Genomic DNA, 57,671 nt, shown 5'->3' on the forward strand with positions numbered 1-57,671 from the left:
CCTGCACAATGCTGTAGGAATCAAGACGGCGGCCAATACCTATTTTAATAAGGAACCGAAGAATCTGACCCTCTGTGAGTCGGCAACGCTCATCGGACTGTGCAAGAATCCGTCGCTCTTCAATCCGGTTCGCTATCCGGAGAGAGCGAGGGAGCGCAGAAATGTGGTTCTTTCGCAGATGGTGAAGGCGGGGTATCTGAGCCGGGGCGAGTATAGCCAGTGTGCTGCTGAGCCGCTGACACTCAATTTCCACCGTACCGACCATAAGGACGGTTCGGCTACTTATCTGCGTGAGTTCCTTCGCCAGTATATGATGGCTAAGCGTCCGGAGCGTAGTGATTATCCATCCTGGAACCGTGCCCAGTTTGTGGTGGATTCTATCCAGTGGGAGAATGATCCGCTCTATGGATGGTGCAACAAGAACTATAAGAAGGATGGTTCGCCATATAATGTATACAGTGATGGACTGAAGGTGTTTACAACTATTGATAGCCGTATACAGCAGTATGCGGAAGAGGCTATGTATCAGCATGTAGCCCGCTATCTGCAGCCTCGCTTCAGTGCAGAGATAGCCCGCAAACCAAGCTCGCCATACAGCGATAAGCTGACACCGAAACAGATTAAGAGTATACTGAACCGCAGTATCACCCAGAGTGAGCGTTACCGTACGATGAAGGCTGCGGGATATTCTGAGGATGAAATCAAGGCGGCATTCCGCAAAAAGCAGGAGATGACCGTATTTACCTATCATGGTGATATTGATACACTGATGAGTCCGCTCGATTCTATCCGTTATTACAAGAGTTTTCTGCGTAGCGGTTTTATGAGCATGGACCCTAAGACGGGTGCTGTGAAAGCGTATGTGGGTGGATTGGATTATACTCATTTCATGTATGACATGGTGAGTCTGGGACGCCGGCAGGTGGGTTCTACCATCAAGCCATTCCTTTACAGTCTGGCGATGTCTAACGGCTTCCAGCCTTGTGATCTGGCGCCTAACCGTCAGCAGACCTATATGGTGGCTGGTCGTCCGTGGACACCTCGCAATGCCAACCATTCACGTGCCGGACAGATGGTACCGCTGAGTTGGGGATTGGCGCAGAGTAGCAACTGGGTGAGTGCTTATCTGATGAGTAAGCTCAATCCGCAGCAGTTCGTACAGATGTTGCGCGATTTCGGCATCAACAGTCCTGATATCCATGCATCCATGAGTCTCTGTCTGGGACCATGTGAGGTAAGTGTCAGTGAGATGGTGAGTGCCTATACCGTATTTGCCAACCACGGCATCCGTACTGCTCCAATGTTTGTGAGCCGTATCGAGGATAATGAAGGTAATACGATTGCTACCTTCCAGCCACGTATGAACGAGGTAATCAGTGCCGATAATGCCATGAAGATGCTCACCATGCTGATGGGCGTTGTGGATAATGGTACGGCAGGAAGACTGCGCTACCGTTATAACCTGGAAGGACAGATTGGCGCCAAGACCGGTACTACCAATAACAACAGCGACGGTTGGTTTATCGGCTTTACTCCACAGCTCGTAAGTGGCTGCTGGGTAGGTGGTGAGGAGCGTGATATTCACTTCGATTCCATGAGTATGGGTCAGGGTGCTACCATGGCTTTGCCTATCTGGGCGATATTCATGAAGAAGGTTTATGCCGACCCGTCGCTGGGTATCAGTCCTGCTATCAAGTTCGATTTGCCGGAAGACTACAATCCTTGTTCCCGAAAGGCAGCCGAACAGGATGACTTTGAGGAAGTAGGAGGTGGCAGCATCGACGAAGTTTTCGAATAAAAACCAAGGCATTCGCCATTTTTGCATGTATTTATTTTAAATAGTGCAAAAATGGCGAATGTTATTTGTTTATATGCATTTTTTTTTGTATTTTTGCAGAGTTTTAGAACATGCATAGCCCGAATGATGTTTCTTCGGGTTTTCAAAATAGAAATAAAATAAAAAATCATTATAATGAACGTTTCATACAAATGGCTTAAAGAATACGTCGATTTCGATTTGACACCACAGGAGACTGCGGACGCGTTGACCTCTTGCGGACTCGAAGTTGACGCTTTGGAAGAAGTTCAGTCTGTCAAGGGCGGACTGAAAGGTCTCTATGTTGGTAAAGTGTTGACATGCGAGGAGCATCCTAATAGTGATCACCTCCATGTTACAACCGTTGACTTGGGTAAGGGCGAACCTCAGCAGATTGTCTGTGGTGCTCCTAACGTTGCTGCAGGTCAGAAGGTTATCGTGGCTGATTTGGGCTGCGTGCTTTACGATGGCGACCAGAGTTTTACCATCAAGAAGAGCAAACTCCGCGGTGTAGAGAGTTTGGGTATGATCTGTGCTGAGGATGAGATTGGTGTAGGTACCTCTCACGACGGCATCATCGTACTCCCTGAAGATGCTCCGGTAGGTCAGCCTGCTGCTGAATATTACCATCTGGAGAGCGACTGGCTCATCGAGATTGATATCACAGCCAACCGTGCTGATGCGCTCGGTCATTGGGGTGTAGCCCGCGACCTGTATGCCTGGTTGAAGCAAAATGGCTACAAGACAAGCTTGCATCGCCCAACTTGCGATGAGTTTGTGGTAGACAACGAAGATCTTCCTATCGATGTTGAAATCCAAAATACTGAGGCTTGCAAGCGTTATGCCTGTGTAAGCATCACCGGTTGTGAGGTGAAGGAAAGTCCTAAGTGGTTGCAGGATAAGCTGAACATCATCGGCTTGCGCCCTATCAACAATATCGTGGATATCACCAACTACATCATGATGGCATACGGCCAGCCATTGCACTGCTTCGATGCAGACATGGTTACCGGTCATAAGATTGTAGTTCGTACCCAGCCAGAGGGCACCAAGTTTGTTACTCTCGATGGCGAGGAGCATACCTTGGGTGAGCACGACCTGAGCATCTGCAATGCTGAGGAGCCTATGTGTATCGCCGGTATCTTCGGCGGTAAGGGTTCTGGTACTTACGAGACAACCAAGGATGTAGTCTTGGAGAGTGCTTACTTCCATCCTACATGGATTCGCAAGAGCGCTCGCCGTCATGGTTTGAGTACAGATGCCAGCTACCGTTTCGAGCGTGGCGTAGATCCAAACGGACAGATTTATGCTTTGAAGCAGGCAGCCATCCTCTGCAAGCAGTTGGCTGGCGGTAAGATTTCCATGCAGATCAAGGATGTATATCCAGAGCCAATGCAGGATTTCCCTGTTCGCCTGAACTATGAGTATGCGCATCGCCTTATCGGTAAGGAGATTGGTGCAGAGACCATCAAGAACATTGCTACATCTCTCGAAATGAAGATTGTGAAGGAGGATGCTGAGGGTATCGACCTCCTGGTTCCTGCTTATCGCGTAGACGTTCAGCGTCCTTGCGACGTGGTAGAGGATATTCTCCGTATCTACGGATATAATAATGTGGAGATTCCAACCCAGTTGAAGAGCTCCCTGACTGTTCAGGGCGATGAGGATAAGGCTTATCACAGCCAGAACCTCGTGGCAGAGCAGTTGGTAGGCGAGGGCTTCATGGAGATTCTCAACAACTCTATGAGCAAGGCTAGCTACTATACCGACTTCGACCTCAACAAGTATCCTAACGAGACAACCGTGAAGGTGATGAACCCATTGAGTGCTGATCTCGGTGTGATGCGCCAGACGATGCTGTTCGGTGGTTTGGAGAGCGTGGTTCGCAACATCAACCATAAGAGCCAGAACCTGAAGTTCTTCGAGGTGGGTAACACCTATATATACAATAAGGAGAAGTGGAGCGAGGAGAGTCCTATCAAGGCTTACTCTCAGGAGGCTCACATGTCACTCTTCATCACCGGTAAGCGCGTAGAGGGCAGTTGGGCTCATGCTGATGAGCAGAGCAGCATCTACGAGCTGAAGGCTGTGGTAGAGAATATCCTTCGCCGTGTAGGTATGCCACAGAACAACGTGGTTATCAAGCACAGCGACAATAACATCTTCTCTAAGGGTGTAAGTTACGAGACCCGTGCCGGTAAGGTATTGGTAGAACTGGGTATCCTGAGCCTGAAGCTGAAGAAGGCATTCGATATAGAGCAGGATGTGTTCTATGCTGATATCCACTGGGATAACCTGATGAAGGCAGTGAAGAAGGTGAACCTTACTTACACCGACATCAGCAAGTATCCTTCAGTGAGCCGCGACCTTGCATTGCTCGTAGACAAGAATGTAGAGTTCGCTCAGATTGAGCAGATTGCCCACCAGACAGAGAAGAAACTTCTGAAGAGCGTTGTTCTCTTCGATGTTTATGAGGGTGAGCATTTGCCAGAGGGCAAGAAGAGTTATGCCGTTAACTTCATCCTGCAGGATGAGGAGAAGACTCTGAATGACAAGCAGATAGATGCTATCATGAAGAAGCTCATAGCCAACCTTACAAGCAAGCTCAATGCAGAATTGAGATAATGCAGAAGGGGCTCAGTGCAGAATTAAGATAATATTATAAACAAACGATAAACATTTAAAATTTTATTCCAATGGGAAGAGCATTTGAATATCGTAAAGCTACAAAGCTGAAAAGATGGGGCCACATGGCCAAGACATTTACTAAGTTGGGTAAGCAGATTGCTATTGCTGTGAAGGCAGGCGGTCCAGAACCAGAGAACAACCCATCATTGCGTGCTATCATCGCTAACTGTAAGCGTGAGAACATGCCTAAGGATAACATCGCTCGTGCCATCAAGAACGCTTGTGGCAAGGATACCAGCGATTACAAGGAAGTAACATACGAGGGATATGGCCCTCACGGAGTGGCTGTCTTCGTTGATACTCTGACAGACAACACTACACGTACTGTTGCTGACGTTCGTTCTATCTTCAACAAGTTCAGCGGAAACTTGGGTACAACAGGTTCTCTGTCTTTCCTCTTCGACCACAAGGCTGTGTTCACATTCAAGAAGAAGGAAGGTCTGGATATGGATGAGATGATTCTCGACCTGATCGACTACGGCGTAGAAGATGAGTTTGATGAGGATGAGGAGAACAACGAAATCACTATCTATGGTGCTCCTACAAGCTTCGGCGAAATTCAGAAGCACCTGGAGGCTGAGGGTTTCGAGGTAACTGGTGCTGAGTTCACTTACATCCCTAACGATTTGAAGGATGTAACTCCTGAGGAGCGCGAAACTATCGACAAGATGGTTGAGAAGTTGGAAGAGTTTGACGATGTTCAGACTGTATATACCAACATGAAGCCAGAAATTCCTGCAGACGCAGAATAAGCATTATGTTGCAGCAAGACAAACAGGATAAGTTGCAGAAGGTAACTTATCAGACTCATGGCACCTGCTCAAAATACATCTGCATCAGTATAGATGAAGATGGAAATGTGCAGGATGCCCAGTTCATCGGAGGCTGCGATGGCAATACCAAGGGCGTTTGTGCTTTGATTAAAGGCATGAAGGCAAAGGAGGTCATCGCCCGACTGAAGGGTATCACTTGTGGCAATAAGCCTACAAGCTGTCCAGACCAGTTGGCGACAGCTTTGCAGGAAATGGGATATTAATAGTATTAGAAAAGGCACGGATTACTAGCTAGTAATCCGTGCCTTTTTTACTACTAGTACTCCGTGTCTTTTCTAATACTTGAAGATATCATCCAGCAACACCTCCTTCGGGTTCTTAGCCGAATGATATATGAAACGGAAGGTGAAATGCTCTTCCTTATATTTCTTCAGACCAGGGTTGTTGTCCAGGGCTTCCTTCTGAATCTTATGGAGTTTACCCTTGTTGGCATCAATCGCCTTCTTGTTATCTGCCTTGTTTCTCAAAGAGATATAGTACGTATACATCTTCTTGGTTTTATCAAATGCAGCACTGTCAGTCCTGGCATCGTTGACGTATGGAGTAGGACAGTATTTTTCAGTATATTCCTTGGCTTCACGAGCCGCTTTGTCCTCCAGACTTTCTGTACAAGAAACGAGCAAAGAAGCAAAAATACCGATGTAAATCAACTTTTTCTTCATGATTTTTCTATTTTTTATCTAAAAATCTCTATTATTTTCAATATTTTGTGCAAAGATACGAAAAAAAATACTATCTTTGCACTCTAAAGAGAGAAAATTATATGGAGAATATAAATAAAATAAGAAATTTCTGCATTATTGCACATATAGACCATGGTAAAAGTACCTTGGCAGACCGACTTCTGGAGAAGACTCAGACCATCAAGATTACTGAAGGACAGATGCTTGATGATATGGATTTGGAAAGAGAACGTGGTATCACGATCAAGAGTCACGCTATCCAAATGGAATATAAGGCAAAGGATGGACAGACCTATATCCTGAATCTTATTGATACTCCGGGACACGTTGACTTCTCATACGAAGTTTCCCGTTCCATCGCTGCTTGCGAGGGAGCACTGCTGGTTGTTGACGCTACTCAAGGCGTTCAGGCACAGACCATTTCAAACCTCTATATGGCTATCGAGCACGACCTGGAGATTATTCCGGTAATCAATAAGATAGATATGCCTTCAGCTATGCCTGATGAGGTAGAAGACGAAATTGTAGATCTGATCGGTTGTAAGCATGAGGATATTCTCCGTGCTTCAGGTAAGACCGGTGAGGGTGTAGAAGATATACTGGAAGCTGTTGTTAATCGTGTTCCTGCTCCGGTAGGAAACGAGAAGGCACCGCTTCAGGCTTTGATTTTCGACTCTGTATTCAACTCTTTCCGCGGCATCATCGCCTATTTCAAGATAGAGAATGGCGTGATCCGTAAGGGAGATAAGGTGAAGTTCTTCAATACCGGCATGGAATATGATGCAGATGAAATCGGTGTATTGAAGATGGATATGATTCCACGCCAGGAATTGGGTACCGGTGAGGTAGGTTATATCATCTCGGGCATCAAGAATGCTACCGAGGTAAAGGTGGGTGATACCATTACTCATATCGCCCGTCCTTGCGACAAGGCGATTGCAGGTTTCCAGGAAGTGAAACCTATGGTCTTCGCCGGTGTTTATCCTATCGATCCTAGCGATTACGAGAATCTGCGTGCATCGCTTGAAAAACTGCAGCTCAATGATGCTTCATTGACTTTCTCGCCAGAGAGTTCTGTGGCTTTGGGCTTCGGTTTCCGATGCGGATTCCTCGGTTTGCTCCACATGGAAATCGTACAGGAGAGACTGGACCGTGAGTTTAATATGGATGTCATCACTACCGTACCTAACGTATCTTATATGGTATACGACAAGCAGGGCGGTGAGAAAGAGGTTCACAATCCTTCCGGATTGCCAGACCCAACTCTGATTGATCATATTGAGGAACCATATATCCGGGCAACCATCATTACGGCTACCAATTATATTGGACCAATCATGAAACTCTGTCTGGATAAACGAGGCGAACTCATCAACCAGGAATATGTGAGTGGAAACCGTGTAGAGCTCCACTTCATGTTGCCATTGGGAGAAATCGTCATCGACTTCTATGACAAGCTGAAGAGTATCTCCAAGGGATATGCTTCGTTCGACTATCATATCGATTCATTCCGTCATTCCGACCTGGTGAAGCTCGATATCCTGTTGAATGGAGAGCCTGTAGATGCTTTGAGTACTTTGACTCACCGCGATAACTCTGTGAGCTTCGGCCGCAGAATGTGCGAGAAGTTGAAGGACCTCATACCTCGTCAGCAGTTCGATATTGCTATCCAGGCAGCTATCGGTGCCAAGATTGTGGCACGTGAGACTGTTAAGCAGGTGCGCAAGGATGTTACCGCCAAATGTTATGGTGGTGACGTAAGCCGTAAGCGCAAGTTGCTGGAGAAGCAGAAGAAGGGTAAGAAACGCATGAAGCAGATTGGTAATGTGGAAGTTCCACAGAAAGCCTTCCTTGCTGTGCTCAAACTCGATTAATGATTTAATATAAGTATAATGGAAAAGGAGGTTAAGTATTATGGCAGACTTTAAAGTAATTACCCCTAAGCGTGATATTGCGCGCGAATTGGCGCGTAAATATAGTACGATGACTCATGATGAGCTCGATGTGGTGGAAGATATCCTTGAGCCTATCAAGTATGGCAAGGGCGAGCTGATCTTGCCTGAAGGTGAACAGTGCATGGGTATCTCGTACATCGAGAAGGGATTGGTACGCCAATTTTACTTTAAGAATGGCAAGGAGGTGACCGAGCATCTGGGTGTGGATCATACCATCTTTATGTGCATTGAGAGCCTCTTTAAGGAAGAGCCTACCCACCTGCAGGTGGAAGCTTTGGAGCCTACGCTGGTGTATATGCTACCGAAGAAGAAGCTGGAGGCGGCTGCTATGCGTAATGTCAATATCCAGATGCTTTATCGTAAAATACTGGAAGAGAGTTTGATTCAGTCTCAGATTCATGCCGATCTGATGCGATTTGAGTCGGCACCTAATAAATATAAGCGCCTGTGCGAAATGAACCCACAGGTGGTTCTGCGTGCTCCGCTCACCTATATCGCAAGCTATCTGCAGATGACTCCGGAAACGCTGTCCAGAATCCGATCAAATACATTATTATAATCATAAAGTAAAAAAGAGGATGTGACTTGTGACACACCCTCTTTTTTGTTGTTTCATATCATAGACCAGCAAGCCTTTACTCTGCCGTATAGAGGAATCGCTTGATGCTCTTCTTAGGAGTCTTTTCAAACTCATCTTCATGTATACGTATTTCTGATACTTTGCTGTAAGCAGGAATCATGGTGTTGAGCTCCTGACGGTTCTGCTCCATGACATCTGTCAGTTCTTTGGTACCGAGGTTCAAGGTCTGAGCTTCATCATAGTCTGGGTGAACCAGAGCAATGAGCTTGTCGCCCTTCTGTACAACCACGCTTTCCGCTACCAGAGCCAAAGAGTTGAGTTTATCCTCAATCTCCTCAGGGTAGATATTCTGACCGTTTGCGCCGAGCAGCATGTTCTTGCTACGACCCTTGATGAAGACGTTGCCGTCACCATCCATGGTACCGAGGTCGCCTGTATGATACCATCCGTTCTCGTCGATGGTCTGCTTGGTAGCTTCCTCATTCTTATAGTAACCCAACATTACGTTAGGACCCTTGGCAAGGATTTCGCCTGGTACATTCTCTGGATCAGGACTGTCGATGCGGACCATCATGTGGAGGGCAGCCTTACCGCAAGAGCCCGGTACGAAGTTTTTGTAATCCTCGTAGCAGATGATAGGGGCACATTCTGTTGCGCCATATCCTACGGTATATTTGAAACCTACGCTATGGAGGAAACTTTCCACTTCCTGGTTAAAGGCTGCACCACCGATAATCACCTCGTAGAAGTTGCCACCGAAGGCATTGGATACCTGGTCGCATATCTTCTCCTTCACCTTCTTGCTGATTACAGGCATGTGGAGCAGCATACGCATGCGGTTGTTCTGGATCTTAGGGAATACCTTCTTGCGGATAATCTTCTCGATAACCAGAGGTACAGCTATGATGACAGCTGGCTTGATGCGGCCGAATGCCTCGGCGATGATGGCTGGACTAGGGATGCGGGTGAGATAGAAGACGTGGCAGCCCTTGATGAATTCGAAGATAAATTCAAACGCCATGCCGTACATGTGGGCCATCGGCAGGATACTGATGACAGAATCTCCTGGCTTAATCTTCTTACCCAGTACGTTCTCTGCAAAATCTGCATTGCCCCAGAGTGCACGGTATGGAACCATTACTCCCTTGGAGAAACCGGTTGTGCCGCTGGTATAGTTGATCATAGCCAACTCATCCGGATTCTGTTCCATATAGTAGTTGACATGGTTTTTGCGGAAGTACTTAGGATACTTGATACCGAACATCTCGTTGAGGTGTTCGCGGGCATAAGTCAACTTGTCGGTACGTGAAACGACAAGTGAATAATCCGGTATATAGATGATGCCTTCAAGACCTGGCATCTTCGTTGCATCAATCTGTGTTGCTACAACATCACCCACGAAGAGCAGTTTGGCATCGCTGTGGTTTACGATGTTGTGAATCTGGTCTGGCATGAATTCATGCAGGATAGGTACGGCAATGGCACCATAGGTAAGGGTAGCAAGGAATGCTACAGCCCAGTTTGCGCTATTTCGACCGCAAAGTGCTATCTTGTCTCCCTTTACTACACCAGAGTTCTCAAACATGATGTGTAGCTTCTCAATTTTGCGTGCTACATCATGGTACTGCAAGGTTGCTCCCTTGTAGTCTGTCAAAGCATCCATATCCCAATGGTCTACGATGCTCTTTTGGATTAATGCGTTAAAGCTTGGAATCTCCATATTCTTGTTATTTAACGATTTGCTTTTTTATATTTTTCTCGTACTGAAGTCAGTTTGCTGATGATAGACCTTATCTGCTGATGATCTGTCAGCAGATAGGGCCTGTCTCTAGATTGCGTTCTGATAGAGGTAACGCTTGATAGACTTCTTGGCTGTCTTTTCAAATTCCTGATTATGAAGTTTGATGCGTGATACCTTTGCGAAGCTAGGTATCTGCAAGTTCAGTTCCTTGCGGTTCTGCTCCATGATGTTCTCCAGGTCTTCGTCTGTAAAGCCGAGGTTGTTAACTTCTTCCATATCCGGATGAACCAGAGCAACCAGCTTGTCATCGCTCTGTATTACGATGCTCTCGTTGACCATAGCCATGGAGTTGAGCTTGTCCTCAATCTCTTCCGGATAGATGTTCTGTCCGTTAGGTCCCAGCAGCATGTTCTTGCTTCTTCCTCTTACGAAGAAATGTCCGTCGGCGTCCATCGTTGCCAGGTCGCCTGTATGGAACCATCCGTCTTTATCTATTACGGCATCTGTTGCCTCCTGGTTCTTGTAATAGCCCTTCATCACGTTGATGCCGCGGCAAACCAGTTCACCGGCTACGTTCTCCGGGTCATCGCTCAGTACCTTCACCTCCATGTGCTTCACGGCAACACCACAGCTTCCTGCCACATAGTTGTCCTGATGGGCAAAGGTAATAAGTGGAGCAGTCTCAGTGGTACCATATCCCATGGCAATAGGGAAACCTACGCTGATGAAGAAGTTCTCTATCTCCTTGTTGAGCGGAGCACCACCCACAACAACCTCGCAAGGACGTTCGCCAAACTTTTTCAATACAAACTCGCGAACCTTCTCCTTGATGCGCTTATTGATGACAGGCATGTTCATCAGCAGTCGTGCACGGTTGGTTTGGATATGTGGGAATACTTCCTTTCTTACAATCTTGTCTACTACAAGCGGCACCGCATAGAGGATGTCTGGCTTGATTTCTGACAACGCCTCTGAGATGAGCGTTGGGCTCGGCAGACGGGTAAGGAAGAAGATATGGTTACCCAATACTATATTGAAGAGAAATTCTGTCATGAGTCCATACATGTGAGCCATCGGAAGGGTAGAAAGGATGTTGCAGTTCTTACCTATGTTAGGCTTCACTGAATCGATGAGGTAGTCGAGATTACCCCAAAGTGCTCTGTATGGGAGCATCACACCTTTTGAGAAACCGGTAGTTCCACTGGTATAGTTGATCATTGCCAGTTCTTCAGGATCGTCTACGTGATACTTCACGTGTTCTGGTCTGAAATACTTAGGATATCTGTGTCCGAACATTGCATTGAGGTTCTCGCGCGCATAAGTCAGTTTCTCAGAGCGCGAGATGACAAGCGAATTGTCCGGAAGATAGATGATTCCTTCCAGCGAAGGCATCTCTTCTGGTGTTATCTCTGTAGCTACCACGTCACCAACGAACAGAAGTTTGCTTTCGCTGTGGTTCACGATGTTGTGAATCTGCTCAGGCTTAAATTCGTTCTGTATAGGTACGACAATGGCTCCGTAAGTAATAATGGCCAGGAAGGCTACTGCCCACTGGCTACTATTTCTTCCGCAGACGGCAATCTTGTCGCCCTTCTTTACATCGCTGTTTTCGAACAGGATGTGTAGCTTCTCAATCTTTCTGGCAATATCGTGATATTGGAGGGTTGTGCCCTTGTAATCGGTGAGCGCATCCAGATTCCAATTCTTGATAATGCTGTTCTCAATATACGAGTTAAAACTTGGTATTGAATTCATTGCACAATTTACAAAATTTTGTGCAAAGATAATGAAAATAGTGCACACTGCAAAATAAAATGTGCACTATTTTCAAAAACTATATAAAATAATTAGTTTTTTTCCTTTTTAGTCTACATATTGTGGTGTTATAGACTGTATTTTACTCATATCTCATTGATTTGGCTGGATGGATATGAGAAATCAAGTAGCTTGGTGCTACGAGCATGAAGATGCTTATCAGCAGCGTAGCAATGTTCAGTGCTATGATGGCAAGCCAGTTGAATTCTACCGGAACGGTACTTACATAATAGGTCTGTGCATCGAGTTTGATGATGCCTGTAAAGTACTGGAGGGTAAGAATGCCGAGGGCGATGATGTTGCCCAGAAGCATACCCTTGCCGATGATGAAGACGGCAAACCACAGGAAGGTGTGGCGGATGGTCTTGTTGCGGGCACCCAATGCCTTCATTACGCCTATCATGGAGGTGCGTTCCAGAATGATGATGAGCAGACCGCTGATCATGGTGACGCCGGCTACTATCAGCATCAGACCGAGAATAATCCAGACGTTCAGATCCATCAGGCTCAGCCATTGGAAGATGTTTGGATTCAGGTCCTTGATGGTAGAACTGCTGTAGGTTTCTCCATAGTGATCTACCGTGCGGTTCACCTTATTAATAATATAATCTTCAGTCTCGTTGAGCTTGTTGAAGTCGTTTACTGTCAGTTCTGCACCGCTCGCCTGGTCTTCTTCCCATCCGTTCAGCTTCACGGCAGTATAGAGGTCGGTGTATACCATTACCTCATCATACTTCTTCAGGTTGGTCTGATAGATACCCTTGATGGTGAAGCGGCGCATACGCACTCCGTTGCCATCAAAGAAGTAGGCAAAGATGCGTTCTCCCGTCTTCAGCTTCAGCTTATCAGCCATCAGCTGTGAGATGAGAATCTGGTTATGACTCGCTTTGTCATCAAACTTAGGGATGCTGCCCTCGATCATGTTCTGATGGATAAAGGTAGAATCGAAATCAGGTCCTACACCTTTGAACATGACGCCCAGGAAATCGCTGTCCGTCTTCAGGATTCCCTCTTTCATGGCAAATTTCTGCACATGTTTTACGCCAGGTATCTTTTTCAGTACGTTGACCATCGAGTCGTTCATGACCACCGGATACTGGTTTTGCTGCTGCAGCGTCATGAAGTCGGCCACCTGTATATGGCTACCGAATCCTATTACCTTGTCGCGTATGGTATGCTTGAATCCGAGCACTACGCATACCGACATAATCATAATGGCGAGTCCGATAGCAACACCTGCAGTGGCTATATGAATAGCAGGGCGAGAAACTTTACGTTTATCGCCCTGATCGCTATATAATCTCTTTGCTATAAATAGAGGAAAATTCATCTTTTGTAATGTTGAATGTTGAGTGTTGAGTGTTGAATGTTGAATGTTGAATGTTGAATGTTGAATGTTGATAGTTAATTTAATCTTTGTGTCCGTTAGGCAACTCAACATTCAACACTCAACATTCAACATTGTTATAGTCCTTCGTCTTCCACTCTTCCCGGATAAGCCTCAAGTGCCTTACCCAGAACCACCAGAGCACGCTCCAGATCGTGTTTCTTCAAGACGTAAGCTACACGAACCTGATTGTGACCGGCTCCAGGAGTCGTATAGAAACCAGAGGCTGGAGCCATCATGATGGTTTCGCCCTCATAGTTGAATTCCTCCAGACACCAGCGGCAGAACTTTTCAGAATCATCGATAGGCAGTTTGGCTACGGTGTAGAAGGCTCCCATAGGAATAGGAGAGTATACGCCCGGAATGCGGTTCAAACCGTCTATCAGGCACTTACGGCGCTCTACATACTCATCGTATACATCGCGGTAGTACTCTTCAGGAGCATCCAGAGAAGCTTCGGCTACAATCTGACCAATCAGTGGAGGAGAGAGACGGGCCTGGCAGAACTTCATCACCGCCTTGCGGATTTCTGCATTCTTGGTGATGAGGGCACCTACACGGATACCGCACTCACTGTAACGCTTCGAAACAGAATCGATGAGAACCGTGTTCTGCTCGATGCCTTCCAGGTGCATCGCACTGATATAAGGACTGCCGGTATAGATATACTCACGGTAAACCTCATCAGAGAAGAGATAGAGGTCGTACTTCTTCACCAGGTCACGAATCTGATTCATCTCTCTGCGGGTATAGAGATAGCCCGTAGGGTTGTTAGGGTTGCAGATCAGAATGGCACGGGTGCGCTCATTAATCAGCTCCTCAAACTTCTCCACCTTAGGCAGGGAGAAACCTTCTTCTATCGTTGTGGCGATGGTACGGATCTTGGCACCCGCAGAGATGGCAAACGCCATATAGTTAGCGTAAGCAGGTTCTGGTACGATAATCTCGTCGCCTGGGTTGAGGCAGCTCATGAAAGAGAAGAGTACAGCCTCAGAACCTCCCGATGTAATGATGATATCATCGGCAGTTACGTTGATGTTGAATTTCTTATAGTAATCTACAAGCTTCTCGCGATAGCTGAGATAGCCCTGACTTGGAGAATACTCCAAGACCGTGCGGTCTATATGCTTCAGGGCATCTAGGCCACATTGAGGAGTTGGAAGGTCAGGCTGACCGATGTTGAGGTGATATACCTTTACTCCACGTTTTTTTGCTGCGGCAGCCAGAGGAGCCAATTTTCTGATAGGTGACTCTGGCATTTCAAGACCGCGTACAGATATTTCTGGCATCTTAAAATATTGTTTCTTTCTATTAATTATCCGTGTCGAAAATTGAATTCTATGACCTTCTGGTCTTTTCAATTTACGCTAATCGGCTGCAAAGATAAGAAAATTAGATGAGAATTGAGAATAACTTTCGGTTAAATTTTATTTTTTGATTAAAAACTCTTTAAATATGTCGCTCTTTGCTTTCTTTTTTATAACTTTGCACTTAATTTCAAGAAATGTTATAAGATTATACGAATTAATTAAAATAAGTAAGAAGAAAATTATGAGAAGTAGAACAAGTACATGGTTTGAGACCAAAGTGAAATATCAGAAGACAATGGAGGATGGTTCAGAAAAGGTTGTTTCTGAAGCATACGTAGTAGATGCTTTGAGCTTTACCGAGGCTGAGAGCGCTATCATCGATGAGATGTCGGTTTATGTAAGCGGCGAGTTGAAGGTGAGCGGTATCGGCAAGGCTGGCTACGGCGAAATCTTCTTCAGCGATGTGGATGATGATGATAAGTGGTATAAGGCTAAACTCCAGTTCATCACGATTGATGAGAAGAGTGAGAAGGAGAAGCGCAGCAATGTTACTTATCTTGTTCAGGCTAAGTCTCTCGCCCGTGCCCTCCGGTATATTGATGAGGTGATGGGCAAGACCATGATAGATTATGATGTGGTTGGTTTGAACGAAACCAAACTGATGGATGTATTCGAGCATCATGCTCCTAACGAGAAGAAAGAGGAGAAGAATGATGTGCCTGAATACGAGGAGAAATAAATTAATGTTGAGTGTTGAATGTTGAATGTTGAGTTGCCTAACGGGACACAAAGGTTAATTCAACACTCAACATTCAACACTCAACATTCAACATTCAACATTCAACATTTAGAATATGGACTATGATGTAAAAGGAAATCTCCATGAGGTGCTGGGCAGCTTGCCTGCCGGTGTCCGTCTCGTTGCCATCAGCAAGTTCCATCCCAACGAGTATATCGAGGAGGCTTATGCTGAAGGACAGCGTATCTTCGGTGAGAGCCACGAACAGGAACTCGCCAGGAAGGTGGCTTCGCTGCCTGAGGACATCGAATGGCATTTCATCGGTCATCTGCAGACCAATAAGGTGAAGTATATCGCACCTTATATCTCGATGATTGAATCGGTAGACAGTCTGAAACTTCTCAAGGAGATTGAGAAGCAGGCTGCCAAGCACGATCGTGTGGTGAAGGTTCTTCTGGAACTTCATCTGGCAGAGGAAGATACCAAATCGGGTCTTTCTCTTGATGCTTGCCGCGAACTCCTGGAGGCAGGCGAATGGCGGGAGATGAAGCATGTGCAGATTTGTGGCATCATGATGATGGCATCTAATACAGATGATGAGCAGCAGATTGCTCAGGAGTTTGATGAGGCTGCCCGGTTCTTTGATGAGGTAAAGGCCAGATATTTTGCCGATGATGATGCTTTCTGCGAGCGCAGCTGGGGTATGAGTCACGATTATCATATTGCCGTCAAGCACGGTAGCACGATGGTTCGTGTAGGTACTACCATCTTCGGTCCTAGAATATATTAAAAAAATAAGAGGGTGTGTCATGTTTAATGACACACCCTCATTGTTTATATAGTTAGTATATTATCTTCTGTCCCTTGCTGGTGATATAAATCTTGCCCTTTTGTGGAACGGCAACCTTTCTGCCTTCCAGATCAAAATAGGTTGTCGGTCTGTCTTTACCGATGATGACCGAAGAGATTCCGGTAGAAGAGAAGTTCTTGAGATAATCGAAGGTTACCAGACCGGTTGCGTCATCCTTTGTGATGTTGTAGAGCGGATGACTCGTATCAACACTGTTGTTCAGGGTGATACTGGTCAGACTGTTCACCTCATACTCTGTAGCAGAGCCCGCCTTGTAGGTTGGGAACGGGTCGTTCTGAAGACTCGTTATAATATCAGCATCGCTAACTTTCTTGTTATAGCTGTTGTATACCATTCCGTCTGCAGGAACAATCATGACCCTTGGCTTACCTGTCGTGTTGTTGGGATTATCAAACAGATTAACCGAAGTCTTGTCATCGTAGTCGATGCGCCATACCAGCAATCCGTAACCCAGAGCCTCCTTGTACCATCCCTCGTTTCTGATATTCTGCAGCAGCAGGTATTCGCCCTGGCTGTTGGCTATAATCTTGTATGCATCCGATGCCTTGTCGTATGGTTCCAGCTTGAGCTGCTGCGCCTCGGTATCCGAAAGGAGGATAGGCTGTTTCCATCCTACGATGCTCTTCTCCCATGGTGAATAAGGGATAGGCTGGTAGCCGTTAGCCTGATAACTGCCCATATCCATAACGTCTCAATATTCAGGACTCTGGTTATGGTCTGTGATGCCGTTGGTAGGATAGATGTCTGGCAAACCGAGGGTATGCGAAAATTCATGGCAGAAGAGACCGATACCATTGATGTAGTATTTGCCGTCTTGGGTATCTTCAGGCTTATTGTTCAGCTCGTTGTTGATGCCGAATCGGGATACTGTTTTCCCGTCACAGGTTCCCACTCCTACGGTACCCGATTTCGGCCAGAGGCAATCGCTTGAATTACCTGAGATGCTTTCAGAATAGCCGGCATAGATTACGTATACGAGGTCAACATATCCGTCGCTATCGCTGTCGTAATCGGCAAAGTTAACCTTGCCGTCTACCTGCTGGCAGGCTTCCTTAATCATCTGAGGAAAGTTGGTGTCACTGCCGTCTCCACTTCCGTTCTTGCCATAATAAGCTGAATTCTTGCTTACCGTAACAGGACCCACTACGTCAAACTGTGGTATAAACTGGTTATCGCTCATGTCTGCGAAATACTGCTGTACGCTGCCATAGTTCTGGCAGTAAGTCTCGTTGGTGATAAACACTTCTTTATCAGCCTCAGACATAGCTTCTCCCTTCTTTCCGTTGAGGTAATGGTTGAATGTAGCAACCGGATCCTTACTCTTGAACTTCACATCCTGAAACTGCACCAGGAGTACCAATGCCTTCGGACTTCCCTTATGAGGGAAATAGCTTGGTCTCATGGTTCCTATTTCTGAAGCTCTTGTAAGATTCTCTGAAGAGAAAGCACGGGTCTTTCGGGTGTTCAGCTCTTCAGCAGTTATCTTTTCGTATTTTCCGTCTTGGGTTTCCCGCAGGGGCGTACCGTCCAGCAGCATGTAGTAGTGGAAGGTTTCGTCGCCATGCAGGGTGGCACATGCTACGGTTCCATCAGGCAGCATAATCTTGGCGATGCCCGGTTTGGCCTTTACGGCATAGAGATTGGCGATGCCCAGGAAGGCGAGCGCCAGAGAGATGATTGTCTTCTTCATAAACAGTTAGGGTAGATGGGGGATTATTTATAAAAGTATTGTCCTTTCTTCTGAGTCTGGTGACCAAACTCGATGGCGTGATGCGGACAATGGTGATAGCAGGTAAAGCAGGTGAGGCAATCCTTGTGATGCAGCCATTCCGGATATTCTCCATGACCGCCCTTGATATCGCCTACAGGACAGACGTTGGCACAGATGCCACACTTCACGCACTTGTCTTTCTCCACATGAAACCGCTTGTCGGTGATGAGCACCTTCTCAAAGAATCCGCCCACAACCTTGGTGAAGAACCAAGGGATAGGACCTTTTACCAGACGCTTCACGCCCTCTTTCCTGTCGAATATCTCTTCGCAGATAACCGCCAGTTCCTGTGCCGATTTCGATTTCTTACGAACTTCGCGCTCCTTCGGATCAACATCCATGAAAGGAAGTCCCACATAAGATTCCGGCATGATGAGCGAGTAGGAAGCAGAAACCTCCGTGATGCCCAATGCCTGAAGCGATGCATTCAGCGCAATCGTATCGTTGAGGTTCTCGATGGTGAGTCCGATGCTGTCGCCTGCAGTACAGACGCAATAGGCGAAAGGATGCTTCCTGAACGTCTCCTTGTCTTCAGCAGTAGCATCAGGAGTTTCTCGCCGTATCTTCATCTTCCTGATAAACTCCCTTACAAGGCGTGGAACTCTCCAGCCATGTACGGGGAAAACGAATCCGAGCCGTTCATTCTCTTTCAGAATAAACGGCTCGGCTATATTGTGGCTTGAATCATCCGCCCGCATATAAGGGGCGATAGCAATCAAGTCTTCGTGTGTAGCCGCTGCCAGTCTGGCTGCTGCCCACTTGGTATTTCCTGTTCCGGAGAAATAGAAAATCATGCTTACTTTTAAATATGTATTGAGCTAGATTATTTCTTTTCTGTCATAACACCTTCTATATAGAGACGAGACATTTCTACATTGCCGTTAGAACGGATGGTGATGCTCTTCTTGAAATGACCAGGGAACATGCCCTTGCCGTTATAGGTAACACTAATCTGTCCCTTCTCGCCTGGAGCGATAGGCTTCTTGGTGTAAGAAGGTACGGTACAGCCGCAGCTGGCAATAGCCTGGTTGATAATCAAAGGTTTGTTGCCTACATTGGTGAAGGTAAAGGTAGCCTTCTGTACCGGATTTGACTCTTCGAACGAACCGAAGTTGTGTATCAGTTTGTCGAATTTAATCTCTGCCTGAGCAGATGCAGTAGCTACAAGAGCCACCAGCATTGTGAGTGTCAATATGATTCTTTTCATCTTCATATCCTTTCTTCTTTTTTATATTTTCTCTTTAATTTGTTTCTTATTTTTATATAATTCGATGCAAAAGTACATATAAAGTTTAGTATTACGTTACTTTTTTACATTATTTAAAACAATTATGCCTTATATTTCATGTTACAGCCTTCTTTTCAGTGGAAAAGTGGGGGCGCAATACTCCTCATTATAAAGAAGTTTGCAGTTTCCTGAACAAAAATCCCCCAACCTTAATCACTTAAGATTGGGGGAGAGCGTAGAAAAAATAATAAAGTATGAACAATATCAACTGAATAGAGGGCTAAATGTGGAATTTGATTTCATTCAGCCAAGCCTGAACACTGAAGCAGGGACAGGACTTGTGGACGTTCGGGAGATCACGATGACCTAGGATCTCGGCTTCGGGATAGTCTACGCACAGACTCGTCAGGAGATTCTGGAGCGACTGCTTCTGAGCCTTCGTACGGGTATCTGCCGGATTGCCGTCGGCGTCGAGACCGCCTTCGTAACAGATGCCGATACTGTGTGCATTGAAATGGCGGGCGTGGGCGCCGATTTCTGACTCGGGACGGCCGGGGTAGATGACGCCGTCTTTCGTGATGTAATAGTGATAACCGATGCAGCGGAAACCACGGGCTAAATGACAGGCTTCGAGCTTTTCGAAGGTGAAGTCCTGGGTGACGCGTGTGGCTGAACAGTGAATGACAATAAGTGATATTTTTCTTGTGTTTTTCATAGTGCTGAATCTTTAAAGGGTTGATACTACTGGCAGCTCTGCACACAAAAGGCAGAGGCTACTGCGGTGAGAACGGTAATGACGAAATTCAGAATTTTCTTGAGTGTTTCTCTTTTCATTTTCATTTGATTTTTAAGGTTAATAAATGGATTGGGGGGCTCGGATTTCCTATATCCGGGCGATACTAGAGAAGGAAGGCTGACAGGATGAGCAGATGGGCTTGATAGCGCGTGTTTCAATGATGCTTGCTATATTGATGAATAGCCGGGGGTGCTATAGCCGAATCCCGGACTGCATCCTGTCTAAAACCTTCTTTCTTCATCTACTGGCGAGGGGTTACTCCAGGCCGTCGCTACCATCGGAGCCGCTGCTCCCGGTGTTGCCTGATCCGCCAGTCTGTGTTGAGTCGCCACCCTGGTTTGTGCCGCCACCCTGGGTAGTATCGCCTGCGTTATCCTTGCCGCCGTCTGGTGGAGTAACATCTCCAGTTACGGCTGTGGCCTTCTTCAGGGATGCATCGAGGTTCAGACTGTTTGCCTTGAACTCACCGGTGCCACGGGCACGAAGCTTCAGTCCGGCAATGTTCTTGGTGATGCTGAACTCCTTCTCGGAGGCAGCACCTTCCTTGTTCTTGATGCCGATGCTGAAAATGGCGAGGTCGGGAATCTTCACGGCGATACCCTGCAGAACCAGTTCTCTTACGCAGCTCACCATGTCGGTGAGCATACCCTTGATGGCTCCCTTTGAGAACGGGGTGTTGTGACTTTCCATGTGCTCTGCGAGTTCATCAAGACCATAGGTCTGGGTGATTACAGGGTAGGCGAAAAACTTGCCGTTAGCGGCGCTCAACTTCTCGTTGACATACTTCTTCAATGTGTACAGAATCATAGTGTCTTCATTTTTAAGGTTAATAAATTGTGTTTGTGTAGTAGGGGGCGCTGCGCATTGCCTCTTGGTGGTATGAGATGTTATCTCTGAACCACAATGCAAAGATACGAAATCGGTGAGGGGTCAACTCACAGTTGCTCATACTTGCTCATGTTTTATCATACTTTTTCATAGATTCTTTTTTTCTGGAGTTTATAAGCCCATTATAATCAATCATCATTTGCTTGAATCTTGCAAAAACAAGTAAGTCTTCAAAAGCTATGGATGGCAGTCTCCTTATCGCACTTTTAAGGGGTGATGTGCAATATAATAACAGTTTTTTATCAAGCTGCTAAATAAACTTAAAAATCACAGTGTTTATGCGGAATAGTGATGTATTATAATTACCTTTGTAATTAAATATGCATCTGCATATGGCAAATAATAGACTGATAAAATGACAACAGACAATAAAGACAACAAACTCTCAATAGGAAGTAGCGATTATGCTGAGATACTGCGACACGCTGTCGCAGTAATTGAGCATGCACGGACAGAAATAGCCCGACATGTCAATGGCTACGTATCTACCGCCTATTGGGAGATTGGTCAAATGCTTCATGAGCGCAAGATTGAAAGTGGGTATGGTGACAGCGTTGTAAGAAGATTGTCAGCAGACCTGAAAGAACGATACCCGAAGATGGGTGTTTCACCACGTCAACTTTGGAACATGAAGAAATTTTATGAACGTTACGCGGGACATGATGAAAAAGTGCTACGCTCCGTAGCACTTTTGCCGTGGTCGCACAATCTGCTACTGCTGAGCAAGGGATTTAATGATGAAGCCACGCTATAGGGAAAGCCTATCGGAGTGGCGGATTATCAGTTGATAGTACCGAAAGAAAAATTACAGAAAGTCCTTGCTGATGAGATTAAGGCATTTAGTGAGGAGAAAGAAAACAAAGAAACATTATAATATGGACATTCAAAGAATAAATCTGCATACATCCGCTTTCAACGAGATAACGCATTACATTGAGAGGTGATAAATTATGGCAAAGAAATTTGAAATACGAAACAGTACGGCGGAATTCCTGACTTTCGTGGCAGAAGGTAAGGAGCAAGGCGTACAAGTGTTATATAAAGACGAAACGGTATGGGCTACTCAAAAGGCTATGGCACAGCTTTTTGACTGTTCAACAGATAATATCGGATTGCATCTTAAAAACATCTTCAAGAGTGGAGAACTTGTTGAAGATTCAGTTACCGAGAAAAACTCGGCAACTGCCGCAGATGGTAAGAATTACATGACAAAATTCTACAACCTCGATGCAATCATTTCCGTGGGCTATCGTGTCAACTCCATTCGTGCCACTCAGTTCCGCCAATGGTGCACCTATGTCATCAGGCAGTTCTCTTTGCGTGGCTACATCATTGACAAGAAGCGTATGGAGAACGGCTCGTTCATTGGGGAGGACTATTTTGAGCATTTGTTAGCTGAAATACGTGAGATTAGATTGAGTGAACGAAGATTTTACCAAAAGCTCACGGATATATATGCTACAGCTGTTGATTACAACAAAGATGCACCTACCACACGTTTGTTTTATAAAAAAGTTCAGAATAAGATGCATTATGCAGTGCATGGGCATACCGCAGCAGAACTTATAGTGGAAAGAGCCAATGCAGAGAAAGAGCATATGGGACTGACCACTTGGGAGAATGCACCTGATGGTAAAATCGTCAAGCCTGATGTCAGTATTGCCAAAAACTATCTCAAACAAGTGGAACTTGAAGATATGGGGAAACTTGTCAATTCAGTACTTGATTTAGCTGAACGTATGGCAAATCGACATATACCAATGACTATGGAAGATTGGGCAAAGCGTATTGATATTATTCTTGAAGCTGGAGGTGATGCCGTATTACATGATTCTGGAAAGGTTTCTGCTGAATTTGCCAAGAGCTTTGCTGAGTCAGAGTTTGAAAAGTACCGTGTGATACAAGACAAACTATTCAGCTCAGATTTTGATAGATTCGATTCTTCTTTACCGTTTGACGATGATAAGAATTGAAAGCCAAAGAGGGATGAGGTGGTCTCAAATCACCCCATCTTTCGCTTACTTGTCTATGTATGATGTAATTAAGGTTTCGCAAGTTTTGCCCTTTCAAGGCGTGTGGGGCTAACTTATGAAAGTTCAGTTGATAATATAGCGAAATACTCAATTATTTGTATGTTTTGTAAACTTTTTAAGAACATTTTCCCTTTTTCTAAAATTATTTTCTTACTTTTGCAAGCGTATTCATTATAATAATGTATAGCAAAGAAAGTAAACATAAGATAAGAAACGTATGGATTCATTATTTCTACTTCAGTTTGCATGTTTCATATTCATGCTCATCAATGCCATCTTCGTGGCACTCTCTCATCTGTATGTAAGATGGGTGAACAAGCGGTATGAGCGTTCCCGCTGGATGGTCGTTTTCGCCATGATAGGACTGGCGATACAGTATGTGATACAGATGGCTTTCGGATTCCGTGCTGCCGACGACATTCTCGGGGCGGTCGTCAACATCCTCATCTATACCCCCCTGCTTCTCGCTCATCGCCATGGCCATCTATAACATAGAGACCACACGTGCCAACCGCAGGAAGATGAACCTTGTATGTGGCGGCATTAACGCAGCCACCCTCCTGGTCTTCCTGGTGGGCATCAGTCTCCATCACAGCCTTTATATCAAGGAAGGACTTTATATGATGCTTGCCCTGTTCTGCATGAGTGTAGCCTACAGCATATCCATGATCGTGCGCGAGATGATCAGGCGCAAGAAGATGTTGGAGACAATGGCAGCTACCGATATGTTGCCCTACGTGAGATATTCACGTGCCAGTGTCTTCATTCTGTTCCTTTCATCTCTCACCATGCCGGTAGTTATCTTTTCCACCACCTTACTGTTTATCATAGGTCCGTTTGTATTGCTTGCCCTGCTGTTCTTCAATCTTACGTTTATCTCTCTCGGTAGCAACTATATCCCTACCGAAGAACTCCTGGACAAGGAAGAGGAATACAATGACTTGGCTAGGACTGGATACAGGTATGGGGGGGGCATCTTCTGCCAAGCAGCATGACTCCGCTGACAGTAGTACAGAATCTTTACATCCGCTTTCCGATGAGCACAGAGATTTCATCCAGAAGAGTCTTGATGACTGGTGCGCCAATTCGGGCTATAAGGACTGTAATGTAAACATGCTTACCCTCTCCCGAACCCTTTCCATCCCCAAGGATGAGTTATCAGTATACTTCGACCAGTATCTGAAAACCACATTCAGAATATGGCTCGGTGATATACGTTTCAATGCGGCAAAGAAGATGATATTGGAATGCCCAGACTATAGTAATGACATCGTTTCTGCCGAATGTGGCTTCTCAGCCCGAACCTATCTATACCGCATTTTCAAGACAAAGGAAGGTTGTACTCCTACCGAATGGCGGGAGAAAATGGCTCCTAATGTAGCCGCAGATGATAAAAAGCAGGACTAACCATTTTTCGATAAATACCAGGAAAACGCATCACTAAAGGGAATAAATCGTTAAAAAGGGTGTCTACTTCCTACGAAGTAGACACCTAAAACATAGGAAGTAGACACATAGACAGGGGAAGTAGACACCTTTTTCCGAAGAAAAACACTATCTTTGCGCCATGGAAAATATAATAGAGACTTTCATGAAAGAGAAACAGGCTATTTTTATAGTGGCATTGTGTCTTCTGTTGCTCGCCATAGTCATGGGCTATGCCATGGTTCAAGACTACAGGATATATCTTGATGAAAACTACAAGGCTCGCTACAGCTTCTGTGATTTCATCAAGAGGGAGAGATACTATATCTATCTGTTTCTCGTACTGACTTTCGTCATCATCCTGGGAATGACAGTATATATAATGGCTATGAGAGGATATATGTAAGAAAGTAGAATAATAATAAAAAAAATTACTGATATGAATAATAAAAAATCTACAATTTCTAAACAATGGTCTTACATAACTGACCTTGTTTCAACTAATGCAGTAAAGAGTCGCAGACTCTCTCTGCTTATGTTGATGTTGCTCACGTTGTTGTTTGTGCCTACACGTGTGGTGGCGCAGATAGATTACGACACGTCTGTAAAGTTTAAAGCCTTAGCAGGTAACCCTGAAGGCATCGTTGGTATGACTTACACTAATCTCTTTGATGGCCAAAAGACACGAGGTAATTTCTCCATGTGGTGCTGTGGCTTTATTAATGGCAGTAGCAGTGCCTATGTCATCTTCGAAGCCAGCAAGGCAGGAGTGCCTGTGGGCTACACCATCACAACGGGTGATGACAATGCAAGTATGAAAGGTCGCAATCCGTTGTCATGGAAGCTCTATGGTAACAACGAAGGCAAAGATGGTAATTGGAAGCTCATTCAGGAGATAAGCAACGACGAGAAGCTCGAGGATAAGAACTATGCTTCGTACGACTTCAAATGCGAAGGTTCTACTTATTATAAATATTTTAAATGGGAAATCACGGCTATTCATAGCGGAAAAACATTGCAGGTAGGCGAGTTTGAACTCAAGCTCAAAACAACCTGTTCGCACAAGAATGCCGATGGTTCGTCTGCCCTTGGCAAAGCTATCGAAACCATTGAGGCTACTTGCGTAGAGCATGGCTATACCACACACGAATGCTCTATTTGTCATTCCATAGTAAAAGTAGATAATAATGATGAGCTAAAGAAGCACACACCCACCCATCATGTGCAGATAGATGCTACATGTACAGCAACTGGTAAAATAGAATACTGGCAGTGCAGTGTGTGCAAAAAACTCTTCAGCGACGCTAATGCTACTACTGAGATTACGGATGCTGCCAGTCTTGATATTCCCGCAAAAGGTCATAAATACAATAGCGAAGGCACCTGTACTGTATGTGGTGTAGTAAACCATCGCTGTGCTTTGTTCGATAACCTGGATGGTATAACCAATGTTACCATTACTGACAATGATGCCAGATATCCTTGGCAGATGCTGAACTTGGAAGCAGATGGAATGAAAAATCTTGGCTTCGATATTCCAAAAGGAAGCAAAGGATTGATGTCGGATAATTATGATCAGGAATCTACTACATCAAGGACTGTAGTCACGTTCACAGTAGAAAAGCTTATATTATTGACGTTTAAGTATCTCGTTTCTTCAGAAGAAGATGATAAAGCCACTATTACTTTAGATAGTAAAACGTATGGGACGATTAGCGGAATTAAGGAAATAGAGATTAAAGCATTATTATCTGCTGGCAAGCATTCTTTGAATTTGTCTTACGAGAAAGACCGTATGTATAAGAAAGGTGCTGACCGCGCATTCATATACAATCTGAAAACAGCAACCACTATTTCTGACTATGTAGCCCAGTACGATGATACGAACACTACATTGACTTTCAAGAAAGTTACTGATGCCAATATATCAGATATAGTAAACAACAGTGTCATTGTAGACCAATATAATAATGTGAAAGAAATTTGCACAACTTTAGGAAATGTTACTATCAAGAATATCGTTTTCGATGAGAGTTTCAAGACATACGCTCCTACATCGTTGAAAGATTTCTTTAAGAACTGCACAGCATTGGAAACAATTTCAAACATTGAAAATTTGAATACAGCGAATGTGACGAATATGACAAGCATGTTCGACAACTGTCAGAACCTCTCTTCGCTCAATCTCTCTAAATTCAACACAGAGAATGTGACGAATATGTCATACATGTTCGACAACTGTCAGAACCTCTCTTCGCTCGATCTCTCTAAATTCAACACAGCGAAAGTGACGAATATGTACGCTATGTTCACTCACTGTCAGAACCTCTCTTCGCTCGACCTCTCTAAATTCAACACAGCGAATGTGACGGATATGTCATGGATGTTCTCTGACTGTCAGCTCTCTTCGCTCGACCTCTCTAATTTCAACACAGAGAAAGTGAGGGAGATGTATAACATGTTCAGTTTCTGTCAGAAACTCTCTTCGCTCAACCTCACTAATTTCAACACAGAGAAAGTGACGAATATGGACTATATGTTCAATGGCTGCTCCGATCTCACAACAATCTACGCCAGCGATAAGTTTATAATAGCCGAGTTCAATAATGGTTATAAAATGTTCTATGGTTGTAAATTGCTCAAGGGTGCTCTTCCAAAGTATGACGAAAATTTGACAAGCAGCGATTACGCCAACTACGTGAATGGCTACTTCACAAAGCTGGTAGGCAAGAATGGTGAGGAGAAGATAGGAGCTGTAGGAGACATACTTACTGCGGATAATCTTACTCTTGACGACAACAAGGACTTCGTGGTTTACGAACCGTTCACAGCTAAAGCCGCCTCTTATAGCCGCGAGATGAAGACTGGCACAACATGGGCTACTCTCTGTCTGCCTTTCGAAGTATCGCTCGAAAATAAGGACTTCCGTGCCTTTAAGCTGCTTTCGGCTAACGAGGGAACTAATACTGTGGAACTCGAAGAGATTACGACAAGCATCGCAGCAGGTACTCCTGTCATCATCAAAATGAACGAAGGAGCCACCGAGCTCAACTTCTCTGTTGACAACAAGGAGATTGCAAAAGAAGTAAATACCTCAGAGACAGAAAACGGTAGCTATCAACTCCAGGGCATCTATACAAAGAAGGTGTTCGACAAGGATGCCGACAACAACTGCTACATCGTGAAGGGCGACAAGCTGATGAACCCTGCCAAACTGTTGGAGAATACCAATAATAAGACTGTTGGCAGCAAGCCGTTCCGTGCTTACATGGTAGACAACTCTACTGCTACTGCCGCTGGTGCCAAGATGTTCAGCATCGCCATCGGTGGCGGTACTACAGCCATCGACAGCCTCAACACTATTGCTGACGACAATGCCACATACTACGACCTGCAGGGCAATCGCCTCAACGCTCCTCAGAAGGGTATCAACATCGTGAAGCGTGGCAGCAAGACAATGAAAGTTATCATCAAATAAAAAACTGAGAATTATGAAAAATAAAGAATATGTAAAGCCAGAGATGAATGTCTACCAAATGGAGACTCCATCTATCCTCGCTGGCTCTGTAATAGAGAAAGCAAAGGAAGAGGATTATAACGAAGATGCTGTTAGCAACTATCGCGATCCAAGTGGCAGCATTTGGGCTGATTAAAAGAAGTCTCACCCCTCCCCCTGCCATAGATGGCTGTTGGGAGGGCGTTTTTGGTATGCTCGGCTATGCTACATTGACGGGTTCATACCCCGAAAGGTACCCAAAATAGAAACCGCATGTACGGTGGTGTGAGAGGTCGGAAAACGAAAGTAGGAGAATAACTACTTCGTTTTCCTCCTACTCGATTATGGTGCGAGCTATAATAAACGCAATTTGGACTACTACAAGCGTTTCTATCTCCTTTTCCCTGACATACAGATTGTGAACACATGTGTTCACAATCTTAGTTGGTCGCATATACGCCGCATACTTTCTGTTTCAGACCCCAATGCCAGACTTTGGTATTTGAAAACCGCAGATAAAGACATGTGGAGTTTTCGTGCGCTTGATCGTAACATATCCACACAATACTATGAGCGTAGATTGGCTGCGCAACGTGAGAAATCGGCACTGCCGGTAGATATGGAAAACTCAACCGACCCATTGGAATATATCAAAAATCCAATGATGGCAGAGTTCATGGGGTTTCATCGTGATGCTGATTATAACGAAAGCGATTTTGAAAAAGCTTTAATTGACAACCTTGAAAAGTTCATCATGGAACTTGGACGAGGCTTTGCCTTTGTTGAGCGTCAACAGCACATAGTTACTGATACGGACGATTTTTATATTGATTTGGTATTCTACAACTATCGCATGAAGCGTTTTGTCATCTTTGAGCTAAAGACACATAAACTCACACACCAAGATATAGGTCAACTTGATATGTATGTACGAATGTATGACGACCTTATCAAAGGTGCTGATGACGCTCCTACTATTGGAGTGCTGCTTTGCACAGATACCGACAATACGATAGCACGTTATTCTGTACTTCACGACAACAATCAGTTGTTTGCAGCCAAGTATATGACTTATATGCCAACAGAAGAAGAACTGCGCAATGAAATTGAACAACAAAAACGTTTCTTTATGGAGCAGCATGGTTCTCGTAATTTATAAGAACTCAAGCTTTGCAAGTTTAGCCCCACACGCCCTGTAAGGGGCGTGCTGCTTCTGGGAGCTTTTGGGCCTTCAGGGCGTGTAGGGCAAAACTTGCGAAACTTGAATAATTCAATATTATTCGTGTTCAATGCTACCCCCAAACTTAGCTTCCCATTCCTCTATCGTCGGCATAGTTCCTTCTAATTTTTCAGGATAGAATTTTTCTAGATCGTACTCAGAAATAGCTATGGGTTGGCTGCTTGATTCCAGGGCATATTGTGCCTGGATACGGTCTTTCTCCTTGCAAATAAGTAAACCTATAGTAGGATTGTCACGCCCCTCTTTGCGAAGAAGGTGGTTACAAGCTACTACATAACCACCAAGTTGCCCGACATCAGCAAAGGTGAATGAACCTATCTTGACTTCCAGAACTATGTAGCATGACAAGTTCAAATTATAAAAGAGCAAGTCGATAAAGTTCTCTTTCTCTCCAATCTGCAAGCGATATTCCTTGCCTACGTAGGCAAAACCTGTACCAAGTTCTGTTAGGAATTTGGTGATATTGTTGAGCAAAGCATCTTTAAGAATGCGCTCATTATATGGTTTGGTGATTCCAGTGAAAGCAAAGTTGTATGGGTCTCTTGTGATTTCTTGTGCCAAATCGCTGCCGACCTCAGGTAATGTGCGGGTAAAATTGCTCAAAGCTTTCCCTTGTCGTTCATACAGAGACGAGTCTATGTAATTGTGAAGGACATTCCTGCTCCAGCCGTTTACTACTGTTTGGTGTATATAGAACAAAGCCTTCTGTGGCTCTGTTAGGAATTTGTCAATCAACAGCATGTGATGCCCCCAAGGAGTTGAGAAAATATCTTTTTCCACTTGGTCAGCAACTTGCTGACCAATTTTCGTGGTGTTATTTTTTATTCCAAGTTGAGGCAAATTGGCATCCCTTTCCAATTGGTCAGCAATTGCTGACCAATTTCTGTGTATGGTAGATACATGCAATAGAAATTCTTCATATAAAGAAGATTCTTCGGTGAAAAGCAAGTTGCCAAAGGATTTGCTTCTTTCAAATCTCTACTAAGATTTTTGAAGAACTTACTGCCCCAACGTGTCTCAGCTTTTAAGGCAACAATATCTCTGCCCAAACTCCAATAGAACTTGAGCATTTCTGTATTCACCTTTACCGCAGCCTTTATCTGGCTCTGGCGATAACGCTTACAGAGTTCCTTGACCCATTTCAAATAATCTTTATCTAAAATGTTTATCGGTTTGTTCATATTTTTGTTCCTTTACAATAGCTTTAGATACAAATAAAAAAATGCTTTCTTCTATCTGTCTCATACGCCATTCATTTATTTTTCTGCAAATATACGATTATTTTGTGAAACCTACAAGAATAACCGTTTTTTTTCGCGAAAATGTTTTTTTGAAGTCTTTGCAAGAATGCTGTTAATATCCTTGTTCTCCTTTTGTTGCCTCATTTTCAGATTAGGCGGAACAGGGTTAGGGCTCACCGAGGAAGTAGAGGATGTAGGAGACTTGCATTGGGGTGAACTCCTTGCAGTTCTTGCCATACCCTTTGCCAGCACATCTTCCTGGCAATTTCAAGGCTTCGCTGGGACATGCCTTCTTCCATGCCTTCAGCTCTGCCTTTTTCCATACCTTCTTCCATTCCTTTCTGGTACCTGTCATCCAGGAGGTACAGGAGCTTCGTGGCATCAAAGCCAAGGACTGCTATCGTTTCTATACCGACATCGGAAGACGCAAAAACCATAGCCATACTTACTTTCTAGACAGAATGCAGGAGAAGTTGAACGACAAAATGCGAAAGGATGATGAATTGGAAAGAATGAAACGTTAAAATGGCATGAAGTTGGTATTTGGAATTTTTTCGTAGAAATTCAACAGAAAGTTAACAAAAAGTTTGGTAAAGTGAAAATAAAAGCATAATTTTGCAAATTAAATAAGTACATAACATTAAAAACAAGAAGATTATGGCAATAGAAATTAAAACAATACCTGTCCTTCATGGTGAGGCAGCAGCTCGTTTCGTTGAAGCGGCTGATGAGGCATTGGAAAAGCGTGGCTCCATTGACTTCTCCAAGCAAGTAGCCAAGGCACGTGCTATATTAAAACGTTCAAAACTGTACATTTAAAATGTTAGAGCAATGTGATTTTATGGAACTGACAGAGGAAGTCTTGCAGCAATGCAAAGGCTTCACTTGTAAGGATGAGGACATAACAGAGTTCTTCACCCAAGACTATGCTGACTATGCCTATCAGTTGCTTGGAAAATCATATTGTTTTGTTAAACCAGATACATCTGAAATAGTCTGTGCATTTACAGTTGCTAATTCGAGTGTAAAAGTAGATTCACTTCCTTCAAACCTTCGGAATAAGCTTAATAGAAAGATTCCGAATGCTAAGCGAAGACCGCAGTATCCAGCAGTGTTGGTTGGACAGTTGGCAGTAAGCGATTTGTTCAGTGGGCATCATGTGGGAGATGAATTGTTGGATTTCATCAAATCATGGTTTATAGACCCATTGAATAAAACAGGATGCCGATATGTCATTGTTGATGCCGTCAACCATTCGAAAGTGTTTGAATATTATCAACGAAATGGTTTCAAGTTCTTGTTTTCGTCAGATGAGGAAGAATGGACCTTTTTGCATAACAAAGGTCTAGAGCCAACAACTCCGATAGAGCCGATGAAGACACGACTGATGTACTTTGATTTGATTTATCTTCGCACAAAATAACAAATAAAAGATGCCCTAATTTAAAGGAAATTAAAGCAATCGGCTGCAATCAATATACTCTTGATAAGCTAAGAAGTGCTATAGTTCCAAGGGTCTATACACCTCGACAAGAGGGTGTATAGACCCTTTTTCCTATTGCATGATGTCTTCAGGTAGAAGTATCTTAGCTTCTTCGTTATTATATCCCATCATGTTATGCTTTATTATTATCGTTCACAAAGATAATCTTTCTGAACGATAATTCCAAATATTTGAGTAACAATTAGTTGCATGTTATTGTTATTTTACTATTAATCGGAATTATTAAGTAGTATTTGCATGTTTTTTACTGGATTTAAGGTTGCTTTTCATCGATTTTCTTCATCGGATTACGCGGAATTATCCGATGAAAAATCTGCGGAATCTGCGTGACTTTAAATCCAAGCCAAGAATCTGTGTGAATCTGTGAAATCTGTGGGACAAGGTGGAAGACTTAGTCTTGACTTGCGTGCGGAATTTCCTCAGAGTGAGGGATTTTCCAGGACCAACTTGTATGATATCAAACGGTGGTTTGCGTTCTATTCAAGTCAAATAGAATTTGTCCACCAGGCTGGTGGACAATTTTCCACTTTTCACTTGTTTGCTACTGCGAATGTCGGCTGTACGATATAAAGAAGGGTCTATACGCCACCCGTTCATCGTGTCATATAGACCCTTTTTCTGTTGTTTTATGGTGTTGCTATTTTCATCTCCGTATCAACGCTTAGTTTGCACAAATTACTCATTGCATAGAGTGGAATTACATCTACATGGCGAATGGCATCCTGGGATTCTTTATCAACATACTCAAACTCTCCGAAATTCTCTAGGGATGTACGAACAGCATGATGAAGAGCCTTCTTTCTCATGAATAGCCATAAGCTTTGCATGCTACCCCTGGTAGTGGCTTTCACTTCTATCGGTAAAACCATACCATCCTTGGCTTCCAGAAAATCAATCTCAGCATTGGTCCCTCTTGACAAATTCTGCCAATAATACATTTCTGCCTTCTGGAAACAGTCGTGGTTCTTGACGAGTTCCAAACCAGCAAACATTTCTGATGCAGCACCTTTATTGACGAAATCAACATCCGAAGCTAAAAGTACATTGGCAGCAGGAGTACCCAACATGGTTTGCATCAGTCCCAAATCCAAGAAAAGATATTTCCTGTAGCTGTCATTCTCTTCAGCTCCAAGTGGAACGCCATTTCCATCACTATGGGTCACCGGCTTTATGAGTCCTGCCAAGGTCAATAAATGAAGTGCGTCTTTGATAACCGAAGAATGAACATCATCGGCCACCTGCCTATAGACAAACTTACTGCCAGCCTGCAAAGCTACGGAACGCAAAACCTTTCTCAATAAAGCCGGAGATACACGCGACTTGTACTTGGCAAAATCATCCTGATAGGTATCCAGAATATCATTATGGACATGAGCGCATTCTATGTAACTGTTAGTCTCTATCCATTCTGTAACTGCGGCAGGCATACCACCCACCAGATAGAAAGTCTTCAACTGGTCCACCAGTTTATTATGAACGGCCTCTGGAAGCGGAGATGAGGGTGAAGCCTGCTGCTTGTAACTCACCGTGGTATCTAGTCCCTGTGCCATGAGAAATTCTTATGCTTTCACACGTTCTATGCACGTCAATATCCTTTGAAAAGAGTCCTCTTATGGATGGCTGGCTCTCCAGATTGATCTCTACAAAGTACTTGAATTCTTTACCAAAGTGGCGCACAGCAGAAGATTTTCCTACTTGTCTGGCTCCACGTATCAGCAGCGGTTTTCTTCTTTGAGAAGCCTTCCACTCCAGGAGTTTTTTATCTATAATTCGCTTGTAATATGTCATTTTGTATAATTTATTGATTTACAGTGCAAAGATACAACTTTTATCCAAAAGTCAAGGCAAACAATAGTTAATTTTATCCAAAAGTCAAGGCTAAAATAATGGCTTTTTATCCAAAAGTCAAGGCTAAGAGCCTAAAACTGCCGTCATCAAGAATCTGTGTCGCCAAAATCGTGATGCAGCATTCTCGCTTGAGGCGGATTGCAAATCCGCAAGGAAATAGGTCGAGCCTTTTTTGACGTCGGATTGCAAATCCGCCGGAACGCCTAGCGGGGGTGCGTTTCTTCTTTACGTCTGGTGTAGGAAACAGGGTTAGGGTTCACCGAGGAAGTAGAGGATGTAGGAGACTTGCATCGGGGTGAACTCCTTGCAGTTCTTGCCGTAACCGGTGGCGGCGAGCTTCTGGAGAAGGTCGGGGATGCGCTGGATCCATCGCATCAGGTGAGCACTGGCTACTGCTGGAGTAGCATCGGGAAAATATAGAAGAGCTAGCTCTTGCTTGGTATAACTTCTTAAATCCATAGTTTTGTTTGATTTTTATGAGGGTTATGAATGAGTTGCGGTTCATAAGCTACTGACTTTTGCATCGTAAGTCTCTGACTTTTGTATCGTAAGTCTCTGGCTTTTGCACCGTAAGTCTTTGGTTTCCGTTTCGGAAGTAACCGGCTTTGCTATGACACATGACACTTATGACAGTGAATTCTGAAGATTTGCTCTCGCGCGGGCAGGCAGGAAAAATCAGGCCGAAAGTTCCTGCCTGCCCGCGTGCGAGGCGAAAAGTTGAAAAACTAGTGTCATAAGTGTCATAGTGTCATAATCTGACCAGTGGGAACCGATGGCTTGGGAACGGCTAGAACGGGGCATCATCATCGGATTGCGGCGAGTTGATGCAGAGGGATACCTGGTATGCCTTGATTTCCTCGGCAGTACGTATAATCGCCCTGTAACCACGGTTGTAGGTGGTGCGCATCTTTTCGAATCCGAGATCATTGAAAGCTCTGCCCAACTTGGTGCTGCTCAGCTTCTGGGAGATGTTGCAACTGATGATCTGCATCGCTCTGGCTATGGACACGAACTCCCCTGTCTCCGCCTCCGTTGGCTTTCGGAAGTAGAGATCCACAAGTTCCTGTTCTAGTCTAGGCGCCTCAAAAGCGCGGTTGTGCCGGTTCTGCTTTTCTATCTCCTCATCGGTGAACCAGTAGCGGAAATCACTCTTGTAGAGGGCGTAAGCCTGGGCGTAGATGCCTTCGTAATTGAACGGATGCTCACGGGGCGAGAGGATGCTCTCTATCTCGTAGGGCAGCCAGCGACGGTTACCGGTAGGGTCGCTCAAAAACTCGGGATTGTTGCCCGTGCCGCAGAAGGTGTTGATATGCTTGCGCTGCTCGGCATAATGGCCGTATGCCGCCCTTTCGTTGGTATACTGCATCGTTACCACTGCCTTCAGCTGGTTCAGTTCCGACGGACTCATCGTGTCGAGCTCTTCATAACAGATGAGTGCATACTGCGAAAGGGCGATGATATCATCCTTCGTCATGCGCCTGGCATTCGCCTTTGTATAGAAGTATTGCTTCAGTTCCGGCGGCAGGAGATAGTTGAACCAGGTGGTCTTGTAGGCGCCCTGTTTGCCGATGAACACCAGGATGACATTGTTTACGGCACCTTCGTCTATCCATCCTGCTATCATCGCCACGAGCCATTTCCTGAGGGCTTCACAGAAGGGCATCACGGGGTCTCCCTTCATCTTTACCGTGGCAGCGAGTTCGGCTATATAGTCCTTGTCGCCTTCCTGCCAGGGTGGGAGATTCTCCAGATAATCGGTGAAGGGATTGTAGGGCGGGGTATAGTCGCTCTCGATGACATTGATCATGTCGCTCTTGCTCACCCTTGCGGTTAGCGACATGTTGCTCCATTGCGTATTCAGATCGCGGTCCTGGAGGATTCGCCATTTCCCCTTCAGATACTCGTAGCGCAGGGTGATGAGGTTGAAGCGGAGTTTGATATGTCCGTCGAGGAAGTCTTTGATTTCATCTACGGTGGCATAGGGAATCTTTCCGGTTTCTGCCTTCGCCTTCTGTGGGTGAGAGGTGTTGTCGTAGCACGATTTGAACACCTGTTCTACGTCGTCGTATTCGGGAAACTGCCTGATAGCCCACTGGGTGGCTTCTTTCCTGTCGTACCGTTTCTTAGCCATCATGTAGCCCACCCGCATCACATACTGGTTGTGGTTGCCGGGTTCGTACCTGATCTTTTCGCTTTCCAGCTTGGGTTTGACGATCTGCTCGTAGTAGTCGGCGATGCGTTCCTGTTTCTTTTTCTTCTGGGCGGTCTTGAGCGTAGCTGAATGGAAATGGCTGATTTCCTCGGCGCTGAAGGCTTTGGCTTCAGGATTGAAATAGACTTCGGGGTCGTAGGCGAGTCCGCTGAGCCTTGTGATGTTCTTGCAGAGCGGATCGCTTTCCTTGCCGATGAGATGCGCGTAGTAGTCGTTTCCCATGGCGAAGGCGGCGGGATAATCCTCGCCTTCGTAGCGGTAGATGACGCGCAGTCCGTTGCCGCTCATGGTAACGTAGCAGAGCAGGGTGTGGGCATCGTGGCAGATTCTCTCTTTGAGCGAGTGCAGGGTGCCGTCATCCGGTTTTTCTGTGATGTGGTCGAAGTCGACCAGCGACAGATGTGTGAGGCTCCGGATGTTGTCCTTGCCTTTTCCGCCTTCGAAGATGCAGGCTACGGCGAAGAGGGGTGCATCGTGCTTGTACGACTTATTCCCCGTTTTCCGGTAAGACTCGGTGAAAAACCTGAGTTTCTCATCTTCCTTCATGAAGGTTACCAGGCCTTCCAACTGGCCAGGTGAAGGAATCTTGCTGGCCATGTTAATGAATGTACTGATGTTCATAATCTCCTAAAAATATTATATTGTTTATACAATATATGTATCGGTTATTCGTTTCCTTATAGGTAAGCAGATTGTTGAATCTGTAATACATGGTGCAAAGATAATAAAAAGAAAATAAAAAAGAGTTCCCGTAGTGGGAACTCGTATACAATAATTACAAACAATTTAAAAAAAATAAGTAATGAAGATTGTTAATTTTATTGCAGACAACAGCCGTTTCGGCGTTGTTCTGAGTGAAGTGATGAAGAACCATCATGTATCTGGTTCTGATCTGATGTTTTATGCTGGGATGCATAAGGAAAACATTTTTGCAATCTAAAAGGGTAAGGGCGATTATCGTCTCAGTGTTTATGTGAGGATTGTTTCTGCTCTTCGGTACTTTATCGAAGATCCGGAAGAATACGCCCGAGTGAAGCAACGCCTTATCGAAGCAGCCTTCGATGATAGTTACTTTTTTAACAAATAATACTTTTGAATTGGATTTTTAAATTAAAAAGTGGAATCCGGCGGTTGTCGGATTCCACTGATATCGTATTTTTTCGACGTTTCGCAAGTTTATCGCCACACGCCCTTAAACTTCAATTTAACGCAAGAACTTTCCGGTAAGGCTTGCCTTGCAGGCAGCTACTTCTTCCGGAGTTCCGGCAACAACGAGATTGCCGCCCTTGTCGCCGCCTTCAGGACCGAGGTCGATGATATAGTCGGCACACTTGATGACATCCAGATTGTGCTCTATCACTACCAGCGAATGGCCCCTTTCTATCAGGGCATTGAAGGCATGGAGCAGGCGCTTGATGTCGTGGAAGTGAAGACCCGTGGTAGGCTCGTCGAAGATGAAGAGCGTAGGCTCCTGTTCCTCCTTACCTATGAAGAAGGCGAGCTTTACACGCTGATTTTCACCTCCCGAAAGTGAACTTGAATTCTGACCGAGCTTGATATAACCCAGACCTACATCCTGAAGCGGCTTCAGGCGGTTTACGATGATGCGGCAGTTGTCGAAGTCGCCCTCGTTGCGCTGCAGCTTTTCATCGCTGAAGAACTCAATGGCCTCATTTACCGTCATGTTCAGCACATCATTGACATCTTTTCCGCCATAGCGTACCTCCAGGATGTCGTGCTTGAACCGCTTGCCCTTACAAGCCTCGCAGGTCAGCGTGAGGTCTGCCATAAACTGCATCTCGATGGTAACATATCCCGCACCCTTACATTCCTCGCATCTTCCGCCTTCAGTATTGAAAGAGAAGTACTGCGGCGTGAATCCCATCTGCTTAGCCAGTGGCTGGTTGGCAAAGAGGGCACGTATCGCATCGTATGCCTTCAGATAAGTGGCTGGGTTGCTGCGGGTACTCTTTCCGATAGGGTTCTGGTCAACAAACTCTACATGATGGATGCTCTTCCAGTCGCCTTCCATCGATGTATATTCGCCTGGTGCATCTGCTACGAGGTCCAGACGGCGACGCATGGCAGGATAGAGAATTCCCTTGATGAGCGAACTCTTGCCTGAGCCTGATACACCGGTTACGCAGGTGAATACGTTGAGCGGTATCTTAACATCGATGCCGCGCAGATTGTTCATCCGGGCTCCCTTGATTTCGATATACTGGTTCCAGGCACGGTGACTCGTTGGCGCCTTTATCTCCTCGTTGTGGGTCAGGTACTTGATGGTATAACTCTCCGGATATTCAGCCAGCAGCTTTTCCTGTTCTGCCTTATCGGTGGTTGAATATTCTGATGACGGACCGGCGTAGACCACTCTTCCGCCCAGTCTGCCGGCATCAGGACCGATATCGATGAGATAGTCGGCTGCCCGCATAATCTCTTCGTCGTGTTCTACCACAACCACCGTATTGCCCAGTTGCTGCAGTTCTTTCAGCACCTTAATCAGTCGGGCGGTATCGCGGCTATGGAGTCCGATACTAGGTTCGTCGAGGATATATACGCTACCCACGAGCGATGAGCCCAGGTTGGTGGTCAGGTTGATGCGCTGACTCTCACCGCCGGAGAGGGTGTTGGAGAGTCGGTTGAGCGTAAGATACCCCAGACCAACATCCAGGAGGAACTGCAGGCGGTGGGTGATTTCGGTGAGCAGACGCTTGCTGATTTCCTTTTCATGCTCAGAGAGTTCCAGCTTCCTGAACCATTCGCTCAGGTTCACAATCGACATCTCAACCAGTTCGGTGATGCTCTTTCCGCCAATCTTCACATAGTTGGCTTCCTTCTTGAGTCGCGTACCATGGCAGTCAGGACAAATCGTCTTTCCTCGGAATCGGCTCAGCATCACGCGGTATTGTATCTTGTACTGGTTCTCCTTTACCATTCTGAAGAACTCATCGATGCTCACCCTTTCCTGCTGTTTACGTTTCTTCTCGCCAGGCAGACCGTGCCACAGCCAGTCCTTCTGCTGCTGAGTCAGTTCGAAATAAGGCTTGAAGATAGGGAAGTCGTATTCTGCAGCTCTGCGGATGAATTCCTTGAGCCACATACCCATCTTTTCGCCTCGCCAGCAAACCACACATCCGTCATATACGCTCATCGAAGTGTTCGGGATGACGAGTTTCTCATCGATGCCTATTATGCTGCCGAAACCTTCGCAGGTAGGGCAGGCTCCGAGAGGTGAGTTGAAGGCAAACATATTGTCGGTAGGCTCTTCAAACTGCATGCCGTCAGCTTCGAACCGGGTAGAGAAGTCGTAGCAGATGTTGCTTGGCAGGAAAACGAGGCGGCAGGCTCCATCGCCCTCATAGAAGGCAGTTTCGGTAGAATCCATCAGTCGGCTGATGTCATCCTTCTCATCGCTTACCGAAGCACGGTCGATGACCAGGAAGATTTCTTCATCCTTCTGTTGCATTCTCTTTCTCAGTTTGTCGCCGCTTACTTCCAGCAGATCCTTGTCAGCCTGCTCCATGAAGTCTTCTATGCGTACGAATTCACCTTTTATATATATACGCGCGTAACCTTCCTGGTTGTACATCTCCAGCTGTTTGCCCAGACTGCGCCCTTCGATGACGTGGATAGGGGCGAGGATGACAAACCTGGTACCCTGGGAATACTGTCGGGTACAGGCGAGTACATCTTCGGTAGTATGGCGTTTCACCTCCTGTCCGCTGATAGGCGAATAGGTTTTTCCGATGCGTGCGTAGAGCAGTCGCAGGTATTCGTAGATTTCGGTGTTGGTGCCCACGGTAGATCGTGGGTTGCGCGAAATCACTTTCTGTTCGATGGCGATGGCAGGTGGCAATCCCTTGATGAAATCACATTCCGGTTTGCTCATACGTCCCAGAAACTGGCGAGCGTATGAAGAGAGCGACTCCACATAGCGGCGCTGGCCCTCAGCATATAAGGTATCAAAAGCCAACGATGATTTTCCCGATCCGGAGACACCCGTAATGGCAACAAACTTGCCCTGAGGTATCTTCACATCGATATTCTTGAGGTTGTTGGCTCTTGCCCCTTTTATTTCTATATATTTATTTTTCCCCATTTTTTTACCTTTTTACCTTTTTACTTTTTTACCCTTATTCGTGGTGGTAAGGTTCACCTTTTATAATAGTACATGCGCGATAGAGCGCCTCGGTAAAGATAAGGCGCACCATCTGATGCGAGAAGGTCATCTTGGAGAGGGAGATCTTCTCGTTGGCGCGGTCGTAGACAGACTGTGAAAAGCCGTAAGGACCGCCGATGACAAAGACGAGCCTGCGGGCAGTAGCCTGCTTGCGCTCTATCCATTTGGCAAACTCGATGCTTCGGAATTCCTGTCCGTGTTCATCCATCAGCACCACGGTATCTGAAGGCTGGAGGAGTTTCAGAATCAGTTCTCCTTCCCGTTCCTTCTGCTGCTGTTCGCTGAGACTCTTGGTGTTCTTGAGTTCAGGAATGGTTGTTATGTTGAAAGGCATGTAATGGGTGATGCGCTCAGCATAATCCTTGATGCCCGCAATGAAATGCTTGTTTACGGTCTTTCCGACCAGAATGAGTTCTGTCTTCATTTCGTTGGCGTTTTCTTGCTATACACTTTACACTTGAATTCTTCACTGAAGTTTCGCAAGTAAGCCCCACACGCCCTGAAAGGGCAGAAGCTCCTAGCCCAGGGCATCGCCCTGGGTGTTTATGGGCGCAAACCTGTCGCCCTGTAAGGGCAAAAACTTTCAAATACCTGGCAATATACAAAGCTTTTGCCCTTACAGGGCGCCTTGCTGATTGCCATTATACCCAGGGCGATGCCCTGGGCTAGGAGCTTTTGGGCCTTCAGCCCGTACTTGAACCACATGCGAAACTTCAGTTCTTCACTCTTCGTTCTTCACTTCTTCTCGTCCCTGTAATATCCTGTTCCTATTCTTTTCGGATTCTTCGGGAACCAGCCTTTCTCGCAGCGTTGTCTCTGTTCGAAGAGTTCACCGATGCTCCAAAGGCATGAAGCACCTACTACGCCCAGTATGGCAGAGAAGAGCACGTTGGCAACCAGGAAGGCAGCTCCGATGCAGATGATGCCTGCAACGAGGAAAACCCACCAATAGCGGGTGCCCGTATAATATTCCGTCTTCATGACGATAGGGTGAAAGATACCTATTATTAAAAAGGTGGATACGGCGATGATGACGCCCGTGTAATATACTTCCATATTCTATTGTTTTATATTTTGTTCATTCAACTTTTGTTATCTTACCAATACAATATTGCTAAATAATAGCCTTATTCTATTTTCAATTCCATTTCAATGTGCAAAAATACAAAAAAAACTTCAAACATGTTTGGTTTATCAAAATTTTTATATAACTTTGTACGCAAATAGAGAAATTATGCATTGTTTTCGTGCACATCCTTCTCGATAAGAATTAATTAATAACATAATATAATCAAACTATGGCTAATAACGCAGAATTGATCAAGCAGTGTGAAGAAAGAGCACAGCAGTGGCTCACACCTGCTTTTGACGAAGAAACCCGTAAGGAAGTAAAGGCAATGCTCGACGCAGAGGACAAGTCTGCTCTCGTTGATGCATTCTATCAGAACTTGGAGTTCGGTACTGGTGGTTTGCGCGGTATCATGGGCGCAGGTACCAACCGCATGAACAAGTATATCGTTGGTATGGCTACACAGGGCTTTGCTAACTACATCCTCAAGGCTTTCCCAGGTGAGGAGAACCTTTCAGTAGTGGTAGGTCACGACTGCCGTAACAACTCCCGTCTCTTCGCTGAAACCGTAGCAGCCATCTTCTCTGCCAATGGCATCAAGGCATATCTCTTCGAGGGCCTCCGTCCTACACCAGAGATTTCTTTCGCTATCCGTGAGCTCGGTGCCAAGGCTGGTGTCAACGTAACTGCTTCTCACAACCCTAAGGAGTACAATGGTTACAAGGCTTACTGGAGCGACGGTGCTCAGGTTCTGGCTCCACACGATACAGGTATCATCGAGGAGGTAAACAAGGTTACTATCGACCAGGTGAAGTTTGAGGCTAACTGGGATAAGATTCAGATTATCGGTGGTGAGATGGATTACGACTACATGACAGCCGTTCACTCTGCCATGATTGACCAGGATGTCATCAACCGTCAGAAAGACCTCAACATCGTTTATTCAGCTATGCACGGTACAGGTCGTGTCATCGTTCCTCTCTGTCTGCGTTCTTGGGGCTTCCAGAACATCAATGTAGTTCCTGAGCAGATGGTAGTAGATGGTAACTTCCCAACAGTGGTTTCTCCTAACCCAGAGAATGCAGAGGCTATGACCCTCGGTATGAAGCTCGGTACCAAGTTGAACGCTGACCTCGTGGTAGCTACTGACCCAGATGCAGACCGCCTGGCTATCGTTTGCCGCGACGACAAGGGTGAGTGGATGATTATCAATGGTAACCAGACTGCCATGATGTTCTGCTACTACATCATCGAGAACAAGAAGAAGTTGGGCAAGTTGAAGCCAACAGACTTCCTCGTAAAGACCATCGTAACAACAGAAGTTATCGCTGAGATTGCCAAGAAGAACAACGTAGAGTTACGCGACTGCTACACTGGTTTCAAGTGGATTGCACGCGAGATTGCTATCTCTGAGGGCAAGCAGCAGTACATCGGTGGTGGCGAGGAGAGCTTCGGCTTCTTGCCATACGATAAGGTACGCGATAAGGATGCTCCTGCATCTATCTGCCTCATCTGCGAGATTGCAGCATGGGCTAAGGATCAGGGCAAGACTCTCTACGACCTCCTGATGCAGATTTATGCAGAGTATGGCTTCAGCAAGGAGTTCACTGTAAACGTAGTTCGCCCAGGTAAGACTGGTGCAGACGAGATTAAGCAGATGATGGCAGACTTCCGTGCCAACCCTCCACAGGAGTTGGGTGGCAGCAAGGTGGTAACCTGGAAGGACTACCAGAGTCTGGAGACTAAGCATGCTGACGGCAGCGTAGAGAAACTCGATATGCCTGCTACAAGCAATGTACTCCAGTGGTTCTGCGATGACAACACCAAGGTAAGTGTCCGTCCATCAGGTACAGAGCCTAAGATCAAGTTCTATATTGAGGTAAAGGATCCTTCATTCAAGTGCGCTGGCTGCTACAACCGCTGCACAGCTGCTGCAATGGATAAGATCGAGGCTATCAAGAAGAGCCTGAAGTTAGATTAATTTCATAGGAAATCATATCATGGCGCTCCGGTAATTATTGCCGGAGCGCTTTTCGTTTCAGTAACCGTTTATTCTTCTCGAAATAGGGTAGCAAGTTACCCTCATTATCATGTTTTTATAGAAAAAAAGCAAAAAGACTTGCATATTTTCTGATTTTTATTTACCTTTGCACCCATATTACAAAATTATAACATATAATTATACTCTTATGGGAGGCATTTTCGGAACTATTTCCAAGAAAAGCTGTGTCGCTGATCTCTTTTACGGCACAGATTACAACTCACATCTCGGCACACGCCGGGGCGGTTTGGCAACCTACAGTAGTGAGAAGGGCTTCGTGCGCTCTATCCACAATCTGGAAAGTTCATACTTCAGAACGAAGTTTGAACCTACACTCAACAAGTTTGAAGGAGCTACATCGGGCATCGGCGTGATTAGCGATACAGATGCCCAGCCACTTATCATGAACTCTCATCTTGGCCGCTTTGCCATTTGCACCGTAGCTAAGATAGTAAACAAGGATGAACTTACTCAGCTTCTGCTCGAAAAGAACATGCACTTTGCAGAGATGTCTTCGGGTAGTACCAATCCTACAGAGTTGGTGGCTCTGCTTATTATTCAGGGTAAAACCTTCAGAGAAGGTATCGAAAACGTTTTCCATCACATCAAAGGTTCCTGCACCATGATGATCCTTACCGAGGATGGCATCATCTGTGCGCGTGACAGTTGGGGACGTACTCCAATCATCATCGGCAAGAAGGAAGGTGCCTATGCAGCTTCCAGCGAAACCACCTCGTTCCCTAACCTTGATTATGAAACAGCATATGAGGTAGGACCAGGCGAAATCGTGAAGATTAAAGCTGATGGCATGGAGCAAATCCGTCCTGCCAACAAGAAGATGCAGGTTTGCTCTTTCCTCTGGGTTTACTACGGATTCCCTACATCTACCTACGAGGGCAAGAATGTAGAGGAGGCGCGTTTTACCAACGGCTTTAATCTCGCCAAGACCGATGATGTGGAGGTAGACTGCTGCAGCGGTATTCCTGATTCGGGTACGGGTATGGCGATGGGATATGCTGCCGGAAAGGGTGTACCTTACCAGCGCTGCATTGCCAAGTATACTCCTACATGGCCTCGCAGTTTTACTCCTAGCAACCAGAGCATGCGTTCACTGGTAGCCAAGATGAAACTGATTCCTAACAAGGCGATGCTCAAGGGCAAGCGTGTGTTGTTCTGCGATGACAGTATCGTTCGTGGTACCCAGCTTCGCGACAACGTGAAGGTGCTTTTCGACCAGGCTGGCTTGAAGGAGTGCCATATGCGTATTGCGTGTCCTCCATTGGTATATGGTTGTCCATTCATCAACTTCACTTCTTCAAAGAGTGATATGGAGCTGATTACCCGCCGCATCATCGAGAAGTTTGAAGGCGATGCCAACAAGAATCTTGAGAAATACGCTACCACCGGTTCTCCAGAGTATCAGAGAATGGTAGATGAGATTGCCAGCCAGTTGGGCTTGACTTCCCTGAAGTTCAACACCATCGAGCAACTGGTAGAGGCCATCGGTCTTCCAAAGTGCCAGGTATGTACCCATTGTTTCGATGGCAGCAGCGCATATACTCTTGATGAGTTTGCTGATGAAGACTAAAGTAAGAATATAAGTTCTTGATAGATAAGAAGATAGGTCTAGCGATCCCGCAAAACGCGGTGTAGCTAGACCTATTTTATTTTCCTTTTATATGGTATCGTAATACCCCCTGCGAAATAAAACTGTCACAACTGTCATGTAACGCTTCTGAGTAGGAAGCGTGAGGGCTAAATATATAGCTTTCAATCACTTGTGATATGATACGAATACAGACAGAATCGGAAAATAATGTGGTTTATATTGTTTTCTTCTCGAAAAATTTGGTAGTTACGAAAAAGCAACGTATCTTTGCAGCACATGTTTAGTAAAAAGAAAAAAGTATGAGTGAAGTAAAGCCATATAAATTACCGGAAGAAAAAACAAGTATAGTTTCTGATTCCATGGCAGTCCGTATTACTCCTGATACGGATATTGTTACCTTGCGCCATAATGTGATGGATGCGGTGTATGCTACAACAGATCAGAATGCTTTGTATAGTTGTTTGGTTTTCTTGTCAAGTCAAAAGCAAACTTTACAATCTTCAGTAAAGAAAGAACTTTTGAATCGTTTAGATGAATTGTCAAAGCTTCCAGATGGTTGGGATGGTGAAGGTAGTCTTGCTCTCTCAAGAAATATCGTGGATTTTGTGAAGCGAATTATTCTGCTAGCTACTGATACTAGTCTGCAAAATTGGGTAGCTTTTCCTGATGCACGAGGTTGTATATATTTAGATTACACGGAAGACAATAATATAGCAGGTGTTACTATAACCAATCATCAGGTTGTAGCATTTATCAAACGGGATGGTCATTTGTCAAAATTCAGTTTTGATAAGTTGGATGAAAAGGAAGTATTGTCATTATTGGAAAAAGCTCATGGATAAACTGATTTCTGAAATAGCAGACGATGAAAAGGTTGCAAGAATCCTGTTCTCGCCTTCTCATATTTATAAAGGGCGTGTTTCGCCGAAGGCTTTTAAACTTGAAAAGTTGAAGAGTGGTGCTGAAGACTATATTTCAGTATTAAGATATAATGCAGATCAATTAGATTCTGTATCAGCTGTTTTTCGTCCTAGAACGAAAGGAGACTCTCGATATGGATTTACATTTTTAAATGTTTTGGATGTTCGAAACCTGGATTATGAATTTAACAACAGAAGGGTGGAGCTATTGCCAAAACCAAGCAAGCGATTACCGTTACATGCTGGAATCTTTTTATCAATTGATGGAAGATTGCAGACTGCCGATGATGTTTCTCCTGATATAGATTTTTTCCAAAAAGAACTTGCCATGCTTTGTGATGGGGTGCATAAATTTTAATCTGCCCCGAACGTTGGAAAAGTATCCTAGTTTTTCATCCGGGTGAAATCTTTACATCTTCGCCTTTTGAGGCTATCGGTCTTCCAAAGTGCCGGGTATGTACCCTTTGTTTCGATGGCAGCAGCGCATATACTCTGAATGAGTTTGCTGATGAAGACTAATTCATCTTTTTGCGAGATAAATAAATATGTAAGTGGCGAAATGAGTAGGCTGACAGTCTGCTGGTTTCGCCATTCTTTGTTTGTCCTCTTCTGTTAAGCAAATACTTTGTGATACATTTTTGTGTTAAAATTTCGAATATTCTTTGAATTATCAGATAATTACCGTATTTTTGCAGAAAGGTTTTAAAATAGAGATGATTATGAAACTATCAGATTATAGCAATATAACATCGACTCCTGTTTGGAATGAAGTGAAAAACTGGAGTGACGATGACAAGAATGAGCTTATCACATTGCTTTATACAACAATGGATAAGGTAAATCCTTATGTCGTTCCTGAGTCTGATGAGATAGAAGCTTTTGTGAACGAGATTCCTCGTGAAGCCTTGGCAGCTAGTGTGGAGATGGCATTAAAGGATCATGAAAATGGTAATACCATTTCCCATTCAGAATTAATGAGTCGTATAAAAGCGGAACGAGGATGGAAATAGAATGGTCACTGCTTGCTTCAAGACAATTGAACGATGTTTTAGATTTTGTAGCAACAGAATATGGTTCTATAACAGCAAGAAAAGTGTTTGATAAGTTCGATGCTAATGTTAATAGTTTACTGAGAAATCCAAATCGTGGCATATTAGATTCTGATTTGTCAGATTCTCAATTTACAGTTAGACATTTGCAGCTATTCCCTAATGTGCTCTATTATGTAGTGAAAGGTGATTCCATAATAATTTCAGCCGTAATGCATTATAAGCAGTCTCCTCAAACTGTGTATAAAACAGTTATGCAATCATTAGAAAGGTATAGATAGAGCTGAGGGTGTATTCTTATTAGAGAAAGCTCATGTAAAATCAACTATATGTGGCTGAGCCACAGAAAGGAGAATAATAATGGATAAAGAAAAACAAGGCAAGGCTGTATTTGTGTCATTCTGCATAGAACAATATGCTAAGGCAAAGAATATGTCTACAGAAGATGTAGTGAATTTGTTTGAACAGTATGGCATAGCTGAGCATTTCTGTGAATTCTATGAAGTGCTTCATACACAAGGTGGTCAGTGGCTGATAGAAGAAATTGACAAAATGATAAACGAAAGAAGAAAATGAGCAAAATATATCATGGAAGTATTGAGGAAGTTAGAAATCCGGAAATACGTCAACCTAACCGTTCTCTTGACTATGGGTTCGGTTTCTATACAACAACTTCTTACGAACAGGCAAAGAAATGGGTAGAGAGAAGAATGAAAGATAAGGGAGTAGCTGTCGGATACATAAATATCTACGAGTTGGATGATAACGCTCTAAAGAATATGAAATCACTCTTCTTCGAAAAACCAACAGAAGAATGGGTGAATTTTGTTATGAGGAATCGTACAGATAGACAATTTATCCACGATTATGATGTTGTGTATGGGCCTGTAGCAAACGATAGCGTTTACACCCAATTCGCACTCTATGAAGGCGGCATCATCAGTTTGCCTACTCTCATTAAAGAGTTGAAAACTTATAAATTAGTTGACCAGTATCTTTTCCATACAGAGAAGTCACTGCTTGCCATTAAATTTGTTGAATCAGAAATCATACAGTTATGAGTGCAAAAATAACACAAGATAATCTTTATATGTTGTTGCCATTGAAGATTGGATGGCTTGCTCCTTGGCTCTCGCAAGACAAGGGTATAAGTCTTACAGATGCCATCAATCGTATATATCATTCACAACTATATAAAAAGCTGTCTACAGAAAGTACCAAATATTGGCATTTAGGTCCTGTGGACTTGTATAATGAACTGAAGAAAGAACTATAAGAAGATAGGTCTAGCGACCCCGCTTAGCGCGGTGTAGCTAGACCTATTTTTATATTATTTCTCGGCAAAATCTTCTTTTGCATAAATCTTGTTACAATCGATGTTGGAGATATCCCACTGGAGAGACAATACCTGATTGTACTTCTTGTATTTATAGGTTTTGCCATTTACTGTAGTAAACTTAACCTCGTAATTATCTGCTATTCTCAATGGTGGAGTTGTAATGCTGGAACCATTCTGCAGGGTAGATTTATAGCTCCAGATAGCTTTCTGTTCTCCCTTCTTGTAAATCTCAATGTTTGAGATGGCAACTTTGTCGTTCAGATTGTTTGTGAACTGAAGCGGTGCATAGCGATCTCGTGTGAAAGGTTGCAGGTCGATGACGTAATTAACATTACCTATGTCTGTATAGGTGAATGTATGAAGATCTTTTTTGGATGAGACAAAACTCATGGCACCATAGGTTGGCCTAGCGATAAACCTGATGTCTATAGGCGATTCATCCGAATTGTCTTTCATTTTTGGCATATACCATGCCCATGCAGCATTCACTTCGGCAGTAGCTCTATATATGTTGGAATTTCCTTCCTCAAATCCACGGTAACTTTGCCATCTGAAATATGGCAGGTTCTTGAATACCAGCTCATAGGCTGCAATGTTCTTCCTCTGCGTATTCTTGATGTCCATGTCGTTAATGGTATAGGTCTTGGAGTGAGTCCATGACCATGCTGCCTTCAGGTTGTATTTTTTTTCAGCATATGGCATGTCTCCCTTTACTCCTGCTGCTACGGATACCCCAGCTTCTACACCACGAGTATGTGAAGAGGTATAGGTAACCTGGTTAATTGTTGTTTGTGGACTAGGTGTTCCGCTCGCTGTAAAAAATATATCGTCTGTACCCAATTCCGTATATACCTTTTTGCCATTCTTTGTCTCACATTTCAACGGGATACATTCCATGGCGAATGCTTTGCCGTAGAAACCGCAAATACGTACATACGAACCTCCGTGTCTGTTCCACCATCTACCCTTGTACATGTCATTATTGCTTACGCTTGACGACATGTTCACTATATAGTAATCGCCCGAACCTGCCTGGCCATCATAGCAATGAACCTGATAGATGTCAAACGAAACATTGATGGCTCCGCTGCCTTCGATATAATCCCGTTTCGACAATGCCAGATGGCGAACTTCCTTTTTGTCATTATAAGTAAAAGTCTTACCATAATGGTACTGGGTAAAATCCTTGCTGAGGTCATCATCACCATTTGAATTTTCTACTTTCTTTTCTTCGTATTTGTTCATATCTGCTACCCATCCGTTCAGATAGGTATAGATGTCGTTGTCCCCAAGTTCCGGATCTACAGCATCCAAGTCGGCCATCTCATCACCGGAGCCGTCATTATTCAGGTCTTCTTCCTGTAGTTCTGGCTGATTCCATTCCACGTCATCAAACAGATTGGTATATGATTGGGTTTCAGCCGCTTCCTGGCTGTTGTCAACGAATACCTCGTCCTGGTTAGGTTCATATACCTTGTAGCTATACCCCTGACCGTCCGTAGCCGATAGCAGAATATCATCAGAAGGCTGGTAGGTTGCTACAATTCCGCCCTGCTCCATAACTTGCTCAGCTTCCTTCTGGTATTTATCCCCGGCAGGGATAATCAGCAGGTCGGTTGATTCCGAAACCGTGGCTTGTCTGTTAGGGAAGAGGAGTTCACAGGCTTTCCTCATTTCAGCCTTTTCGCTCAATCCCAGCATTACAGTATTGCCCTTATATTGAACACCAGTTATAGCGCTGTTGAAATGGGTTTCTTCATCTGATGGTGGAAAGTTTTCCGCCGAAGACGTTTTGTCATCATCCGAACAGCCTGTAAACATAGTCAGCGAAGCTATGAGAAGCATCACCAAGTAAGTAGCCTTGTTTAAAAATAATGTTACTTTTTTCATAATCTTGTCCATTTATCAGTTAATGTGTTATTTTGCATAGAACGTAAACTTGTTCTTGTAATCTCTGTTCACGCAGACGGTTGCCTTGCGCTGGGAGAGATTGTATACCACCGACCACTGGGTATGGCTCGTTGGATTGCCTGGAGTTTCTGCCTGACTCACACCATTGAGCAGATTCATGGCTCCTTCCTCTGACAACTGGTTACTGTTCTGCTTGATGACGAATTCCATCATGTCGTAGCGGGTCTTGCCGTGGTTCGAGAGTTTCGGACCTTTATCTGAACATGCCATGGTTTCAGATACATAGAAGTTGCTGGCATAGCGCTTTTCTATCACCTCGCGGGTGTTTGGCAATACGTCAGGATATTTGAAATGAGTCTTTCCGTCTTCACCCGTATATTCATCGTCGATGTAAATCTTGCTTTGGTGATCCTTGTCATATACGAATTCTACGATGGCATAACGGCCCGTGGCATCTGCCATGTAGAAATGATAGTTGCCGTCATTATCCGGTATCCAGAGGTCATATCCGTCCAGAATCTTGAGAGCTTCATCTACCGTTCTTGCATGATCCAGCATCATGCGTAAGGCCAGGGTTGTAGTCAGTTTCTTGCCCGTGCTTGCCTGCTGGGTTGGCTTGCCGTCGAGATGGAGTACGGATACGGCAAAGCCTGCCTCGTTCATGCCGTCCATCAGAAGATATGGGAATGCCATGATATAGGAAAGGTCTTGCGTCTTATGTTTCTCAAACTGTTCCTTGTTATATAGAATGTAATGCCAGAGATCCTGCCGGTAACCTATCCAGTAGGCATCCACCATGCTGATGGATTTCAGTCCACCTTCTGGAGCCGTGCGAACCAGGGCTGCTGCAATCGGTTCATTATCGTGAGAGTAGTCAAAGTTGCGCCCCATCAGATAATCACCAGTATCTGGTGTCGTAACAGCAAAGGCACTGCAGCCGGCATCCAGCTTGACTTTTGCCTTGAGCCAGGATGGTGTTTTGTCGCAGAGGGTTTTCAATACGGCACCAATCAGTTGGGTGTTGTCGGTAAGATTATAGCCTGATATGGTAGAGAGTTTGTAATCCTCCGTATAGTCAAGATAGAAGAATCTTCCGTCTTTCAAGTCCTGGATGGACCGGACCATCTCCAGTTTCTTGGCATCGGTCAGCAGACTGGCTGGTACGTCCTGATAGTGTGCCTGATTGTTTACTTCTCCATGGTCATCATCGCTGCACGAAGATAGCAGAAACATACAGAATGTGATGCTGAAACTTAAGCATAAAAACAGAAACCATTGTATGTGCTTACTGTTGAAAGTGATATTCTTTTTCATACGTAATTAGTATTAAATGATTGATAAATGATTTGAATTTTCAAATGCAAAAGTAATGGAAAACCACTCTCGGTAGGGAGAAAAGTACACTGAAAAATGCTGATTTTTCTGGAATTATAAAAAAATATCCCTCAAAATACATCAAAACCAATCTTTTTTATTATTTTTGCAAGAAGAAAAAGCGATTCGTCTGTCTGTGCAAAATGATTCGTCAGTCAGGGCAAACCTGCCTCATCTGTCAATACGAAATAATTTATCTATCCATTATGAATATGAAAGAAAAGAACGCAAAGAAATCTAAGATACATCAGTTAGGGTTCTCTTTCCTGAAGAGAGAATCTAATTACTTGGACCGCCAACGTCAAGCTATCCTTGTGTGTTTCTCCGTGATGCTCTCTTTGGGCATCCTGTCAAATATCCTGGGCTTGTCTGGAGCCTTTGATTCGTTTTTTACCGTGTCTAACATCGTTTTTCTGATTGTCGTGTTATCCTCCTTCATGGCTTATCTCTTCGGGAAAATCCCAATGGTGAGGGCTATCGTTTGTATCGCTATCGCCACCCAGTGCTTTATCGGAGCTGATATCCTCTATAGTGCCTTTATGCCTACGCTGAAAGATAACAGAATGGTGATTCTCATCAATATGCTTATCCTTTCAGGCAACATGTTTTTCTCGCTGGCGGCTTATCAGGCGCGTCTCACACGCTGGCTGGTGGGAATAGCTTTTGGGGTTTATATATTGAGTGTGATTGTAACGGGGGATGAATCGCTCATGGATTATTTCTTCATGATGATGCTCATATTGCTTTTTATCAGCGTGCTGAGTCTGGCTGTTGCCAGAAACGGTGAGTATCTTGTCAATGCGAACAGAACGTTGCAGCGTGATGAGGAAGAACTGCTCCAGGTGCTGAAGATAAACAAAAAGCAGATTAAGGCATACGTGGCTCTGGCGAAGGAAAGGCATGATGTTAAACTTACCGCGCATTTGCTGGATCTTCTGGGTGAGGCTTCGCAGAAGAATGTAATAGACAATGTGATGCAATATCTCCAGACCCGCGAATTGAGCAAACAGAACATAGAACGCGTCTTTCCCGAGTTGAGTGCCTCTGAACAGGAAATCTGTTACCTTATCCTGCAGAACAGAAAGCTGAGTGAGATTTGCACGCTGCTCAACAAGTCGGAATCGAACATCACTACCCAGCGGGCCAACATCAGAAAGAAGTTGGGAATGGGCTCTGCTGATAACCTGAAGAAGGTTCTGGAGAAGCGCATAGCTGAAAGCCAGTAGGCCGATGAGGCTGATACTGAACCATATCCTGTTATTTTCGGAAATTTTGAACATATTGTGATAAGATGTGAATAGTCATTTATCACCGAAAAGCCGTACCTTTGCACCCAGATAATAAATGAAACGTAAATCAATAGAAATCATTAAGAAGAAATGAAGAAAATAATCATCTTATGTTTCGCGCTCGGAGCTTTCCATACACTTGACGCACAGGAGACGCTTACGCTCAGCCAGTGCCTGCAGATGGCAGTGGATAATAACCTGTCGCTCCAGAGCAGCCGAAACGAAATAGCTAAGGGAAAGTACGCTATCAGCGAAAATCAGGCTAAACTCTATCCGCAGATCAATGCGGTGGCACAGCTCAACGACAACTTTACGCCGCCTGTTTCGGTTACCGACGGCTCGGCTTACGGCAAGCCTTATAATGTAACCAAGACGTTGCAGTATAATGCATCGGCGGGTGTACAATTGCAGATGCCGCTGTATAACCAGATGATTCTTACCGCCATCGACATCACCAAGATTGCCGATAAGCTCAATCAGCTCTCTTATGAGAAGGCGCGTGAAGACCTCATCGTGCAGACTGCCAAGATGTATTACATGGCGCAGAACACATCTGAGCAGATTCGTCTGACGGATGACAACATCAAGCGACTGGTAGAACTCAGAAACATCACCCAGGCTTTCTATGATAACCAGATGAGTCTGGAGGTCGATCTGAAGCGAGTGAATCTCAATATCGAGAACCTCACCGTGCAGCGCGATAACGCCATCGCCATGCTCGAACAGCAGTATACCATGCTCAAGTATGTGATAGATTATCCTGCCGAGAAGGAGATGAAGGTGACAGCCGTAGATCCGGGAAAGATTGAGATGGTGAAGGCTGACGGACTGGATACGGGACTCTACGAACTCCAGTTGCTGGAACAGAAGAAACAACTCACGAAGAAGCAGACCAAACTAGCCAAGGACGGTTATCTGCCATCGCTCTCGCTGACCGGAACCCTGATGTATTCTGCCTTTACCGATAGGATAGATCACTGGATTCATTCGGGCGAGTCGAACCACTGGTATGGTTCCAATGGTCTGGGCATTCAACTGAGAGTGCCTGTATTCGATGGTTTTGAAAAGCGTTCTAAAATCAGAAAGGCGAAGATAGAGGAGGAGAATGCACGCATAGGTTACGAGGACGCCCTGAAGGGACTGCAAGCAAACTATATGAATGCGGTGAGCGAGGTGAACAACAGTCAGCGCAACTACAAGAAGCAGTTTGATAATTATACCATGGCTCAGGATGTTTACAACGTAACAGCCGACCAGTATAAGGAGGGTGTGGCTTCGATGACAGCGGTGCTGCAGGACGAGATGCGCATGAGTGAGGCGATGAACAATTATCTCACAGCCTACTATCGCTACAAGGTTGCCAATCTCTCGCTGCTCAAGTTGACTGGACAGCTCAACCAGATTTCGGTTGCTAAATAACAGAGAAGAATAAATCATTAAAAAATAAAATATAAACAGGAAAACGGGATGTAAAAAAGTTTACTTCATATTCCCTGATTCCAAATTACAATATAACTATGGAACAGAACGAAAATAAAAATGTAGAAACATCAGAGGCTACACAGGTATCTCACGAAGAAACCAGGAAGAAACTCAAGAAACAGCGCGTAAGACAGATTGTTGCCAGTCTGATAGGTGTTGCTATCCTGGCTTTCGGACTCTGGAAAATCGTATGCCTCTTCCTCGATTATAACTCTAACGAAACGAGCAATGATGCTCAGATAGAGCAATATATCTCACCGGTTAATCTCCGTGCATCCGGCTATATCGCCAAGGTATGCTTCAGAGAACATCAGGAAGTACACAAGGGAGATACCCTCCTTGTGCTCGACGACCGGGAGTATCGTATCCGTCTGATGGAGGCTGAAGCAGCCCTCAAGGATGCCAAGGCTGGAGCCAATGTCATCAACGCTACAGAGCAGACCACCGAGACATCAGCTTCTATCTATCAGGCATCTATCGATGAAATAAATGTACGACTTGCCAAACTTGCCAAGGACTGCGAACGCTATCGCAACCTGGTAGAAAAGAAGGCAGCTACTCCTATCCAGCTCGAACAGCTGGAGGTGGAATATGCTGCTACCAAGAAGAAACTCGAAGGGGTAAAGAAGCAGCAGGCTGCTGCCTATAAGGGAGTAAACGAGGTAACTACCCGCAAGCAGAATGTGGCTGCCTCCATCGAGCGTGCCGAGGCTGCCGTAGAGATGGCAAAGCTGAATCTCTCTTACTGTGTGGTAGTGGCTCCTTGTGATGGTAAACTGGGTCGCCGCTCTATCGAGGAGGGACAGATGGTGAATGCAGGAACCACCATTACCTACATCATTCCAACCAACAACAAATGGGTGATTGCCAACTATAAGGAAACCCAGATAGAGAATCTCTATGTAGGACAGAAGGTGCGTATGACCGTAGATGCCATCAGTAACAAGGAGTTTGAGGGTACGGTGACCGCCATTTCTGGTGCTACCGGTTCGAAATATTCGCTGGTACCAACAGACAATTCGGCTGGAAACTTTGTCAAGATTCAGCAGCGTGTGCCTGTAAGAATCGATTTCAACAACCTCAGCAAAGAGGATAATGAGCATCTTGCTGCCGGCATGATGGTGGTTGTCAAGGCTGAGAGAAAGTAAAAACAGCTAGATGGAAAAGAAGTAATATATGGAAGAAGAATATAAGAATTATCCGTTTTATGATTGGGTACCCAAACCGCTCGGCATCATCTTCATGATCATCCTCTTCGTGCCGATGATTACGATGAGTGGTGTCTATTCTGCCAACAGCGGCGAGATGATGAGCGGGCTCGGCATCCAGTCGGAATACATCGCCTTTGCGGGCTTCTGCACCTCAATAGGAATGGCGGCTTTCTCGCCGTTCTTCTATGATCTGGTGTGCATCCGTAGAGAGAAGATGATGTGTATCGTGGGCTTCTCCATTCTCTTTATCCTCAGTTTCGTGTGTGCCCAGACCGACTCGCTGTTCATACTCGGACTGTGCAGTCTGCTGATGGGTTTTGTCCGTCAGACGCTGCTGATGGCGCATCTCTTCGTGCTCATCAGATATGGTTTCGGAATAGAGGCTACGAGGAATATCACGCCGGGATGTGAGCCTACTACCGAGGAAGCATGGGATGCGGTAGATTCGGAGAAGATGGTTTCGCAGCCGGTCATCTATCTCTTCTTCATGATTATCGGACAGTTGGGAACCTGGCTAACGGCATGGCTTGCCTATGCCTATGAGTGGCAGTATGTTTATCATTTCATGATGGCATTCATGCTGGCAGGCATCATCATCGTGTTCTTCACCATGCCTTATCATGAGTATCCGATGCCTAAGTTCCCGATAACGATGTCGAAGTTTGGCAATGTTACGGTGTTCAGTATCATGCTCTGTTCGTTTGCTTATGTCATGGTTTTCGGCAAGACGCTCGACTGGTTTGATGATCCTACCATCCGTTTCTCTTCGGTGGTCTGTCTTATCTTTACCGCTCTGTTCATCTATCTGGAGAAGACGAGGCGTTCACCTTATTTCATCATGGAGGTGTTCCAGCTCAGGGTCATCAACTACGGTATCCTGCTCTTCTTCCTGCTGATGGTCTGCAATTCGAGTGCCATGTTTGTCAATGTGTTCACCAATGTGAGCATGAAGATAGACAACTGGCAGAACGCCACCTTGGGCAACTGGGTGATGGTGGGCTATACCGTGGGACTGATATTTGCCGTCATCGCCAGAGCCAAGAATGTTCACCTGAAGTGGATGTACTGTCTGGGCTTCCTCTTTATCGGAGCCTATGCGCTGTACATGTATTTCGAAGTACAGAACGACGGCATGTATGAGCGTATGAAATGGCCTATCATCATCCGTTCTACGGGAATGATGCTGCTCTATTCGCTCATCTCCACGATAGCCAACCAGCGCATGCCTTACCGCTTCATGTCAACCTGGGTTTGCATCATGCTTACCGTTCGTATGGTCATTGCCCCTTGCATCGGCTCGGCGCTCTATACCAATGTGCTGCAGCACAGACAGCAGTATTATGTAACCCGCTTTGCCCAGGATTACGATCGCACGAGCATCGAGACGGCGAAGACTTACGACCAGACGGTGAGAGGCATGCAATATCAGGGCAAGAGTGTAACCGAGGCGCAGAATATGGCTGCCATGAGTACGAAGGGAAAGGTACAGGTACAGGCCACGCTGGTGAGTATTAAGGAGATGGCAGGCTGGACCTTCTACGGCTGTCTGCTATGTGCCGGACTGATGCTCGTTCTCCCTTGGCGCAAGCGCAATATCGGGGAACTGACGCGTGAGTATCTGCTGAAGAATGTAGATGTGAAATCCCTGGGAAGAAGGTAGGGGAGTGCTAAAATATCATAAAAGATACAGGCTGCTCATCTGATGAATGGATATTTTTGTTATCTTCGCAGTTAAATCTGAAGATAACAGACCCATATTCATCATGAAAATAACAGATAATATCATCATATATGAGGCTCATGAGTTTCCTCAGCTGTTGATGCAGCCTTTCTACTCCGACTATGTCGGAATCGTAATCTGTCATCAGGGGATGTTCCGTTTCTGCGTAGACGGAACATCCTTTGTTGCATCTGAGGGTGAAACCGTTTTCCTCTCCAAAGGAGTGATGTTTCATGTGCAGGAAGCGGGCAAGAACCTTAAATATACCCTTCTTTTTTACCGTGCTGAACAGATTCGTCACATGTTGGGCAATACCGTGGTTACCATGCGTCTTTATGCTACGATTTATCCCAAACCCTGTCATGTCAGGACGA

At 45.0% G+C, this 57,671-nt stretch carries 54 protein-coding genes and 3 pseudogenes (2 of these 57 running past the window's edge); 35 read left to right on the forward strand and 22 right to left on the reverse strand.

Annotated features, from left to right (window positions below; all coding sequences use genetic code 11):
- The 4 genes from FO447_RS02370 to FO447_RS02385 all read left to right on the forward strand — a co-directional run.
- Positions 1-1,798: the 3' portion of a penicillin-binding protein 1A gene (locus FO447_RS02370; protein WP_118151144.1), read on the forward strand. The gene continues 533 nt to the left of window position 1, outside the view; 1,798 of the gene's 2,331 nt are visible here — the last part of the coding sequence; its start codon lies beyond the left edge, outside the window; it ends in the stop codon at positions 1,796-1,798.
- A 174-nt stretch (positions 1,799-1,972) separates the two neighbouring features.
- On the forward strand, positions 1,973-4,441 hold the full coding sequence (gene pheT, locus FO447_RS02375) for a phenylalanine--tRNA ligase subunit beta (RefSeq protein WP_200757486.1): 2,469 nt from the start codon (positions 1,973-1,975) through the stop codon (positions 4,439-4,441).
- Between the two features lie 71 nt (positions 4,442-4,512).
- Positions 4,513-5,256 carry a YebC/PmpR family DNA-binding transcriptional regulator gene (locus tag FO447_RS02380; protein WP_022120814.1) on the forward strand — a complete coding sequence of 248 codons (744 nt, stop codon included), beginning with the start codon at positions 4,513-4,515 and terminating at the stop codon, positions 5,254-5,256.
- Positions 5,257-5,261: 5 nt separating this feature from the next.
- Positions 5,262-5,540: a TIGR03905 family TSCPD domain-containing protein gene (locus tag FO447_RS02385; protein WP_006846971.1), complete on the forward strand. Its 279-nt coding sequence runs from the start codon at positions 5,262-5,264 to the stop codon at positions 5,538-5,540.
- Positions 5,541-5,612: 72 nt separating this feature from the next.
- On the opposite strand, the gene FO447_RS02390 is transcribed toward FO447_RS02385, so the two are convergent.
- Positions 5,613-5,999, reverse strand: coding sequence for a hypothetical protein (locus tag FO447_RS02390; RefSeq protein WP_200757488.1), 387 nt, complete (start codon positions 5,997-5,999; stop codon positions 5,613-5,615).
- A 101-nt stretch (positions 6,000-6,100) separates the two neighbouring features.
- On the opposite strand from FO447_RS02390, the gene lepA reads away from it, so the two are divergent.
- Together lepA and FO447_RS02400 are read left to right on the forward strand one after the other, a co-directional pair.
- Positions 6,101-7,894: a translation elongation factor 4 gene (gene lepA, locus FO447_RS02395; protein WP_117692558.1), complete on the forward strand. Its 1,794-nt coding sequence runs from the start codon at positions 6,101-6,103 to the stop codon at positions 7,892-7,894.
- 40 nt (positions 7,895-7,934) lie between these two features.
- Positions 7,935-8,534, forward strand: a complete 600-nt coding sequence (locus FO447_RS02400) for a Crp/Fnr family transcriptional regulator (RefSeq protein WP_118139578.1) — start codon at positions 7,935-7,937, stop codon at positions 8,532-8,534.
- 76 nt (positions 8,535-8,610) lie between these two features.
- Here FO447_RS02400 and FO447_RS02405 read toward each other — a convergent pair whose 3' ends face one another.
- The 4 genes from FO447_RS02405 to FO447_RS02420 all read right to left on the reverse strand — a co-directional run bounded on the left by FO447_RS02405 (position 8,611) and on the right by FO447_RS02420 (position 14,787).
- Positions 8,611-10,275, reverse strand: coding sequence for an AMP-binding protein (locus tag FO447_RS02405; protein ID WP_200757490.1), 1,665 nt, complete (start codon positions 10,273-10,275; stop codon positions 8,611-8,613).
- Between the two features lie 108 nt (positions 10,276-10,383).
- The gene (locus FO447_RS02410; protein ID WP_118416979.1) at positions 10,384-12,051 is read right to left on the reverse strand and encodes an AMP-binding protein; all 1,668 of its coding nucleotides are present in this window, start codon (positions 12,049-12,051) and stop codon (positions 10,384-10,386) included.
- A 142-nt stretch (positions 12,052-12,193) separates the two neighbouring features.
- The gene (locus FO447_RS02415) at positions 12,194-13,441 is read right to left on the reverse strand and encodes an ABC transporter permease (protein ID WP_118416978.1); all 1,248 of its coding nucleotides are present in this window, start codon (positions 13,439-13,441) and stop codon (positions 12,194-12,196) included.
- Positions 13,442-13,575: 134 nt separating this feature from the next.
- Complete coding sequence (locus tag FO447_RS02420) at positions 13,576-14,787, reverse strand: pyridoxal phosphate-dependent aminotransferase (RefSeq protein ID WP_006846964.1); 1,212 nt, start codon at positions 14,785-14,787, stop codon at positions 13,576-13,578.
- A 262-nt stretch (positions 14,788-15,049) separates the two neighbouring features.
- Between FO447_RS02420 and FO447_RS02425 the strand changes: the two genes are divergently transcribed.
- Both FO447_RS02425 and FO447_RS02430 read left to right on the forward strand, forming a co-directional pair.
- Positions 15,050-15,547: a DUF4494 domain-containing protein gene (locus FO447_RS02425; protein WP_022122025.1), complete on the forward strand. Its 498-nt coding sequence runs from the start codon at positions 15,050-15,052 to the stop codon at positions 15,545-15,547.
- 115 nt (positions 15,548-15,662) lie between these two features.
- Positions 15,663-16,337 carry a YggS family pyridoxal phosphate-dependent enzyme gene (locus tag FO447_RS02430; protein ID WP_200757492.1) on the forward strand — a complete coding sequence of 225 codons (675 nt, stop codon included), beginning with the start codon at positions 15,663-15,665 and terminating at the stop codon, positions 16,335-16,337.
- A gap of 52 nt (positions 16,338-16,389) precedes the next feature.
- Here the strand turns inward: FO447_RS02430 and FO447_RS02435 are convergent, their stop codons facing one another.
- The 7 genes from FO447_RS02435 to FO447_RS02465 all read right to left on the reverse strand — a co-directional run bounded on the left by FO447_RS02435 (position 16,390) and on the right by FO447_RS02465 (position 21,020).
- Positions 16,390-17,103, reverse strand: a complete 714-nt coding sequence (locus tag FO447_RS02435) for a hypothetical protein (protein ID WP_200757494.1) — start codon at positions 17,101-17,103, stop codon at positions 16,390-16,392.
- Positions 17,104-17,109: 6 nt separating this feature from the next.
- The gene (locus FO447_RS02440) at positions 17,110-18,108 is read right to left on the reverse strand and encodes a M6 family metalloprotease domain-containing protein (RefSeq protein WP_200757496.1); all 999 of its coding nucleotides are present in this window, start codon (positions 18,106-18,108) and stop codon (positions 17,110-17,112) included.
- Between the two features lie 23 nt (positions 18,109-18,131).
- Positions 18,132-18,983 carry an EFR1 family ferrodoxin gene (locus FO447_RS02445; protein ID WP_200757498.1) on the reverse strand — a complete coding sequence of 284 codons (852 nt, stop codon included), beginning with the start codon at positions 18,981-18,983 and terminating at the stop codon, positions 18,132-18,134.
- Between the two features lie 29 nt (positions 18,984-19,012).
- Positions 19,013-19,396, reverse strand: a complete 384-nt coding sequence (locus FO447_RS02450; protein ID WP_117729181.1) for a DUF1573 domain-containing protein — start codon at positions 19,394-19,396, stop codon at positions 19,013-19,015.
- A 301-nt stretch (positions 19,397-19,697) separates the two neighbouring features.
- Positions 19,698-20,132 carry an N-acetylmuramoyl-L-alanine amidase gene (locus FO447_RS02455; RefSeq protein WP_200757499.1) on the reverse strand — a complete coding sequence of 145 codons (435 nt, stop codon included), beginning with the start codon at positions 20,130-20,132 and terminating at the stop codon, positions 19,698-19,700.
- Between the two features lie 26 nt (positions 20,133-20,158).
- Complete coding sequence (locus FO447_RS02460) at positions 20,159-20,251, reverse strand: smalltalk protein (protein ID WP_167529916.1); 93 nt, start codon at positions 20,249-20,251, stop codon at positions 20,159-20,161.
- Between the two features lie 217 nt (positions 20,252-20,468).
- Complete coding sequence (locus tag FO447_RS02465; protein WP_200757500.1) at positions 20,469-21,020, reverse strand: DNA-binding protein; 552 nt, start codon at positions 21,018-21,020, stop codon at positions 20,469-20,471.
- A 436-nt stretch (positions 21,021-21,456) separates the two neighbouring features.
- Here FO447_RS02465 and FO447_RS02470 point away from each other — a divergent pair, with 436 nt between their 5' ends.
- From FO447_RS02470 to FO447_RS02500, 8 genes are all read left to right on the forward strand, one after another.
- Positions 21,457-21,855: a DUF1016 N-terminal domain-containing protein gene (locus FO447_RS02470; RefSeq protein ID WP_200757501.1), complete on the forward strand. Its 399-nt coding sequence runs from the start codon at positions 21,457-21,459 to the stop codon at positions 21,853-21,855.
- Positions 21,856-22,051: 196 nt separating this feature from the next.
- Entirely contained in the window at positions 22,052-23,074 is a 1,023-nt protein-coding gene (locus FO447_RS02475; RefSeq protein ID WP_119230076.1) for a virulence RhuM family protein, read from the forward strand.
- A gap of 277 nt (positions 23,075-23,351) precedes the next feature.
- On the forward strand, positions 23,352-23,624 hold the full coding sequence (locus FO447_RS15930) for a hypothetical protein (RefSeq protein WP_234699047.1): 273 nt from the start codon (positions 23,352-23,354) through the stop codon (positions 23,622-23,624).
- Positions 23,611-24,129, forward strand: a complete 519-nt coding sequence (locus FO447_RS02480; protein ID WP_234699048.1) for a hypothetical protein — start codon at positions 23,611-23,613, stop codon at positions 24,127-24,129. The genes FO447_RS15930 and FO447_RS02480 overlap by 14 nt, the downstream gene beginning before the upstream one ends.
- Positions 24,098-24,541, forward strand: a complete 444-nt coding sequence (locus tag FO447_RS02485; RefSeq protein WP_234699049.1) for a helix-turn-helix domain-containing protein — start codon at positions 24,098-24,100, stop codon at positions 24,539-24,541. Before FO447_RS02480 ends, FO447_RS02485 begins: the two co-directional genes overlap by 32 nt.
- Before the next feature lie 160 nt (positions 24,542-24,701).
- A complete protein-coding gene (locus FO447_RS02490) occupies positions 24,702-24,965 on the forward strand; it encodes a hypothetical protein (protein ID WP_200757503.1) in 264 nt (87 codons plus the stop codon).
- Between the two features lie 33 nt (positions 24,966-24,998).
- Positions 24,999-28,037 carry a BspA family leucine-rich repeat surface protein gene (locus FO447_RS02495; protein WP_200757505.1) on the forward strand — a complete coding sequence of 1,013 codons (3,039 nt, stop codon included), beginning with the start codon at positions 24,999-25,001 and terminating at the stop codon, positions 28,035-28,037.
- 13 nt (positions 28,038-28,050) lie between these two features.
- Positions 28,051-28,212: a hypothetical protein gene (locus FO447_RS02500; RefSeq protein WP_153137438.1), complete on the forward strand. Its 162-nt coding sequence runs from the start codon at positions 28,051-28,053 to the stop codon at positions 28,210-28,212.
- An 85-nt stretch (positions 28,213-28,297) separates the two neighbouring features.
- Here FO447_RS02500 and FO447_RS16320 read toward each other — a convergent pair.
- Positions 28,298-28,483: pseudogene (locus tag FO447_RS16320) on the reverse strand (hypothetical protein); the annotation flags it as partial.
- On the opposite strand from FO447_RS16320, the gene FO447_RS02505 reads away from it, so the two are divergent.
- A complete protein-coding gene (locus FO447_RS02505; protein ID WP_228114884.1) occupies positions 28,426-29,214 on the forward strand; it encodes a PDDEXK nuclease domain-containing protein in 789 nt (262 codons plus the stop codon). The pseudogene FO447_RS16320 and the gene FO447_RS02505 overlap by 58 nt on opposite strands.
- Before the next feature lie 117 nt (positions 29,215-29,331).
- Here the strand turns inward: FO447_RS02505 and FO447_RS16325 are convergent.
- A pseudogene (locus FO447_RS16325) lies at positions 29,332-30,476 on the reverse strand (PDDEXK nuclease domain-containing protein).
- 368 nt (positions 30,477-30,844) lie between these two features.
- On the opposite strand from FO447_RS16325, the pseudogene FO447_RS15935 reads away from it, so the two are divergent.
- The 3 genes and pseudogenes from FO447_RS15935 to FO447_RS02525 form a co-directional block, all read left to right on the forward strand.
- Positions 30,845-31,060, forward strand: a pseudogene (locus FO447_RS15935) (RteC domain-containing protein); the annotation flags it as partial.
- Between the two features lie 133 nt (positions 31,061-31,193).
- A complete protein-coding gene (locus FO447_RS02520) occupies positions 31,194-31,355 on the forward strand; it encodes a hypothetical protein (protein ID WP_171479883.1) in 162 nt (53 codons plus the stop codon).
- A 22-nt stretch (positions 31,356-31,377) separates the two neighbouring features.
- Positions 31,378-31,959: an N-acetyltransferase gene (locus tag FO447_RS02525; protein ID WP_228114414.1), complete on the forward strand. Its 582-nt coding sequence runs from the start codon at positions 31,378-31,380 to the stop codon at positions 31,957-31,959.
- A gap of 707 nt (positions 31,960-32,666) precedes the next feature.
- Here the strand turns inward: FO447_RS02525 and FO447_RS02535 are convergent.
- The 3 genes from FO447_RS02535 to FO447_RS02545 all read right to left on the reverse strand — a co-directional run bounded on the left by FO447_RS02535 (position 32,667) and on the right by FO447_RS02545 (position 36,721).
- Complete coding sequence (locus FO447_RS02535) at positions 32,667-33,590, reverse strand: ATP-binding protein (protein WP_234699050.1); 924 nt, start codon at positions 33,588-33,590, stop codon at positions 32,667-32,669.
- 547 nt (positions 33,591-34,137) lie between these two features.
- Positions 34,138-34,347, reverse strand: a complete 210-nt coding sequence (locus FO447_RS02540) for a DUF4248 domain-containing protein (protein ID WP_006846942.1) — start codon at positions 34,345-34,347, stop codon at positions 34,138-34,140.
- Positions 34,348-34,675: 328 nt separating this feature from the next.
- The gene (locus FO447_RS02545; RefSeq protein WP_200757507.1) at positions 34,676-36,721 is read right to left on the reverse strand and encodes a VapE domain-containing protein; all 2,046 of its coding nucleotides are present in this window, start codon (positions 36,719-36,721) and stop codon (positions 34,676-34,678) included.
- 181 nt (positions 36,722-36,902) lie between these two features.
- On the opposite strand from FO447_RS02545, the gene FO447_RS02550 reads away from it, so the two are divergent.
- Positions 36,903-37,040: a hypothetical protein gene (locus tag FO447_RS02550; RefSeq protein WP_181992797.1), complete on the forward strand. Its 138-nt coding sequence runs from the start codon at positions 36,903-36,905 to the stop codon at positions 37,038-37,040.
- Positions 37,041-37,304: 264 nt separating this feature from the next.
- Here the strand turns inward: FO447_RS02550 and uvrA are convergent, their stop codons facing one another.
- The 3 genes from uvrA to FO447_RS02565 form a co-directional block, all read right to left on the reverse strand.
- Positions 37,305-40,202 carry an excinuclease ABC subunit UvrA gene (uvrA, locus tag FO447_RS02555; RefSeq protein ID WP_200757509.1) on the reverse strand — a complete coding sequence of 966 codons (2,898 nt, stop codon included), beginning with the start codon at positions 40,200-40,202 and terminating at the stop codon, positions 37,305-37,307.
- A 34-nt stretch (positions 40,203-40,236) separates the two neighbouring features.
- Positions 40,237-40,707, reverse strand: a complete 471-nt coding sequence (gene rlmH, locus FO447_RS02560; protein WP_006846932.1) for a 23S rRNA (pseudouridine(1915)-N(3))-methyltransferase RlmH — start codon at positions 40,705-40,707, stop codon at positions 40,237-40,239.
- Between the two features lie 311 nt (positions 40,708-41,018).
- Positions 41,019-41,339, reverse strand: a complete 321-nt coding sequence (locus tag FO447_RS02565; protein ID WP_022120939.1) for a DUF4491 family protein — start codon at positions 41,337-41,339, stop codon at positions 41,019-41,021.
- A gap of 242 nt (positions 41,340-41,581) precedes the next feature.
- Between FO447_RS02565 and FO447_RS02570 the strand changes: the two genes are divergently transcribed.
- From FO447_RS02570 to FO447_RS02610, 9 genes are all read left to right on the forward strand, one after another.
- Positions 41,582-43,333: a phospho-sugar mutase gene (locus FO447_RS02570; RefSeq protein WP_118065366.1), complete on the forward strand. Its 1,752-nt coding sequence runs from the start codon at positions 41,582-41,584 to the stop codon at positions 43,331-43,333.
- A 208-nt stretch (positions 43,334-43,541) separates the two neighbouring features.
- Positions 43,542-44,981 carry an amidophosphoribosyltransferase gene (locus FO447_RS02575; RefSeq protein WP_153085446.1) on the forward strand — a complete coding sequence of 480 codons (1,440 nt, stop codon included), beginning with the start codon at positions 43,542-43,544 and terminating at the stop codon, positions 44,979-44,981.
- 320 nt (positions 44,982-45,301) lie between these two features.
- A complete protein-coding gene (locus FO447_RS02580) occupies positions 45,302-45,844 on the forward strand; it encodes a hypothetical protein (protein ID WP_118141806.1) in 543 nt (180 codons plus the stop codon).
- Positions 45,837-46,280 (forward strand): hypothetical protein, encoded by a 444-nt coding sequence (locus tag FO447_RS02585; protein WP_118141808.1) that lies wholly within the window; start codon positions 45,837-45,839, stop codon positions 46,278-46,280. Before FO447_RS02580 ends, FO447_RS02585 begins: the two co-directional genes overlap by 8 nt.
- Positions 46,281-46,641: 361 nt before the next feature.
- Positions 46,642-46,932: a hypothetical protein gene (locus FO447_RS02590; RefSeq protein ID WP_147337022.1), complete on the forward strand. Its 291-nt coding sequence runs from the start codon at positions 46,642-46,644 to the stop codon at positions 46,930-46,932.
- The gene (locus FO447_RS02595) at positions 46,923-47,252 is read left to right on the forward strand and encodes a type II toxin-antitoxin system RelE/ParE family toxin (protein WP_117692734.1); all 330 of its coding nucleotides are present in this window, start codon (positions 46,923-46,925) and stop codon (positions 47,250-47,252) included. Before FO447_RS02590 ends, FO447_RS02595 begins: the two co-directional genes overlap by 10 nt.
- 79 nt (positions 47,253-47,331) lie before the next feature.
- Positions 47,332-47,547 carry a DUF3791 domain-containing protein gene (locus tag FO447_RS02600; RefSeq protein ID WP_118189900.1) on the forward strand — a complete coding sequence of 72 codons (216 nt, stop codon included), beginning with the start codon at positions 47,332-47,334 and terminating at the stop codon, positions 47,545-47,547.
- A complete protein-coding gene (locus tag FO447_RS02605; RefSeq protein ID WP_117692738.1) occupies positions 47,544-48,032 on the forward strand; it encodes a DUF3990 domain-containing protein in 489 nt (162 codons plus the stop codon). Before FO447_RS02600 ends, FO447_RS02605 begins: the two co-directional genes overlap by 4 nt.
- Positions 48,029-48,247 carry a hypothetical protein gene (locus tag FO447_RS02610; RefSeq protein ID WP_117692740.1) on the forward strand — a complete coding sequence of 73 codons (219 nt, stop codon included), beginning with the start codon at positions 48,029-48,031 and terminating at the stop codon, positions 48,245-48,247. Before FO447_RS02605 ends, FO447_RS02610 begins: the two co-directional genes overlap by 4 nt.
- Positions 48,248-48,301: 54 nt before the next feature.
- Here FO447_RS02610 and FO447_RS02615 read toward each other — a convergent pair whose 3' ends face one another.
- On the reverse strand, positions 48,302-50,200 hold the full coding sequence (locus tag FO447_RS02615; protein WP_200757511.1) for a hypothetical protein: 1,899 nt from the start codon (positions 50,198-50,200) through the stop codon (positions 48,302-48,304).
- A 27-nt stretch (positions 50,201-50,227) separates the two neighbouring features.
- Entirely contained in the window at positions 50,228-51,535 is a 1,308-nt protein-coding gene (locus FO447_RS02620) for a carcinine hydrolase/isopenicillin-N N-acyltransferase family protein (RefSeq protein ID WP_200757513.1), read from the reverse strand.
- 272 nt (positions 51,536-51,807) lie between these two features.
- On the opposite strand from FO447_RS02620, the gene FO447_RS02625 reads away from it, so the two are divergent.
- The 5 genes from FO447_RS02625 to FO447_RS02645 form a co-directional block, all read left to right on the forward strand.
- Entirely contained in the window at positions 51,808-52,821 is a 1,014-nt protein-coding gene (locus tag FO447_RS02625; RefSeq protein WP_200757515.1) for a helix-turn-helix transcriptional regulator, read from the forward strand.
- Between the two features lie 153 nt (positions 52,822-52,974).
- Positions 52,975-54,303, forward strand: a complete 1,329-nt coding sequence (locus tag FO447_RS02630) for a TolC family protein (protein WP_200757517.1) — start codon at positions 52,975-52,977, stop codon at positions 54,301-54,303.
- Between the two features lie 98 nt (positions 54,304-54,401).
- A complete protein-coding gene (locus FO447_RS02635; RefSeq protein ID WP_200757519.1) occupies positions 54,402-55,514 on the forward strand; it encodes an HlyD family secretion protein in 1,113 nt (370 codons plus the stop codon).
- A 28-nt stretch (positions 55,515-55,542) separates the two neighbouring features.
- Positions 55,543-57,237: an MFS transporter gene (locus FO447_RS02640; RefSeq protein ID WP_200757521.1), complete on the forward strand. Its 1,695-nt coding sequence runs from the start codon at positions 55,543-55,545 to the stop codon at positions 57,235-57,237.
- Positions 57,238-57,340: 103 nt separating this feature from the next.
- A protein-coding gene (locus FO447_RS02645) for a helix-turn-helix domain-containing protein (RefSeq protein WP_200757523.1) crosses the window boundary here: on the forward strand, positions 57,341-57,671 show its start. It continues 533 nt past the right edge of the window; 331 of the gene's 864 nt are visible here — the first part of the coding sequence; its start codon is at positions 57,341-57,343; the stop codon falls past the right edge of the window.

The sequence above is a fragment of the Segatella copri genome (assembly GCF_015074785.1).
Taxonomy (GTDB): domain Bacteria; phylum Bacteroidota; class Bacteroidia; order Bacteroidales; family Bacteroidaceae; genus Prevotella.

Excerpts from the sequence above, each read along its gene's own strand:
- FO447_RS02610 (WP_117692740.1), top strand. The coding sequence starts at position 48,029 with ATGAGTGCAAAAATAACACAAGATAATCTTTATATGTTGTTGCCATTG.
- FO447_RS02400 (WP_118139578.1), top strand. The coding sequence starts at position 7,935 with ATGGCAGACTTTAAAGTAATTACCCCTAAGCGTGATATTGCGCGCGAA.
- FO447_RS02490 (WP_200757503.1), top strand. The coding sequence starts at position 24,702 with ATGGAAAATATAATAGAGACTTTCATGAAAGAGAAACAGGCTATTTTT.
- FO447_RS02455 (WP_200757499.1), bottom strand. The coding sequence starts at position 20,132 with ATGAAAAACACAAGAAAAATATCACTTATTGTCATTCACTGTTCAGCC.
- FO447_RS02435 (WP_200757494.1), bottom strand. The coding sequence starts at position 17,103 with ATGGATATGGGCAGTTATCAGGCTAACGGCTACCAGCCTATCCCTTAT.
- FO447_RS02525 (WP_228114414.1), top strand. The coding sequence starts at position 31,378 with ATGGAACTGACAGAGGAAGTCTTGCAGCAATGCAAAGGCTTCACTTGT.
- FO447_RS02600 (WP_118189900.1), top strand. The coding sequence starts at position 47,332 with ATGGATAAAGAAAAACAAGGCAAGGCTGTATTTGTGTCATTCTGCATA.
- FO447_RS02425 (WP_022122025.1), top strand. The coding sequence starts at position 15,050 with ATGAGAAGTAGAACAAGTACATGGTTTGAGACCAAAGTGAAATATCAG.
- FO447_RS02460 (WP_167529916.1), bottom strand. The coding sequence starts at position 20,251 with ATGAAAAGAGAAACACTCAAGAAAATTCTGAATTTCGTCATTACCGTT.
- FO447_RS02570 (WP_118065366.1), top strand. The coding sequence starts at position 41,582 with ATGGCTAATAACGCAGAATTGATCAAGCAGTGTGAAGAAAGAGCACAG.
- FO447_RS02480 (WP_234699048.1), top strand. The coding sequence starts at position 23,611 with ATGGCCATCTATAACATAGAGACCACACGTGCCAACCGCAGGAAGATG.
- FO447_RS02635 (WP_200757519.1), top strand. The coding sequence starts at position 54,402 with ATGGAACAGAACGAAAATAAAAATGTAGAAACATCAGAGGCTACACAG.
- FO447_RS02465 (WP_200757500.1), bottom strand. The coding sequence starts at position 21,020 with ATGATTCTGTACACATTGAAGAAGTATGTCAACGAGAAGTTGAGCGCC.
- FO447_RS02410 (WP_118416979.1), bottom strand. The coding sequence starts at position 12,051 with ATGAATTCAATACCAAGTTTTAACTCGTATATTGAGAACAGCATTATC.
- FO447_RS02580 (WP_118141806.1), top strand. The coding sequence starts at position 45,302 with ATGAGTGAAGTAAAGCCATATAAATTACCGGAAGAAAAAACAAGTATA.
- pheT (WP_200757486.1), top strand. The coding sequence starts at position 1,973 with ATGAACGTTTCATACAAATGGCTTAAAGAATACGTCGATTTCGATTTG.
- FO447_RS02445 (WP_200757498.1), bottom strand. The coding sequence starts at position 18,983 with ATGATTTTCTATTTCTCCGGAACAGGAAATACCAAGTGGGCAGCAGCC.
- lepA (WP_117692558.1), top strand. The coding sequence starts at position 6,101 with ATGGAGAATATAAATAAAATAAGAAATTTCTGCATTATTGCACATATA.
- FO447_RS02545 (WP_200757507.1), bottom strand. The coding sequence starts at position 36,721 with ATGAACATCAGTACATTCATTAACATGGCCAGCAAGATTCCTTCACCT.
- FO447_RS02520 (WP_171479883.1), top strand. The coding sequence starts at position 31,194 with ATGGCAATAGAAATTAAAACAATACCTGTCCTTCATGGTGAGGCAGCA.
- FO447_RS02415 (WP_118416978.1), bottom strand. The coding sequence starts at position 13,441 with ATGAATTTTCCTCTATTTATAGCAAAGAGATTATATAGCGATCAGGGC.
- FO447_RS02620 (WP_200757513.1), bottom strand. The coding sequence starts at position 51,535 with ATGAAAAAGAATATCACTTTCAACAGTAAGCACATACAATGGTTTCTG.
- FO447_RS02585 (WP_118141808.1), top strand. The coding sequence starts at position 45,837 with ATGGATAAACTGATTTCTGAAATAGCAGACGATGAAAAGGTTGCAAGA.
- FO447_RS02535 (WP_234699050.1), bottom strand. The coding sequence starts at position 33,590 with ATGGCACAGGGACTAGATACCACGGTGAGTTACAAGCAGCAGGCTTCA.
- FO447_RS02640 (WP_200757521.1), top strand. The coding sequence starts at position 55,543 with ATGGAAGAAGAATATAAGAATTATCCGTTTTATGATTGGGTACCCAAA.
- FO447_RS02550 (WP_181992797.1), top strand. The coding sequence starts at position 36,903 with ATGAAGATTGTTAATTTTATTGCAGACAACAGCCGTTTCGGCGTTGTT.
- FO447_RS02625 (WP_200757515.1), top strand. The coding sequence starts at position 51,808 with ATGAAAGAAAAGAACGCAAAGAAATCTAAGATACATCAGTTAGGGTTC.
- FO447_RS02430 (WP_200757492.1), top strand. The coding sequence starts at position 15,663 with ATGGACTATGATGTAAAAGGAAATCTCCATGAGGTGCTGGGCAGCTTG.
- FO447_RS15930 (WP_234699047.1), top strand. The coding sequence starts at position 23,352 with ATGGATTCATTATTTCTACTTCAGTTTGCATGTTTCATATTCATGCTC.
- FO447_RS02470 (WP_200757501.1), top strand. The coding sequence starts at position 21,457 with ATGACAACAGACAATAAAGACAACAAACTCTCAATAGGAAGTAGCGAT.
- FO447_RS02420 (WP_006846964.1), bottom strand. The coding sequence starts at position 14,787 with ATGCCAGAAATATCTGTACGCGGTCTTGAAATGCCAGAGTCACCTATC.
- FO447_RS02605 (WP_117692738.1), top strand. The coding sequence starts at position 47,544 with ATGAGCAAAATATATCATGGAAGTATTGAGGAAGTTAGAAATCCGGAA.
- FO447_RS02615 (WP_200757511.1), bottom strand. The coding sequence starts at position 50,200 with ATGAAAAAAGTAACATTATTTTTAAACAAGGCTACTTACTTGGTGATG.
- FO447_RS02495 (WP_200757505.1), top strand. The coding sequence starts at position 24,999 with ATGAATAATAAAAAATCTACAATTTCTAAACAATGGTCTTACATAACT.
- FO447_RS02390 (WP_200757488.1), bottom strand. The coding sequence starts at position 5,999 with ATGAAGAAAAAGTTGATTTACATCGGTATTTTTGCTTCTTTGCTCGTT.
- rlmH (WP_006846932.1), bottom strand. The coding sequence starts at position 40,707 with ATGAAGACAGAACTCATTCTGGTCGGAAAGACCGTAAACAAGCATTTC.
- FO447_RS02440 (WP_200757496.1), bottom strand. The coding sequence starts at position 18,108 with ATGAAGAAGACAATCATCTCTCTGGCGCTCGCCTTCCTGGGCATCGCC.
- FO447_RS02500 (WP_153137438.1), top strand. The coding sequence starts at position 28,051 with ATGAAAAATAAAGAATATGTAAAGCCAGAGATGAATGTCTACCAAATG.
- FO447_RS02385 (WP_006846971.1), top strand. The coding sequence starts at position 5,262 with ATGTTGCAGCAAGACAAACAGGATAAGTTGCAGAAGGTAACTTATCAG.
- FO447_RS02540 (WP_006846942.1), bottom strand. The coding sequence starts at position 34,347 with ATGGATTTAAGAAGTTATACCAAGCAAGAGCTAGCTCTTCTATATTTT.
- FO447_RS02450 (WP_117729181.1), bottom strand. The coding sequence starts at position 19,396 with ATGAAAAGAATCATATTGACACTCACAATGCTGGTGGCTCTTGTAGCT.
- FO447_RS02630 (WP_200757517.1), top strand. The coding sequence starts at position 52,975 with ATGAAGAAAATAATCATCTTATGTTTCGCGCTCGGAGCTTTCCATACA.
- uvrA (WP_200757509.1), bottom strand. The coding sequence starts at position 40,202 with ATGGGGAAAAATAAATATATAGAAATAAAAGGGGCAAGAGCCAACAAC.
- FO447_RS02405 (WP_200757490.1), bottom strand. The coding sequence starts at position 10,275 with ATGGAGATTCCAAGCTTTAACGCATTAATCCAAAAGAGCATCGTAGAC.
- FO447_RS02485 (WP_234699049.1), top strand. The coding sequence starts at position 24,098 with ATGGGGGGGGCATCTTCTGCCAAGCAGCATGACTCCGCTGACAGTAGT.
- FO447_RS02595 (WP_117692734.1), top strand. The coding sequence starts at position 46,923 with ATGGAAATAGAATGGTCACTGCTTGCTTCAAGACAATTGAACGATGTT.
- FO447_RS02565 (WP_022120939.1), bottom strand. The coding sequence starts at position 41,339 with ATGGAAGTATATTACACGGGCGTCATCATCGCCGTATCCACCTTTTTA.
- FO447_RS02575 (WP_153085446.1), top strand. The coding sequence starts at position 43,542 with ATGGGAGGCATTTTCGGAACTATTTCCAAGAAAAGCTGTGTCGCTGAT.
- FO447_RS02380 (WP_022120814.1), top strand. The coding sequence starts at position 4,513 with ATGGGAAGAGCATTTGAATATCGTAAAGCTACAAAGCTGAAAAGATGG.
- FO447_RS02590 (WP_147337022.1), top strand. The coding sequence starts at position 46,642 with ATGAAACTATCAGATTATAGCAATATAACATCGACTCCTGTTTGGAAT.
- FO447_RS02475 (WP_119230076.1), top strand. The coding sequence starts at position 22,052 with ATGGCAAAGAAATTTGAAATACGAAACAGTACGGCGGAATTCCTGACT.